Below are 57,133 nucleotides of genomic sequence, written 5' to 3' on the forward strand. Positions count from 1 at the left end.
AGTTGTCCGCCGTACATCCCGCGCCTGTCGGTGGCGCTCGCCGCGGTGGTCATGAAGACGTTGTCCGAGACCCGCACGAGATCCAGCGCTTCGGCGATGCACGTGGGGATCGGTCGGTCCGGGGACGCCGTCGCCTCGGTCATGATTCCGCCGACCCGTCGGCGGCGGCGACCCTGGTGCCCATGTGTCTTCTCCAGTCGGTGTGTGCGCAATCGTGCGGATCAGATATTCGGCAGGGCCTTGGCGATGGCTCCCGCGTCGATCTTCAGTTGCTGGCCGGTGACGTAGCGCGATTCGTCGGAGGCGAAGTACACGACGGCATGGCTCACGTCCGCCGGATCGACCCACGGCACAGGGATCGCGTGCATGGCGGGGAAGGCGAGCGCCGCGTCGTCGCGGGTCGGATCGGGCAGATCGGGCCGGAACATCCGGTACATGCTCGCGTTGTGCAGCATGTCGGTGTCGACGTTCGACGGGTGGATGGCGTTGACCCGGATGCCGCGTGCCGCGAGTTGCACCGAGAGATCGCGAACCAGTTGGGCGATGGCGCGTTTGGAGTGGCCGTAGCCCGCGCCGCCGGGGCCCGCCGCCGGCTTGTCGACCGCGCCCGCCATGAGTCCGGCCACGGACCCGATGGCGATGAGCGAGGCCCCGTCGCCGAGGTAGGGATAGGCGGCGGCGAAGGTGTTGATCGTGCCGGTCGAGTTGACGTCGACGACATCGAGGAAGGTCTGGGGTGGATTGTCACCGATCGGGCAGATGCCCGCGTTGGCGACGACGACGTCGAGATGACCGAGTTCGGCGACGCCCTCGGCCAGGACGGCGTCCACTGCCCTTCGATCGCGGACATCCGCGGCGCGCAGTACGGCGCGGCGGCCGAGATCCTCGATCAGCCGCGCGGTCTCGTCGAGATCGTCCTGCGTGGCGAGCGGGTAGGTGAGATTGTCGATGGGACCGGGCACGTCGATGCCGATGATCTCGGCGCCCTCCGTGGCCAGTCGTAGCGCGTGGCTTCGGCCCTGCCCGCGTCCGACGCCGGTGATGAACGCGACCTTGTCCCGAAGGCGGCCTGTCATGGGTACTCCTCTGTTCGACCACCGGCCACGGCCGGCAGGAAAGTCAGCTGGTTGCGGCGGCTCGCTCCAGAATGTGGATGCCGCACGCCGATCCGAGGCCGATCACATGCGCGAGCCCCACCTTGGCGCCCGCGATCTGCCGCTCACCGGCCTCGCCGCGCAGGTGGTGGCACACCTCCCAGACATTGGCGATGCCGGTCGCCGCGATCGGATGGCCCTTCGACTGGAGCCCGCCGGAGACATTGACCGGGGTGGCGCCGTCGCGCCAGGTGGCGCCGGAGAGGAAGAGGTCGACCGCGTTGCCCGGTGCGCAGAGGCCGAGGTTGTCGTAATGGACGAGTTCGGCGGTGGCGAAGCAGTCGTGCAGTTCGACCAGATCCAGATCGGCGGGGTCGACGCCGGCGATCTCGTAGGCGCGAGCGGCGGCATTGCGGGTGAGGGTGTTGACGTCGGGCAGCACCTGGCACGCCTCCTCCCACGGATCGGTGGTGAGCACCGAGGCGGAGATCTTCACCGCGCGCCTGCGCTGCTCGGCCGACAGCGTCGCGAGCACCGAATCGCTCACCAGCACCGCGGCCGCCGCGCCGTCGCAGTTCGCCGAGCACATCGGCCGGGTGTTGGGATACGCGATCATGACATCGCTCATGATCTGTTCCAGCGACATACGCTTCGTATAGGCGGCCAGCGGATTCAGGGTGGAATGCGCGTGGTTCTTCTCGCTGATCCCGGCGAACAGTTCCAGCGGTACGCCGGCGTAGGACTGCTCGTGCAGATATTCCATACCGATCTGCGCGAATACCCCCGGCATCGACTCGGTGCCGATACGCCCCTCCAATGCCGCGACCGCACCGAACCGGCCGCGCGGCGTCCACGTCTTCCCGCTGTCCTTCTCGGCCCTGCTGCCGAGCAGGCCCGCACCGGCGAGCTTCTCCACGCCGACCGCCAGACCGTAGTCGGCTTCACCGGCCTTGATCGCCATGATGGCGGTGCGCAGCGCCGTCGCGCCGGTGGCGCACGCGTTGGCGACGTTGTAGACCGGGATGCCGGTCTGCCCGACCTGTTTCTGCAGCGCCTGGCCGAATCCGAGAGCGCCGAGCAGGTTGCCCGCGGCCAGCACGTCGATCTCGTCCATGGTGATGCCCGCGTCGGCGAGCGCGCCGAGCGTCGCTTCGGCGCCGAGGTCGACGGTGTCCTTGTCCGGATGCTTGCCGAACTTCGTCATGTGGATCCCGAGAATCCAGACCGCTTCGGTCATCGGCTCGCTCCGTTCGCGGTGATCTCGTCGGGCTCGAACCCGAAGCCGATGGCTTCGACGCCCTCGTCGTCGGTGCCGAGACTGTAGGTGGCCAGCCGCAGCGGCATGCCGAGGCGGATATTGCCGGGGGTCGCCTCGACATTGATCACATTGGCGCGCACCGAGACTCCGTCACAGTCCACGACGCCCGCCACGAAGGGCACCGGGACGCCGGGTGCGGAGAAGGAGACGATGGTGAAGGTCTTCAACGTCCCGGTGCGTGACACCGCACGTGGGCTGAACGACGTGGCGAAACAGCCGGCGCAGGCGTTGCGGTGGTCGAAGTAGTGCGCACCGCAGTTGTCGCACTCCTGTGCGGTCAATCGGGGCTTGTCGTCGAGGATCAGATAGTCGACGATCGGGATGCGGGATGACACGACGAGTGACCTCCTAGACGTTTCGGCCACTGTCGGCCCAGTACTTGTCGCGGATGACGCGCTTGAGCAACTTGCCCGTCTCGGTGCGCGGCAGGGCGTCGGCGAATTCGATGGTGCGCGGGCACTTGTATCCGGCCAGCCGCTCGCGGCTGTAGGCGATCAGTTCGGAACCGAGCTCGTGCGACGGGGGGAATCCCTCGACCGGTTCCACCACCGCCTTCACCTGTTCGCCCCATTCGGGGTCGGGTACGCCGAAGACCGCGACGTCGCCCACCGCGGGATGGGCCGAGAGGACACCTTCGATCTCGGCGGGATAGATATTGACGCCACCGCTGATGATCATGTCCTTGGCGCGGTCGCAGATGAACAGATAGCCGTCGTCGTCGAGGTAGCCGATATCGCCGATGGTGAACGCCGCGCCGCGCCGGACCGATCGGGTGAGTTCGGGGTCGCCCCGGTATTCGAATCCGGGTCCGCCCGCGGGTTCCAGGTACACGTGACCGATCTCGCCCGCGGGCAGATCATGACCCTCGTCGTCGAGGATGCGGACGGACATGCCGCGGATCGCGCGCCCGACCGTGCCCGGCTTCTCCAGCCAGCGATGCGGCTTGGCGATGGTCGCCGCGCCTTCCATGCCGCCGTAGGTCTCCCACAGCACCGGGCCCCACCAGTCGAACATCTCCTTCTTCACCTGGACCGGGCACGGTGCGGCGGAATGAACCACCGAGGACAGGCTGTCGAGGCGGTAGCGGGCGCGTACCTCCTCGGGCAGCCGCAGCATGCGGACGAACTGGGTGGGCACCATATACGCCGTGGTGACCGAATACCGGTCGATCAGCGCGAGGGTGCGCTCGGCATCGAACCGCCCGGTGATCGCCAGTGCCTGACCGACATTGAGCGCACCGAGGTAGAAGCCCTGGCAGCCGCCGTGATGCATGCCCGTCGAGACGAGGTGCACACCTTCCAGCGGCAGGAAACCGAACGCGCGACCGAACGAACTCATCGCGTCGGCCGCGACCGACGGCTCCGTCTTCGGCACCGCGCGCACGATTCCCTTGGGCTTGCCGGTGGTGCCCGAGGAGTATCGGATCGGGCCGCCGAGGCTGCGCTCGGCGGGTTCGTCGGCCGGCTGACCTGCGCACAGTTCGTCCTGGGTCTCGAAGCCCGGCGTCGCCTGCCCCACGGTGATCCGCAGGACGACGGTGCCGAGGGTATCCAAGTCGCCGAGCCGGTCCGCGTAGTCGGGGTGGGTGACCACGACCTTCGCGCCGGAATGTCGCAGGATCGAGTGGAACTCCGGCTCCGACAGCGACGGGTTGAGCGAGAGGTAGCGCACGCCGATCTCGCTGGTGGCCAGCGGCCAGAGAACCGCGTCGACATCGTTGGGCAGGACGTAGGCCACGATGTCGCCCGCGCCGATGCCGCGCGCGCGCAGGCCGTGGGCCAGGCGATGCGCCGCGGCCGCGAGTTCTCCGAAGGTCGGTGTCCGGCCGCTGGGCGAGTGGACGATCGCGGGCAGGTCCGGGTGGTCTTCCGCGATCCACCACACCCCGAGGCGTCGATCCCATGGATGCTGCACGAGACAGCCCCCTTTCGGGAAATCAGTTAACTGTTTCAAAAGTACACTGATTCAACTGAATCGGGTAGATCGGTGGTGGTTCTCGGTGGACGCGACGGCTTCGAGACGGCGCTGCATCCGGTACCTGGCCACGGCCGTGTCGCCTGCCGCGAGCGCCGCGCCGATCGCGCGATGCGCCGTGTGTGCAACTCGGTTCGGCCGGCGGTGGGGCGACGCGGGGTCGCTGTCATCAGCGGTAGTTCGGGGGTGCGTTCCGTCGTGGCCGGGCGCGCCGCTCCTCGACCGGTGCGTTGCCGATGTGGGTGTAGGCCATGCCGTTCTGGAGGGCGGTCGACCTGGTCATGTCCAGTGACTCCCAGATCGCACGGACGGTGCCCTGGATCGCGATCGGATCGCGCTGCGCGATGGCCGCGGCGATCGTGTGCGCGCGGCTGTGCAACTGCTCGCGTTCGACGACTTCGGTCACCAGTCCCAGGCGCAGGGCGGTCTGGGCGGTGATCCGTTCCTCGGAACCCATCAGTGCCCAGCGGAGCACGTCGCCGAGGGGGACGTTGCGTTTCAGCATGCCGATCGGTTCGAGCGCGGAGACGATGCCGCCGTTGGCGTGTGGATCGAAGAACTCGGCATCGGGCGAGCAGATGATGATGTCGGATTCGTTCAGGAAGTACTGCGCGCCGCCTGCCGCCATACCGTGCACCGCGGTGATCACCGGCTTCCAGCAGCGATGGTGCAGTTTGGGGGAGAGCGTGACACCGGGATCGAAGGTGTTCCAGACGTTCGATTTGACGAACCAGCTCGTGCCCGCCTTGATGTCGGCGCCGGTGCTGAAGGCTCTGTCGCCGTTCGCGCGGAGTACGACGGCGTGGATGTGGTCGGTGTCGCGAATCGTCTGCCATGCCCAGGAAATCTCCTCGGCGCTGCGATCGGTGAACGAGTTCAGTGCCTCCGGGCGATTCAGCGCGATGGTCGCGACGTGATCCTCGCCGACGTCGAATTCTATTGTCTCCAGGGTCATTCGGTCGTCCGGCGCGGCGTTCTCTTCGGTGCTCATCGGAGCGTCTCGTCGTCGTGGTGCGATAGCGCGGGGGTGGCGTGAATCATAAGAATGAGTTTACTATATCGAAGTCGTAGGGGGACCGACTGTGCCGACCCGGGGAGTGAAGATATGGGAAGTCTCGAGGGCAGGGTGGCGGTCGTCACCGGCGCCGGACGGGGTCTCGGGCGAGAACACGCCCTGCTGTACGCCGCCGAAGGCGCCAAGGTGGTCGTCAACGATCTCGGCGGTGCGATCGACGGTTCGGGCAAAGATGTCACCGCCGCCGAAACCGTGGTCGAGGAGATCCAGGCGCTGGGCGGCGAAGCCGTGGCCAATCACGACGACGTCGCCTCGTGGGAGGGCGCCGGGCGTCTGATCGACACCGCGACAGAGCATTTCGGCGATCTGCACGTGCTGGTCAACAACGCGGGCATCCTGCGCGACCGCACCCTGGTCAATATGAGCGAGCAGGAGTGGGACGCGGTCGTCCACGTCCACCTCAAGGGGCACTTCTGCCCGCTGCGTCATGCCGCCGCGTACTGGCGCGATCAAGCCAAAGCGGGCAGCACCGCCGAGCGTTCGGTGATCAACACCTCGTCGACCTCGGGGCTGTTCGGTCAGCCGGGCCAAACCAATTACGGCGCTGCCAAATCCGGTATCGCGATGATGTCGATGATCGCGGCGGGGGAGCTCTCGCGCTATCACGTGCGGGTCAACGCCATCGCGCCCGCGGCGCTCACCCGGCTCACCGCGGGCTTGCCCGGCGTGCCCGATCCGGGCAAGGGCGAGGAGGTCGGCGCCATGGATCCGGCGAATGTCTCGCCGTTCGTGGCCTATCTCGGCACCGAGGAATGCCCGATCACCGGGCGGGTCTTCTTCGTGATGGGTAATAAGGTGCAGTTGTTCCATCCGTGGGCCATCGCCGACAAGATCGAGAAGGCGGGCCCGGACCGTTGGACGGTCGCCGAACTGGCAGCCGAGGCCGGCCGGCTGGCGACGGTGCCGTTCGAACTGAATCACCCGATGCGGGGCTGAGATGGCGGTCCGACGTTTCCCCATCGAGGGCGGTCACGTCCTGATGTTCGCCCGCGCGATCGGCGAGGCCGATGCGCTGTACTCCGACGAGCGAGCTGCGCTCGACGGACTTGCCGGAGTAGCGGTGCCGCCCACCTTCGTCCAGTGCAGCGCGCAGTTCGATCCGGACTTCCCGCTCCGGCCACAGCCGGGCCGGCCGTGGTTCGGCTCGGGCCCGAGCGGATCGACCGCGGGCGCCTCCGGTGGGAGGGGCGAGCGCGGCTCCAGCGCTTCCGCTCCCGAGGGCGACACCGACTCCGCCGATAGAAGCGACAATCCCTCCGGCGGTAGTGCGCTGCACGCCGAACAGCGCTTCGACTACCTCCGCCCGGTGCGGGTCGGCGATGTCCTGTCCGCGACCCAGCGGGCCGGACGGACCTGGGAGAAGGAAGGCAGGCGCGGCGGAAAGCTGGTGTTCACCGAGTCGATCACCGAATACCGCGACGCGGCAGGGGAGTTGGTGGTCACCGCCACCGCGGTGGCGGTACGGACCCGAGCCGTTCCGGCGCGCTCGAGCGGATCGGAGGACCGGTCGTGAGCAGTTCGACCGTGACCGGAATACGGGTCGGTGAAAGTCTCGAGCTGACGCTCGTGGAGGACCTCACCCGGACCAGGATCGTCCAATATGCCGGAGCCTCCGGCGATTACAACCCGCTGCACACCGACGAGTCGTTCGCCCGCGAGGCAGCGGGCGTCCCGACCGTCTTCGCGCACGGCATGCTCACGATGGGCATGACCGGCCGGGTGGTGACCGAGCGGTTCGGCACCGAGAACCTTCTCGGCTACTCCGCCCGGTTCGTCGCCCAGGTGTGGCCGGGCGACACGCTGCGCGCCCGTGCCACCGTCGAAGAGATCACCGGCGACCAGGCGAGGCTGAGCCTTGTCACCACGAATCAGCGTGACGAGACCGTGCTCACCGGCACGGCCGTCGTTCGTATCGCCCACCGACGCGAAGGATGAGACCGAGATGTCGACAGCGGTGGAGACCATGGAGTTCACCAACCTCGCCGACGGGGTCATGTTCGGCAACCCCTATCCGCGATACGAATATCTGCGCAAGCACGCGCCGCTCTCGCGGGTCAAGGCCCCGAGGATGGTACCGGGCATCGGCTACATGCTGACCAGGTACGACGACGTCATGACCCTGCACAGCGACCCGAGGTTCTCCTCGGACGCGCTCGCCCACGGCGGCTTGGCGAAGTACTCCTGGCTGGTTCCCCCGACCCTGAAGCTGCTGACCCAGACCATGCCGTTCAAGGACGACCCCGACCACAAGCGCCTGCGCACGCTCGTCCACAAGGCGTTCACCCCCAAGCTGGTCGCGGGCATGGCCGACGCCGTGACCCGCATCGCCGAGGAACTCGCCGACGAACTCGCCGCCGAGCGTGAGGTGGATCTGGTGAGCGACTACGCGGTGCGGCTGCCGCTGTCGGTGATCGCCACGATGCTCGGGGTCGGCGCGGCCGACCGCGATCGCTTCCACACCTGGTCCCATCGGATCTCCGCGACCGGTGGCAACGACATCGTCCGCCTGGTGAAGACGATGGGCACGAGTCGCAAACTGCTCGCCTTTTTCCAGTACCTCGTGGACGAACGGCGCGCCGCCCCCGACGAGGGCCTCATCTCGGCGCTGGTCGAGGCGCGCGACGAAGACGACAAGCTCGGCGACCGTGAGGTTCTCGGCATGGTCTTCCTGCTGCTGCTGGCCGGTCACGACACCAGTTCCAACCTGATCAGCTCGAGCGTGCTGGCCTTGCTGGACAATCCCGACCAACTGGCGCTGCTGCGCGAGACGCCCGACCTGATCGACAGCGGCGTCGAGGAATTGCTGCGATACACCAGCCCGGTGGCATGCGGTGCGACCCGCTTCGCCACCGAGGATGTGGAGATCGCGGGATCGGTGATCCCCGCGGGCGCCCCGGTGCTCGGCATGATCATCTCGGCCGATCGGGACGAGTCCGCCTTCCACGAGCCCGACACGCTGGACCTGACCAGGAAGCCGAACAAGCACCTCGCGTTCGCCTTCGGCTCGCACTACTGCCTGGGACATCCGCTCGCGCGGCTCGAGGGGCGCATCGCCCTGCGCACCCTGCTGGAGCGCTTCCCGAACATCGAGGCGACCACGCCGCGTTCCTCGCTGCGCTACAAACCGACGCCGTCCCTGCGCGGACTGCTGTCGTTTCCGGTGCGGGTGAGCTGACATGAGCGGATCTGTCGACGCGCCACAGGAATTCGACTATGCCATCAGAGACGAGGACATCGAGCGCGCCCGCCTGCTGGTCGGCCTGGACGCGCCGACCGGGATCGACGAGTACTACCGCACCGCCACCGCGGACGGCATCCGCAATTTCGCGCGCGGGTACGGTGACGACAATCCGCTGTTCGCCGACCCGGAATACGGCAGAGCCACACGGTGGGGCAGTCAGATCGCGCCGCCGATGATCCCGATCGCCATGTGCCGCAAGACGCTCGGTGATCCGCTCCCGGAGGACCTCCGGCGAGCCACCAAGGGGCTGTTCTCCGGTGTGCACCTGTTCGTCTCCGGCCAGGACACCGAATGGTTTCGTCCGGTGTACCCCGGCGACGAGCTGTACGCCTTCGGCGGGCTGGAATCGATCGAGGAGAAGCGCAGCGATTTCGCCGGTCGCTCGATCATCCGGGTGAACCGCTCGGTGCGGGTCAACCAGCGCGGCGAGGTGGTCGCGATTCTGCGCACCATTCTGATCGCCACCGAGCGCAAGAAGTCGCGTGAACGCGGCAAGTACATGAACATCGAGCCCGCCATTTACACCCCCGAGCAGATCGCCGAGATCGACGAGATCTACGCGGCGGAGCGGCCGCGCGGCGCGCAACCCCGGTATTTCGAGGATGTGCGGCCCGGCGACGAATTGCCGAAGATGGCGAAGGGGCCGCTCACCCTGACCGACATCATCTCCTTCCACGCGGGCGGGTACGGTTTCGCGCCCTACGGCATCGGCGCGGCGCGGATCGGGTACCGCAACCGGCAGCGGGTGCCGAAGTTCTACATCCCCAACGCCGCCGGGATCCCGGATGTCGCCCAGCGTCTGCACTGGGAGAACGAGTGGTCGCAGTCGATCGGCAATCCGATGGCCTACGACTACGGCGTCACCAGGGAATGCTGGCTGACCCACTACCTCACCGACTGGATGGGCGACGACGGGTGGCTGGTGCGCCAGCACGACGAGATGCGCCGATTCAACTACATCGGCGACACCCACATCATCACCGGCACGGTGGTGGGCAAGCGCGTCGAGCACGGAAATTGTCTGGTGGACATCGACTTCCGCGCGACGAACCAGCGTGGCGAGGTCACCGCCCCCGCCACCGCGACCGTCGCGCTGCCCAGCCGTGAACTCGGTCCGGTTCTGCTGCCGAAGCCGGAGCCCGGGCTCGAACGCAAGGCGGTGGCGATGATGGCGCGCCACCGTGAGCTCGCGGCGGAGCGATCGGATGGGTGAGGCAACCGCCGGCCCGGCCACCGACGCAGGCGTCACCGTCCGCACCGGAACAGATCTCGTCACCGCGCGGATCGTCGACGGGGTCGGCGTGGTGACGCTGAATCGGCCGCGGCGTCGCAACGCCTTGCATCCGGAGATGTTCGACGGCGTGCCCGTGGCGCTGGAGCGTTTCGCCACCGATCCCGAGGTCGGCTGTGTGCTGATCACCGGTGCGGGCTCGGCGTTCTGCGCGGGCGGCGATGTGCGCGACGGCCGGGCCCGCCGCGCCGCGGAGGTGGATCCGCCTCCGTCGGTGGCGCAGCGCAGTGCCGCGCTCACCGAGGATGCGCGCATGGTCCGGCTGCTGCACGAGTTCCCGAAGATCACCCTCGCCGCTCTGCCCGGCCCCGCCGTGGGGGCCGGAATCGGCATCGCCTTGTCGACGGATCTGCGGATCGCAGGCCGGTCGGCGGCGCTGATCCCGGGGTGGGGCAAGCTCGCCCTGTCCGGGGATTTCGGCGGAACCTGGTTCCTGTCCCGGCTGGTCGGTCCGTCCAGGGCGCTCGAGATTCTGCTCGACGGCTCGCCGGTCGGCGCGGAAGCCGCGAGGACACTGGGCTTGTTCAACCGGGTGGTCGAGGATGCCGAGCTGTCCGCGGCCGCGCTGGACTGGGCCCGCGAGCTCGCCGCCGGGCCGCGTCTCGCCTGGGCGCGGATCAAAGCCAATGTCGCGCAGGCGCAGTACCTCTCATTGGCCGAGGCGCTGCCGCTGGAAAGCGAGCGGATGGTCCGCTCCGGTGCGACCGCCGAGCACAAGGACGCGGTGCGGGCCTGGCTCGCCGCCGCCGCGGTGAAGAAACCGCGATGACCCCACGCCGAGAGATCGAGTGCCGAGCATGACCGACGCCGAGAACATCCCGACCGACCTGCGCGCCTGGATCACGGCGGTGACCGGGGCCGAGACCATCACGCTGCGGCGCGTCACCGGCGGGGCGAGCCGGGAAGCCTGGTTCGTCGACGCGGATCCCGGCACGACACCACTGTTCCTGCGCTACGACCGGCGAAAACCGCGCCCGGGCAGTGCGTTCCACACGCTGCAGGTGGAGGCGGAGATCCTCTCGGCACTGCATGCCGAGGGCGTGGCCGTGCCGCGGGTGATCGCGGTCCACCCCGAGCAGCAGGCCGTGCTGATGGAGCGTGTCGGCGGCGCCACCTGGTTCCGCCTCATCCGGGACGAGGCCGAACAGGTCGGCGTCGCCAAGGATTTCATCGAGAAGCTGGCCGCGATGCACCGCATCGATCCTCGCGAACTCGATATCCCTTCCCTGGGCGAGGTGCGCACCGTCGGTGAACACGTGCGCGAGGAGATCGCCGCGATGCGGGCCAGGGTGGCCCGCAGGAAGGCTCCCGCGCCACTGCTGAGCTTCTGCCTGGACTGGCTCGAACGCCATGTGCCCGACTACGACGGGCCGGTCGTGCTCGTGCAGGGCGACACCGGCCCGGGCAATTTCCTGTACGAGAACGGCAAGGTCACCGCGATCGTCGATATGGAGCTCGCCCACTACGGCGATCCGATGGACGACATCGCCTGGCTGTCGCTGCGGACGGTGCAGGACACCTTCACCCACTTCCCGTCCAGGCTGGCCGAATACGAGCGGCTCTCCGGCCACCGGATCGACACCGACCGGATCTGGTACTACCGGCTGCTCGCGGAGACCCGTCTGGCCACCCAGAACACCGCGAGCATCGACGCGCGTGTCGCGCCGACGCCGGGCTCACCCGACGCGGGCACCACGATGATCTACGCGATGCTGCATCGCAGGCTGCTGGTCGAGGCCCTGGCACAGGTGGTCGGCATCGAGACCGAACGGCTCGCCATCGATCCCGCCGTGGCGGAATCTCCCTATGCCACCAGCTTCGACGCCACCCTCGGCATTCTCGAGCATGTCGTCGGGCGCGAGGGCGATCCGCTGGCCGCGTTGTGGACCAAAGGCGCGGCCCGGCTGGTGAAATTCCTACGCGAGGTCGACCGATGCGGCGCGGTACTCGACGCACAGGAGCGTGCCGAGTGCGCGAAACTGCTCGGCGAGGAGCCGGCGACCATCGACGAGGGGCGTGCGGCACTCGGGCGTCTGGTGCAGAGCGGGGAACTCGACGAACACGACTATGTCGCCCAGATGTGGCGGTGCTTCCAACGCGACGACTACCTGATGCGCACCGCCTCCGGCGCGCTCTATCACCGCACCTGGCCGGACCTGACCTGAGGAGTTCTGATGGGAATCGCGCTGACCGACGAGCACCGGCAGCTGGAGGAGGTGGCGCGCTCGTTCCTGGACGCGCACAAGGCCCGCGCGCAGTCGCGTGAGCTGCTCGACGCCCCGGAGGAGAAGCTGCCGACCTTCTGGCGGGAACTGGCAGGGCTCGGCTGGCTCGGCCTGCACATCGCGGAGGAGGACGGCGGCTCCGGGTTCGGGCTGCCGGAACTGGTCGTGGTGGTCGAACAACTCGGCCGGGCCGTGGCGCCGGGACCCTTCGTTCCGACGGTGATCGCCTCGGCGGTGATCGCCTCGGTGGGCACCGCCGAGCAGAGGGCTCGGTGGCTGCCCGGCCTGCTCGACGGCTCGACCGTCGCCGGTGCCGGCTTCGGCGGTGCGGTGACCGTGCGCGACGGCGCGGCCACCGGCAGCGCGTCGATCGTGCTCGGCGCGGGCCTGGCGGATGTGCTGGTCGTGGCAGCGGGCCGGGACGTGCTGCTGATCGAGCGGACCCGCGAGGGCGTCACCGTCGAGGTCCCGGAGAATCTCGATCCGACCCGCCGATCCGGCCGGGTCACCCTGGAGAACGTCCAGATCACCGCTGCCGACGTCCTGACCGGCGCGGTCGAGGACGCACTGGCCTTCGCCCGCACCCTGGTCGCGGCCGAAGCCGCGGGCGGCGCGCACGACGCGCTGGCCGCCGCGGTCGAGTACGCGAAGGTGCGTCGCCAATTCGGCCGAACCATCGGCACATTCCAAGCGGTCAAGCATCACCTGGCCAACATGCTGGTCGCCGCGGAGTCGGCGGTGGCGCTGGTCTGGGACGCGGCGCGCGCGGCGCAGGAGGATCCCGATCAGTTCCGGTCGGCCGCGGCCGCGGCGGCGACCGTCGCGCTGCCGGGCTATGTCGCGAACGCGGAGCTGAACATCCAGGTGCACGGTGGCATCGGCTTCACCTGGGAGCACGACGCGCACCTGCATCTGCGGCGGGCGGCCACGGTGCAGGCGTTGTTCGGCGGAGCGGAGGTCGCCGAGGCGGTCTTCGGTCTCGCCGCGCGCGGGGTCACGCGGAGCAACAGCCTGGAGTTGCCCGAGTCGGCCGACCGGATCCGCGCGGAGGTGCGCGCGGTGCTCACCGAGGTCGCCGCCGTCGACGACGAACGCGCGCGCCGGTCGCGATTGATCGAGACCGGATACGCGATGCCGCACTGGCCGAAGCCGTGGGGCCGGGCCGCCGACGCCGTCGAGCAGCTGGTGATCGAACAGGAATTCGCCGCCGCGGGGCTGGAGCGCCCCGAGTACAGCATCACCGGATGGGTGATGCTGACCCTCATCCAGCACGGAACCCCCGACCAGATAGCGCGTTTCGTCGACCGGGCACTGCGTGGCGACGAGGTGTGGTGCCAGCTGTTCTCCGAGCCGGAGGCGGGTTCGGACGCCGCCGCGGTACAGACCAGGGCGGTGCGGGTGGAGGGCGGCTGGAAGATCAACGGTCAGAAGGTGTGGACCAGTGGTGCGCAGGTGTGCAGGCGTGGGCTCGCGACAGTGCGGACCGATCCGTCGGCGCCCAAGCACCGGGGCATCACCACGGTGATCATCGATATGTTCGCGCCCGGCGTCGTGGTAAGGCCGTTGCGGCAGATCACCGGCGGTTCGGAGTTCAACGAGGTGTTCTTCGACGATGTGTTCGTGCCCGACGCCGATGTGGTCGGTGCGCCGAACGACGGCTGGACCGTCGCCAGAGCCACCTTGGGGAACGAGCGGGTCAGCATCGGCGGTGGCGTCGCGGGCAGTCAGGGCGCCGCCGCGTACATGGTGCGCCTCGCCCAACGGCACGGCGATCGGGTACCGGGGGTCGAAGGGCTGATCGGCCGGTTCCTGGCCGAGGACGAGGCGCTGCGGGTGCTCAATCTGCGCCGCGCCGCGCGCAGTGTCGCGGGCGCGCCGCCCGGACCCGAAGGCAATGTGACCAAATTGCTGCTGGCCGAACACATCGGCGATCGCGCGCGGTTGTCGGCCCGGCTGCTCGGGCCCGATCTGGCGTCGAGCACCGGGCAGGCGAAGATGGCCGGATTGATGCTGCTGGCCGCGCGCGGCATGTCGATCGCGGGCGGCACCTCCGAGATCACGCGCAATCAGATCGCCGAGCGCATCCTCGGTATGCCACGTGACCCGTTGGTGAGCTGAGGGGGGCTGTCAGGCGGGCAGGTCGCGGGGTGCGAAGACCAGGACATCGGCCCCGCCGCGTCGTTCGAGGCGAGCCCGCACCGGCATGCCGATCCGGACCGAATCCGGCGCGCAGTCGACGATATTCGTGATCAGCCGCAGGCCCGGCCGGTCGTCGATGTCGACGAGTGCGATGACATAGGGCACCGCCACGCTCGGCTGGTACGGGTGGTGGTTGACGGTGAAGGTGAACACCACACCGGTGTCGGGCACCGGAGTGGAGACCGGCGCGGCCCCACAGGCGGGGCAGGCGTCCGTCGCGGGATATGCCCAGCGTGCGCAGGCCGCGCACCACGGTGCGGTCGGTCGATGCGCGGGAGCGCGGAGTCCGTCGACGGGTGCTCGATCGTGTGAATCCGGGATGTCCGACATATCAAAAGAGTACATTGAGTTAGAGGATTGAAGGATGGTTGGAGCGCGATGCGATACCCGGAGAAGGGCGCGGTGATCGCCGGCGTCGGCATTTCCCGCATCGGCAGGCGCACCGGCATTCCCGGCCTCGACCTGACCCTGGAAGCGGCGCGTGCCGCCATCGCCGATGCCGGACTTCGTCCCGTGGACATCGACGGCATGGCGACCCTCGGCGACACGCCCGCGCGTGCGGTCGCCGGTGCGCTCGGCATCGACGCCGGTTATCGGGGAGGCGGATTCGACACCGGCGGGCTGCTCGCCCCGGTGATGTCGGCGGCCGTCGCGGTGGGGGAGGGCCGGGCGCGACATGTACTGGTCTACCGGACCGTTCACATGATGGGCGGCACTGTTTCCCCGCCGCGGCCGTCGCCGCGGCGGGAAGGTGCCACCGCGCGCGCGACCGACGAGTCGGCGGTGCGCCCGGACGCTCGGCGTCCCCGTGCGATCCCCGCGATGAGCGATGTCGGGCCCCTGCTCGACGCGCACGCCTACTCCGCGGCCAACTGGTTGGCGATGCACTGCCGCAGGCACATGGAGCTCTACGGGACCACACGGGAACAGCTGGGCTGGCTCGCCGTGACCAGCCGCTCGCACGCGGCCGCCAATCCGCGTGCGCTGTACCGGGATCCGATCACGATGGACGACTATCTGGGCGCGCGCCCGGTGTCCTCGCCGTTCGGACTGCTCGATTGCGACGTCCCGGTCGACGGGTCCATCGCGATCGTGGTGTCCACCGGCGACTACGCGGGCGATATCCCGCATCGCCCGGTCCGCGTCGAGGCCGTCGGCGGTGCGAGCGGGGCGGGGGGCTGGACCCAGCGTCCGGACTACCCGAAGATGGCCTCGGCGGATGCGGCGGCGCAGATGTGGTCGCGCACCGACCTGCGTCCGGCGGACATCGATGTGGCCGAACTCTACGACGGCTTCACCTTTCTCACCATCGCCTGGTTGGAGGCGCTGGGCATCTGCGCCGACGGTGAGGGCGGCCCGTTCGTCGAGGGCGGCCACCGGATCGCCCTCGACGGCGCCCTGCCGTTGAACACCTACGGCGGGCAACTGTCGGCGGGCCGGATGCACGGGTACTGGGTGCTGCACGAGGCGTGCCTGCAACTGCGCGGTGCGGCCGGTGACCGTCAACTGTCCGGGCGGCCCGACGTCGCGGTGGTGTCCGCCGGTGGGGGACCGATCGCCGGATGCATGCTGCTCACCGGGTGAGCTTTTCCCGTCGGTCTCCGTCGAAATCCCCGCGACGACGAGGGCAGCCGTTCTACACTCTCAGAATAGGTTCAAATAGTTAACTTATTTTGCGAACCTTGGGAGGAGTCGGCTATGCCTCTGCGGGACCACATGAAGATCATCTCGGTCGACGACCACGTCATCGAGCATCCGCGGGTCTGGCGAGATCGCCTCCCGGCCGCCCAGCGAGGACGCGGACCGCAGATCATCGAAACCGAGAAGGGGCACCACGTCTGGCGATACGAGGGCAAGATCTATCCGCAGATCGGCCTGAACGCTGTCGCGGGCAAGCCGCCCTCCGAGTACGGCATGGAGCCGGTGCGCTACGAGGACATGATTCCGGGCTGCTACGACCCGGCCGAGCGGGTCGGGGACATGGACATCGACGGCGTCCACGCAGCGCTGTCGTTTCCGTCCTTTCCCGGATTCGCCGGCGGGGTCTTCGTCCGGGCGGAGGACAAGGCGCTCGCACTCGCGTGCGTGCGGGCGTGGAACGATTTCCAGACCGACGAATGGTGCGCCGCCGCGCCCGATCGGCTGATACCGCTCGGCATCCTGCCGGTGTGGGATCCCGCCCTGGCGGTGGCGGAGGTCGAGCGGCTCGCGGGCAAGGGCACCAGGGCGGTGTCGTTTCCCGACAGCCCCGTTCCGCTGGGATTGCCCTCGTTCCATCATCCGACGCACTGGGAACCGCTGTGGGACGCGCTGGAGGCCGCGCGGATGCCGGTGTGCCTGCACTTCGGTGCGGGCGGGTTCGTGCCGGGCTTCTCGGTCGCCGCGCCCCCCGCCGGTGAAGCGCCCGCACCGTTCGCCGTCGCCATCGCGACGTTCTCCACCAATCTGATGTGGTCGACGGCCGATCTCGTGTTCTCCGGGATGCTGCAGCGGCACCCGGACCTGAAGTTCATGCTCTCCGAGGGTGGCATCGGCTGGATCCCCTACCTGCTCGAGCGCCTCGACTACACCTGGGAGCGGCACCGCTGGTACCAGGACATCAGTCGCGACGATCGCCCCTCGGAGCTGTTCGGTGCGCACTTCTGGGGCTGCTTCATCGACGATGTCCACGGAGTCGGGTCACGCCATGCGATCGGCGTCGACAACATCCTGGTCGAGGTCGACTATCCGCATTCGGACTCGAACTGGCCCAACAGTCGCAAGCGCATCGCCGAGAATCTGGTGGACGTGCCCGATGACGAAGTGCACAAGATCGTCGAGCTCAATGCCCGCCGACTGCTCGGATTCGAGGGGTGAGTCGTGGCGACCGGTTCCGCGTCCGGCGGGGGCACCGCGGCCGAACGCGCCGACGACGATTACGACCTGCTCACCTACGGTGAAGCCGCCGCCAGGCTCGCTGAGACCTTGCGCGAGGAGCGGCGCGGACTCGCCGAGCTGGAGGCCGCGAACGCCGACCCCGAGGTGCTCGAGAAGGCACGCCGCCGAATCGAAGTGCTGAGCGCGGGCGACGCCCGATACCGGCGCCAATCGATCTCGGGTGCGGCATTCGCCCGGAGATTCGGATTCCGGCCCTCCGCGACCGATGACCGCCGACCGGGCATCGACCGGGACTGACGGCGAGAGGCAATGATCAATGACGATCATCGATCGAATGCGCGACACCGGCGACCGGCACGATCTTCCCGACCGGACCGGCGCCGGCGAGCGCCCGGCAGTGCGAGTGATCACCGACTGGGTGCGGGGATATCTCACCCGGCATCCGATCGCCTCGCTGGAAACCGTCGGTGGTCAATGCCTGCTCGGACTACGCGCGGTCGGATATCTGATCGTCGATATCGCACGGGGGAAATTTCCCTTCGCCGAGTTCATCCGGCAATCGGCGGTCATGGCCTCGACGGCGGTCCTGCCGACGATGTTCGTCGCGCTGCCCATCGGGGTCACGCTGTCCATCCAGTTCGGGCTCCTCGCCGGGCAGGTCGGCGCGAGCTCGCTGGCAGGCGCGGCGAGCGGACTGGCGGTGATCAGACAGGGCGCGCCCATGGTCGCGGCGCTGCTGATGGCCTCGGCGGTCGGATCCGCGATCTGCGCCGACCTCGGCTCGCGCAAGATCCGAGACGAACTCGACGCCATGGAGGTCATGGGCGTCTCGGTGGTCCGGCGTCTGGTGGTGCCGCGGCTGGCGGCTGCCGTACTGGTCGGCGTCGCGCTCACCGGGGTGGTGTGCTTCGTGGGATTCCTGGCCGGCTACGCCTTCGACATCTTCGTCCAGCGCGGGGCGCCGGGCAGCTTCGTCTCCACTTTCGCCTCGTTCGCGACCGTGGGCGATATGGTGCTGGCCCTGGTCAAAGCGGTCGTCTTCGGCCTGATCGTCGCCGTGGTCGCCTGTCAGAAAGGGCTCAGCACGAAAGGCGGGCCCGCGGGGGTCGCCAATTCGGTGAACTCCACTGTCGTCGCCTCCATTCTGCTGCTGATGATCGTCAATGTCGTGTTCACCCAGATGTATGTGCTGCTCTATCCACGGCAGGGGTGGTGATGGCCGCGCCCTATCGTCCGCCGGGGCTGCGTCCGATGATGCGGCCCGCCGGTGCGCTGCACACCGCGTTCATGCGGTTGGGGCACATGCTGACCTTCATGATCCGCGCGGTCGGCGCGGTGCCGGTCATGCTCCGGCACTATCGGACGGAATTCCTGCGGGTGCTCTCCGATATCGCCTGGGGCAACGGCTCGATCGTGGTCGGCGGGGGCACGGCGGGTGTGATCATCGTGCTCGGCGCCGCGGGCGGGGCGATCATCGGCATCGAGGGCTACAACTCCCTGCACCTGCTCGGGATGGAACCCGCTGTCGGCATCGTCGCCTCCACCTCGGCAACCCGCGAATTGGCGCCGATCATGGCCGCACTCGCGTTCGCCTCCCAGGCCGGCTGCCGATTCACCGCGCAGTTGGGCGCGATGCGCATCGCCGAGGAGATCGACGCGATGGAATCCATGGCGATCCGATCGATCCCCTATCTGATCACCACGCGATTGACGGCCTCGATCGTCGGCGTCGTACCGCTGTATCTGATGTGCCTGGCGGCGAACTATCTCGCGGTCGAACTCGTCGTCGGCCTGTCGGGCGGGCTGGCGGAGGGCACATATCAGCACTATTTCCAGCTGGGCATCACCGGTTCGGATATCGTCTATTCGCTGCTCAAGGCCGTGATCTTCGTCGTGCTCACCTCGAGCATCCAGTGCTATTTCGGGTTCTATGCCGCCGGCGGCCCGCAGGGGGTCGGCGTGGCCACCGGACGGGCCATGCGGGCGGCGATCTCGGCGATGATCGTGGTCAATCTGCTGCTGACGCTGGCGCTGTGGGGTCTGGCCGACGGCGCGAGGCTGGGTGGGTAGCGGCGATGCTGATTCTTTTCGACACCGACGGCAGGGGTCCCACGCGCGGGCGGTTGTTCCGGCGCGGCGTCGTTCTCGCGCTCGTCGCCGCGCTCGCGGTGGCCGGAATGCTCGCGAAGTCCTCCGGCACGTTCGATTCCGATGTCGAGGTCACCGCGATTCTGTCCGATATCGGTGACGGGCTGCCCCGGAATTCCGATGTGAAGTTCCGCGGGGTGCTCGTCGGCACCGTCGAAGGGGTCACCACCACCGACGCGGGCACCGAGCACCGGGTGGCGATCAGCCTGAAACCGGAATATCACCACGGCATTCCCCGCACGGTGACCGCGCGCGTCGTGCCGAGCAATGTCTTCGCGGTGTCGTCGGTGCAATTGGTCGACAACGGCTGGGCGCCCGCTCTGGCCCCCCACGCGGAGATTCCGCAGGATCGAAGCCTCTCGACGGTGAAGCTGCAGACCGCGCTGACGAGACTGCGCGAGATCATCGCGGCCACCGCCCGCGCAGGCGCCGATCGCACCGTCGGTGTGCTCGCGGCCGTCGCCGCGGCGACCGATCGTCGTGGCGAGGACCTGGTGCGCGCGGGCGCGCAACTGGAGCGCATCACCGCCGAGCTCACGGCATTCATGCAACCCGACGGCGGTCCATCGATGCTGTCCGCGCTGTCGGAGGCGGTGCGCGGACTCGGTGCGGCCGCTCCCGACCTGCTCGACGCGCTGCACCACGCCGTCACCTCGATGCGCACCGTCGCCGAGCAGCGAGCCGCCCTCACCGACTTGATCACCGCGAGCAGCGTCACGGCGGACACCATCGGCACGGCCATGGACGACCACACCGACCAGATCATCGACATCACCACCGAATTCGAGCCCGTAGTGGGCATATTCGCCGACGCCGGACAGGAATTCGCGCCGATCGTGGTCCGGCTGCGCCGGATCTCGGACGTGTGGTTCACCGAATTCTGGGATCCGGAAGCGCAGATCGGGGTCGGCAAACTCCAGTTGCGATCGACGCCGCACATCCCCTACACCCGCGCCCAGTGCCCGCGCTACGGCGAGATGGCCGGGCCGAGTTGTGCCACGGCGCCCGAGGTCGTGCCGCAGCAGCCGCTACCGGAGTCGATGGATCCCCGGTCCGTGCCGCTGCCGGTGTTGCCGCCGGAGGTCCGGGAGCTCATCGGGCGTCTGATCGGCGGCGGTGCGAACGCGGCCGAGTCGTTCCTCGGCGGACTGCTCACGAACGGACCTGTCGTCTCCGGAGGCGCCCCATGAGTATTCGCAAACCCCTGATCGGTGTGAGTGCGTTCGTGGTCGTCGCCTTCGGCCTGATCTGGGCGACATTCGGCACGCTGTCGCGTGGTGTCGACGACGACGCCTACTCCTATTCGGCGGTCTTCACCGACGTCTCGGGATTGCGGGTGGGCGATGACGTCCGGATGGCCGGGGTTCGCGTCGGGCGCGTCGACGCCGTCGAGTTGGCGGGCGCGACGGCCAGGGTGCGCTTCCGGGTGGAGCGGGATCAGCGGATACTCGGCACGACCATCGCCTCGATCACCTACCAGAACATCATCGGGCAGCGCTATCTCGGACTCTCGCTCGGCGAGGAGGGCGACCCGGCCCCGCTGCCCGACGGCGCCGAGATCGGCCTGGACCGCACCGAGCCGTCCTTCGACATCTCCGGTCTGCTCAACGGGTTCGAGCCGTTGTTCAGCGGCCTCGACCCGGAGCAGGTCGACAATCTGACCGGGGCGCTGATCCGCGCGCTGCAAGGCGACGGGGCCGCGTTGACCACGTTGATCGCCGAGACCTCGGTACTGGCCGAATCCCTGGCCGGCCCGGACCAGGTGCTCGGTGCGGTGATCACCCAGCTCGACGCGGTGGTGCGGAATCTGGCCGAGCACAGCGGCGAACTCGACACCGTGCTCACGATGTCGCGGACGATCATCGACGGCCTGTCGCAACGCCGCGACGAGTTGACGAACTCGCTCGGTTCCATCGCCGACGTGGTGGGCCGATTGAGCGAGATCGTCGGCGAGGTCACACCGGAGCTGACCGAAATCGTCGACAGGCAACCGGGATTCACCCGGCACTTCCTGGACAACAAGGAGAACTTCGCCTACCTCGGGTTCAACCTGCCCGCGCTGTTGAAAGGACTGTCGCGGGTGAGCCAGGAAGGCAGCTATATCAACGCGTATGTGTGTGATTTCCGGATCACGCTGCTGCCGGCACTGACCGCGCTCGTTCCCACCATCGTCGACTCGGCGACGCCGGGCGGCCGGGCCACCCACTCCCCGATCTGTAGGTGAGCAGATGACTTCGAAGATCTACTCGTCCAAGCGACTCATCGGCCTCGTCACCGTGGCCGGGATCGTGCTGATCTCGGCGGCGGTGCTCGCCGTCGGTTCCGCCGGGATCGGCCGGACCCGCTACGAAGCCGAGTTCGCGCAGGCCGCGGGCATCAGGGCGGGTGACGGCATCACGATCGCCGGCGTCCCGGTCGGCACGGTCTCGGGCACCGAGCTCGCGGGCGACCGCGTCGTGGTGGCGATGGCGATCGACGAGGGCATCGCGCTGGGGGCACAGACCACCGCGTCGATCGAATTGACCACCCTGCTGGGCGCCCGCTACATAGAGTTGACGCCCGCGGGCAGCGGCGAGATCCCCGGCCACCGGATCCCGCTGGAGCGCACCACGGTTCCCTACGACCTCCAGCAGACTCTGGCGGATGCCACGGTCACCTTCGAGAACATCGACACCGCACAGCTCGGCCGGAGCCTGATCGAACTGTCAGAGCAGTTGGCGGGCGTGCCGAGCGTGCTACCGGAGGTGCTGGCCGATGTACAGACCCTCGCCTCGATAGTCGGCGGCCGTCGCGACGAGCTAGGTTCTCTGCTCACCAGCAGCAGGGAACTCACGTCGGTGGTCCGAGCGCAGCAGGACGGGATCGGGGCCGTCATGACCCAGGGGCGCGATCTGCTGGAGCAGATCGTCGCCCGGCGCGCGGCGATCCAGCAGTTGCTGATCGACACCACCGAACTGGTCGATCAGTTGCATACGATCGTCGTCGACGACCGCCCGCAGCTCGAGACCATGCTCGCCGGCCTGGACGGCTTGCTGGCCAGTCTCGGCCGGCACGACGATCTGCTGCGCAACATCCTGGAGATCATGCCGGTGCCGGTCAGGAACTTCACCAACGTGACCGGCACCGCGAACGAAATCGATTTCACCGCACCGGCCGGGGTGTTGATGGACTCCTGGATGTGCGCTCTCAGCGGCCGCGCGCGGGAGGCAGCACTGCCGCCCTATCTGCAGGACTGCGAATGAGACGAGCGATGAGCACAGTCGTGCGGGTGGCCGTGGCGTCGGCGGTGGCCATCGCCGCGGGGTGCGCCGGTGATCCCTTCGGCGCCGCCGTCGACACGATCACCGTGACCGCCCGATTCGACAACGCCGCGGGCCTGTACGTCGGCAATACGGTCGCGGTGCTCGGCATGCCCGTCGGCGAGGTGAAGCGGATCGAGCCGAAAGGCACCCACGTCGAGGTGACCATGGCGGTGGACGCGGACGTCGCGCTGCCCGCCGATGTGACGGCGGTGACGGTGTCCACCTCGATCCTCACCGACCGGCACGTGGAGTTCACCCCGGTCTATCGGGGCGGGCCGCGGCTGGCCGACGACGCGCACCTGGGTCTCGACCGGACCAGGACGCCGATCGAGTTCGATCGGCTGCTCGGGGTCGTGGACGAGATGTCGGGTGAACTACAGGGCGGGAGCCGCGGTGAAGGGCCTGTCGCGGCCCTGCTGGAGGTCGCGGCGGCCGCCACCGCCGACAACGGCCCCGGCATGCGCGCGGCCCTGGACCAACTCGCCACGGCGCTGCGGCTCGGCACGGACGGCGGCGCCGCGACCGGCGAGGATGTGGCCCGCATCGTCGACCAACTGGCCGCGTTGGCCCGGGCCGCCGCCGACAACGAGCAGACCATCGCGGAGTTCGGGTCGGCGGCCGGGCAGCTCACGGATCTGCTCGCCGAACTCGAGATCGGTGCGGGGGACACCGGCGCGCGGATCAACGAGATCGTGCAGCAGGCCACCGAACTGCTGCGGAACAATCGCGGGACACTGCAATCGACGGTGGCGAACACCGACACCGTGGTGCGGTCGCTGGCCGATTATCGGCGCCAGCTCGAAGAATTCGTCGACCTCGCGCCCTTGCTGTTGAACAACGCCTACAACACCTTCGACCAACAGAACCGGGGAGTCCGGGTGCACGCCCTGCTGGACAAGGTGTTCTTCGACAGTCAGCTGGTGAAGGAGATCTGCAATGTGCTGGGTCTGCGCCAACTCGGGTGCGCGACCGGAACATTGAGCGATTTCGGGCCGGACTTCGGGATCACCGACATGCTCACCGCGATGGCGGGGATACCGCGATGACCCGGCATCCGATGGCATCGCTCGGTGCGCTGTCGCTCGCGCTGACGGTGGCGCTGTCCGGCGCGGGATGCGGCGTCGGTCTCGAGGATTTCCCGTTGCCCGCTCCCGGCATCGGCGGTGACTCGTACACCCTGCACGCGAGCTTCACCAACGCGCTGAACCTGCCGGACGGAGCGAAGGTCCGACTCGGTGGCGCCGATGTCGGTGAGGTCACCGGTATGGCCGTCCGCGACTACACCGCGGTGGTGACGATGCGGATCAGCAGTACGGTGTCGTTGCCCGCGGGCACGCACGCCGCACTGCGGACGGCCACGCCACTGGGCGACGTGTTCGTCGCGGTGCTGCCTCCTGCCGGGGCGACCGCCGCCGCACCGGATCTCGGTGACGGTGACAGCATCCCGGTGGCGTCCACCTCCGCCGCCGCGACCATCGAGGAGGTGCTGGCCACCGCTTCGCTGCTGGTCAACGGCGGTGTCATTCGCGACATCACCAAGGTGGTCAACGGGCTCGGCGCCGCAGCGGGCGACCGCGGCGAACGGCTGGGCGCGTTGATCGCCCGGACCACCGAATTCGTGCGGGCGCTCGCCGCGCGATCGGAGGCCATTCGCCGCACACTCGCCGAGACCGATCGGCTGACCGCTCTGCTGAACGAGCGCCGCGAGACCCTCGACGAAGTTTTCGCTGCCGCGAGCCCCGCGCTGAGTGTGGTGGCCGACAACACCCAGCAGGCGCTCGACCTGATCCAGCAGGTGAACCGCATCAGCCGGGAGGTGGCGAAGTTTCCCTCGATGCGCGGCACCGACACGCGCAGCATGATCGCCGACATCGACACGATCGCGGCCGAACTCGATCGCGCGGCCACCGATCCCGATGCCGATTTCGCGCAGTTCAACAGAATCCTCGGTCCGGTCCTGAAACTGACCAACGGCACCTCGGCGCACGTCGACGTCGATCTGGCCGACATCGCGATCGGCGCCGTGCCCGATCCTGGGCACTTCGGCGATCCGGGCAGCCGGGCGCCGGACGCGAGTGACTGGGCGAATTTCGCCGGGGCGTTCACCTACACGATGATGCGACTGCACGATCGTGTGCTCGGGCCGGGACGATGAGGGGTCGGGGGGTGGGCGGACCGATCGGCCGATTGCTCGAACAACCGGCCCGGGTGGTGGTCGGTGCGGTGGCGGCCGGTGTCCGGCATCGCCTCGGGTTGTCGGCGGCGGCGCTCGCTGTCACCCTGGTGCTGAGTACGGGATATCTGGTGTTCGGCGCGCTGGGCGTCGACCCCGCGGCGCAGCGATACACGGTGCGGGTGCACCTGGCGGACTCCGGTGGCCTGCTGCCCGGGCAGAACGTCACCCTGCGCGGTGTGCCGGTCGGGCGCGTCGAGGCTCTCGAACTGGCGCCCGGGGGATTGGTCGCCGTCGCCGGTATCGCCGCCGAATACCGGATTCCGGCCGGCGGCACGGTCCGGGTGTCCGGATTGTCGCCGGCGGGTGAGCAGTACCTGGACTTCCGGCCCGACTCCGACGACGGCCCGTTCCTGGCCGACGGTGCGGTGGTCACGCAGGACGACACGGCGACGCCGGTGCCCTTCTACCAGGTGCTGGGCGATCTGGACGCGATGCTGGCCCAGGTGGATCCCGACCGGCTCGCCGCCGTCGTCGCCGAACTCGGGGTCGGTCCGGAGGGGCCGCGGAAACTGACCGAGATCATCGACGGCGGAGTGTTCCTGCTCGCGACCCTCGACGGCGTGCTGCCGCAGACCATGAGCCTGCTGCGCGACAGTCGCACGGTGCTCACCGAATTGGGCGCCCTCGCGCCGGGGTTGGGCGAGGCCGCGCGGTCCGCCGAGATCGTCATGCGCGATGTCGAGGCCGCGGACGGCGGCTTGCGCACGCTGCTCGACACCGGCCCGGGCGCGCTCGAGGCGCTGGACGCGATGATCGCGGACAACTCGCCGACCATGGTCCAGTTGCTCGGCAACCTCGCCACGGTCTCGCGCTTGGCGTATGTCCGGATACCCGCACTTCAGGAATTCTTCTTCCCGACCTTCCGTGACGGGTCGACCCTGGCGGCGATCAGCACGGTGTTCCACGACGGGGGACTGTGGGGACTGGTCAACATCTATCCGCGCTACGCCTGCGACTACCGGCACCAACGCGGCGTGCCGACGCAGCCGGACTTCCCCGAGCCCTACCTGTCCACCTACTGCGAGAACGACGACCCCTCGGTCTTGATCAGGGGTGCGCGCAACGCACCTCGGCCTCCCGGTGACGACACCGCCGGGCCGCCGCCCGGAGCGGCGCCCGATGCTCGCAGTTCACCGAGTCCCATCGGCGAACAGACGATTCCGCTGCCCTTCGGCGGACCGTTTCTCTCCGGCAACTGACGGTGCCCAGATAATTAACTAGGTATAATAGGTGAGCCTTCGGCTGATGAGGAGTGGGCATGGAACGGGAGCACGAGGAGCTGCGCGAGGTCGTGCGCCGCTACCTCGCGGAAAAGTCGGATCTCGCCAGGATGCGGACGCTGGTCGAGACGGGGCGGTGCCGCGACGAGGCGGTGTGGTCGCAGCTCGCCGAGCAGCTCATGGTGCAGGGCATCGCCATACCGGAGAGCTACGGCGGCGCGGGTTACGGGCCGGTGGAATTGAGCATCGTGCTCGCGGAGATGGGCCGATTCCTGGTGGTCTCACCATATTTCGCGACTGTGGCGCTGGCCGGGCAGCTGCTGACCGGCTGCACCGACGCCGCGGCGCGCGAGGCCTGGTTGCCCGGCATCGCCGCGGGCTCGGTGACCGCGACCGTGGCGATCGGTGACGAAACCGGCGAGATCGCGGCAGGCGCGGTGGCGACGGTGGCCGCGCGCGAGGGCGACGGCTGGCGACTGACCGGTCGCAAACGTTTCGTGATCGACGGGACGACGGCCGATGTGCTGCTCGTTGCCGCCCTGGCCGACGGTGTGGTCACCCTGTTCACCGTCGAGGGGCGCGCCGAGGGCGTGCGACGTACGCCGCTGCCGAATCTCGACCCGACGCGACCGCTGGCCACCGTCGATTTCGACAACGCTCCGGCGGTCCGCCTCGACGACGACGCGACCGTGCTGCTGCCGCGCCTGGCCGATCTGGCCGCGGCGGCGCTCGCCGCGGAGCAGACCGGCGGTGCGGCCGCGGCGCTCGACATGGCCGTCGAATATGCCCGCGTCCGTGTGCAATTCGATCGCCCGATCGGTTCGTTCCAGGCGATCAAGCATCGCTGCGCCGACCTGCTGCTGGAAGTGGAATCCGCGCGCAATGCGGTGTTCGCGGCCACCTCGCTGCTGGCCGCGAACGATCCGGAGGGCTCGCTCGCCGCTTCGCTGGCCGCCGCCTGGGCAGGCAGGACCTACACCCATGTCGCCGAGGAGAACATCCAGATCCACGGCGGGATCGGTTTCACCTGGGAACACGATGCGCACTTCTACCTGAAACGTGCCAAGGCCAGTGAGATGTTGCTGGGGACCACGGCAAGCCACCGGGCCCGCGTGGGCGAGCTGGCAGGAATCCGAGGAGCGAGATGACCGGCACCGACCACGAGACCGACGAGCAGTTCCGTGCTCGTCTGCGTGAGTTCCTGAGCGCGCACGCGCCGGGCCCCCGGCCGCGCGACCCGAAGGCCAGGGTCGAGTGGACCAAGGCCTGGCACGCCACCCTGGTCGACCACGGTTACGCGGGACCGTCCTGGCCGCGCGAGTACGGCGGCATGGACCTGTCGTTCCGCAGGCAGATCATCTACCAGGAGGAGATCGCCAGGGCTCGGGTCCCCGGCCCGCTCGGCACCGGCCTCGGCATCGTCGCTCCCACCATCATCAAGTACGGCACCGAGGAGCAGAAGCAGCGGTGGCTGCGACCGATGCTGCGCGGTGACGTGGTCTGGTGCCAGGGGTATTCCGAGCCGGGAGCGGGGTCCGACCTGCCGTCGTTGCGCACGACCGCGCGCCGCGACGGCGAGGAATACGTGGTCAACGGGCAGAAGGTCTGGACCAGTAGCGGAACCCTCGCCGACATGCTGTTCTGCCTCGTCCGCACCGGCTCACCGGAATCGCGGCAGAAGGGCATCACCTATCTGATCATCGATGCCGGATCGCCGGGAGTGACGATCCGTCCGCTGCGCGACCTGACCGGCGCCGCGATCTTCGCCGAGGTGTTCTTCGACGATGTCCGCGTCCCGGTCGCCAACCGTATCGGGGCGGAGAACGAGGGCTGGCCGCTGGTGCGCACCTCCCTGGGGCACGAGCGGTCGGCGGGCGCCATGAATCAGGCCGCGTCCTACCGTCGCGTCCTCACCGAATTGATCGATCTCGCGCACGAGCGGGGACTGACCGACGACCCGCTGGTGTGCGACCGGCTCGTCGAGTTCGAGATGCGGGTGCGGCTGATCCGCTACAACGCCGAACGCACTGTCTCCGACATTCTCACCAAGGGCGAGCCCGGGGCGGGGTCGTCGGTGTCGCGGCTGATGATCGCCGCGTTCGAACAGGACCTGCACGAGTTCGCCGTGGACATGCTCGGGCCGGACGGGATCGTGACGGCTCCGTCCGAGCAGGCGGTCCAGCGGGGCCGGTGGTTGAAGGGGTTCCTCATGACGCGGGCCTCGACCATCGGCGCGGGTACCGCCGAGATCCAGCGCAACACCGTGGCCGAACAGGTCCTGCGGTTGCCCTACGATCCGGCCATGCCGCCCCGCTGAGGGAGCGGAGCGAGAACGCGGTGGTGCGCCCGGCGGCGCGCCACGCGTTCCGTGTCTGCGGCCTACCCCGCCTGCCGGAGCAATTGCGCGACGCGCTGATGGTGGAATGTCGCGTTCCCCCACACGGCCTCGTCGACCTTCGCACGGCGCAGGAACAGATGCAGATCGTGTTCCCAGGTGAAGCCGATGCCGCCGTGCAACTGCAGCGCGGTGCCCGCCACCTCGCTGATGCCCTCGGAGGCATGCGCTTTCGCCACGCTCGCCCAGAGGGCGGCATCCTGGGCGCCCGCGTCCAGGGCCATGGCCGCGCGGTAGGTGGCGGCGCGGACGCCCTGCAGCGTGATCAGCATTTCCGCTGCCTTGTGCTTCACCGCCTGGAACGAGCCGATGGGCCGGTCGAACTGCTCGCGGACAGCGGTGTAGGCGACCGTTATCTCCAGCAGGCGCGCGCCGATGCCGAGCGCGTCGGCAGCCGTCAGCACGGTCATCGCGTCACGCCACCATTGCGGGTCCAGGTCCAGGACGCGGCCGTCGAGGGGGCCGGTCGCGGCGTACCAGCCGCGGGACAGGTCGATCGTGGTGCGTCGTCTGGTCGCCGGCGCGGGTGCCAGTCGCACGTCGTCGCCGAGCACGAGCAGCCAGTCGGCCGATCCGGCTGCCTGGATCAGGTCGGGAGTCCCGGCGTCGACCACGGTGCCTTTGTTTTTGCCTTCGAGCAGCCCGGCGACCACGTCGTCGGGCGCGCCGCCACCGGCCGCGGCGGCGGCGACCAGGGCGCTCTCGGCGAACGGTCCGGGCGCGGCGGCCCGGCCGACCTCCTCCGCGATCAGGCAGAGTTCGACGAGGCCCTGTCCGGCGCCGCCCGCGTCCTCCGCGACCGCCAGCGAGGGCCAGCCCAGTTCGATCGCCCTCTGCCACAGCGTGTCGTCACCGTCGGCCCCGGCTTCGGCCACCGCGCGCACGAGAGCGGGCGGGCAGGTCGCGGTGAGCATGCTGCGGGAGAATTCGCGCAGCAGTCGCTGCTCTTCGGTGAGTTCGAAGTCCACGCGTCGGCCTCTCTGTGGGTGGTGCGTCCGGGCGATTCGACGGAGTCGGCGTCGCGCTCGGTGCTCGGTATGCTATCAATCGACAGGCAGAATCATCTAACTAAACCATCTATCTTAACTATGTTCGAGGCCGTGATCACGGCAGGCAAGGGAGCCACGACGATGCGGATCGTTACTTCCGAGCGGCTCGAGGAGTTCCGCGCGCGCGTGCGGGCTTTCGTCGCCGAGCGCAATCCCGGACCCAAACACCACAGTGGCGTGCGCGCACCGGCGCCGGAGCTGGTTCCGGCGATTCGGGCGTTCACCGCCGATCTGTTCGCCGCCGGGTTCCTCGGCGCCGACTGGCCGGTCGAGTACGGCGGTCGCGCCGATTACGACCCGTCCGAGGCGTTCATCGTCGCCGAGGAGATCGCCGGGGCAGGCACCTGGGGACCCATCGGCGCCGCGACGGGTCTCGCCGCGCCGGCGCTCATCGAATTCGGCACCCCGGCCCAGCGGGCGGAGTTCCTGCCGAAGATCCGCTCGGCCGAACACCTCTGGTGCCAGTTGTTCAGTGAGCCGGGCGCAGGCAGCGACCTGGCCGGCCTGAGCACGCGCGCGGTGTTCGACGACGGCGAATGGGTCGTCGACGGGCAGAAGGTCTGGACCACCAATGGTCACCACGCCGATATCGGCTACCTGCTCGCCCGCACGAATCCCGACGCCCCCAAGCACGGTGGCATCACGGCGTTCATCGTCGACATGGCGACCCCCGGCATCGAGGTCAGGCCGCTGCGCGAGATCACCGGCACCAGCGATTTCAACGAGGTCTTCCTCGACCACGTCCGCATTCCGGCCGACCGGGTGCTCGGGAAAGTCGACGACGGCTGGCGCGTCGCCAATTCCAGTCTCGCGCACGAACGCAGCGGTGTCGCGGCGAGTTCGGTGGAGCTGATCCAGCGGTTGCACGACCTGCTGGCGCTGGGCGGCGGCAGCTCGGCGGAGATCGGCCGGATCGCCACCAAGGTGCTGGTCAGCGACGCGATGAGCAAGGCCGTCCAATCGCATGTGCTCGCCGGTACCGAAGGCGCGGCGGATGCCGCCGCGGTCAAGATCTTCTTCAGCGAGACCAATCTGGCTCTGGCCGAGACCGGGCTACGTCTGCAAGGGGCGAATTCGATCCTCGCCGAGGGTGATCCGGCGGCCACGGCCGAGGGATGGTGGCAGGACGCGTTCCTCTATGCCCGCGCATACACCATCGCCGGTGGCGCCACCGAAGTACTGAAGAACGTCATCGCCGAGCGTGCACTGGGCATGCCGCGCGAACCACGCAGGAAGGGGTAGGCGGAATGCCTTACAAGACAGTGCTGTTCGACGTGGCCGAGCACGTCGCGACGATCACGCTCAACCGTCCCGAGGCGCTCAACTCCTTCGACCGGCAGATGCTCGCGGAGTTCGTCGACCTCTGGGCGCGGGTGCGTCGCGACGACGACATCCACGCCGTGGTGCTGCGTGCGGCGGGGGACAAGGCGTTCTGCACGGGGATCGATGTCGGCGAGGGCCTCGACCTGCCCGAGAACATCTGGAACGAGGAAGACCCCGGCCTTGCGCTGTCACCGCGGACGAACCGGGTGTGGAAGCCGGTGATTGCGGCGGTGCACGGGATGGTGGCAGGCGGTGCGTTCTACTGGCTCAACGACGTCGACTTCATCGTGTCCGCCGACGATGCGACCTTCTTCGATCCGCATGTGTCCTACGGTCTGACCTCGGCCCTGGAGCCGATCGGCCTGGCCAGGCGGGTGCCGCTGGGCGAGGTGATGCGGTGGGCGCTGCTCGGACTCGACGAGCGGATGTCGGCCCAGCGCGCTCACCAGATCGGCTTGGTCTCGGAGTTGGTGCCCTTCGAGCAGTTGCACGCACGGGCCGACGAACTCGCGCGCAAGATCGCGGCCAAGCCGGCCGCCGCCGTCCAGGGCACGGTGAAGGCGGTGTGGGAGACGCTCGGGATGGACCGGGCCGCGGCCCAGGCGGTGGCGTGGAACTACCCGATGCGCGGCAACCCGATCGGCACCGCGGAGGTCTCGCGGGCGGGCTTCGCCAAACCGAAATGGACCTTGCGCTGAGCGTGCGCGGAGAGGGGGTGTGGTGACCGAGAGGTCGCCGCACCCTTCTTCTCATTCCGCGAAGCGCGCGATCTCGTACTCGAGCATGCCCTGCAGGCCTTCGGCGGGCGCGCTCGGCAGGGTGACCGCCGAATCGCGGGTGGGCAGCAGGACCACGGCGGTGCCCGGGGTGGTGGTCTCGCCGCGCTGGTTCTCCACCCACACCTCGAGCTCGACTTCGTGACCGTTCGCCGACTCCGATTTCCCGGTGACGCGGCCGCGGACCCACGAGGTGTCCCCGATGTAGTTGAACTTACGGTGCTGGCAGGACAGCTTCCACAGCCAGGCGTCGTCGCCCATCCAGTCGGTGATCAGGTGGGTCAGCCAGGTCTCGCGCATCGCGCCGTAGTCGTAGCTCATCGGGATGCCGAGTTCGCGGGCCCGCTCGGGCTCCCAGTGCAGGCGCTGCACGGTGTCGGGGATATTGCGGTTGTTGCGCGGGTAGAGGCCGGGGACCTTTCTGCGGACACCGCGGCTGATACCGAACGCCCCCGGTGGGGTCAACTGCATGCCCCAGCCCACGTGCCACACGACGATGTCGGTCACCGTGAGCGGTCCCTTGACCCGCTGCTGGAGTTCGTCGCCGATCCGCACGTCTTCCCAATAGCGCGGCTGCGCGCCGCGACGGGTCTCGGCATCGTAGGCGGCGTCGATCTCGGCGAGCATGTCGTCGGTGTACGGGCTGGTCACATCGACCGGCGCCTTCTCCTTGGCGCGATCCTTGCTGGTGTGGCGCTCGGCATTGATCCAGGTGCCCCGCTGGACGGCCACCATGTCGCCGTCACCGGTGGCGAACAGGAAGTCGTTGGTGACGTGGGCGGTGCGGCCGCCGAACTTGGAGGGCTTGTCGCGCACGCCCACCTGCGACCGCAGTACCCGGCAGCGATCACCCAGGCGCAGCGGCCGGAACCACTCGAACTCCATGACCGCCTGATAGGAACCGAGTCCGGCGAAGGGATCGCCCTTCATCAGCGCCTTCTGTTCCGGGGTGAGCGGGGCCGCGGCATTCTCACCCATGGTGTAGATGAAGTTCGGCGGCGCGATCAGGGTTCCCCAGCGGGTGTTCTTGCCGTAATCCGGGTCGCTGTAGAGCGGGTTGTCGTCGCCGTAGCCGTAGGCGAAATGCCGGGTGCCGTCCGCGGTCACCTCGAGGTTGTGGGGAGTGAGGGGGCGATCGGGGATTCCGATGCGACGGCGGGAGCGCTCGAAAGCATCGTCGTTCAGCACGCCGAACGGCGCTGTCTGAGCCTCGGTCACAGGGGCCTCCATCCTTACGGGGCTCGGCTTGGACGTAAGCGCCCCGATTCACTGCGTGTTCCCAGATAACATAGTACAAATAGATAACTGTTCCGGGGCGAAGGGGCCTGTATGGAGTTCGGACTGCCGTGGCCGGGCGCGGAAGTCGCGCGCGTGGCCGAAGCCGAGGGCGTCACCGCCTTCTGCACCGGGGATTTCGTCGACAACGACGCCTACGAAGTCCTCGCCGAGATGGTCGAGCACACCGAATCGGCCCGAGTCGGGACCTCCATCGCCTACGCCTTCGCGCGCACGCCCTACGCGCACGCCTCGGCGATCAGAACGCTGCACAAGAAGGCTCCCGGACGGCTGTTCCTCGGGCTCGGGTCGGGCGCGTACTCCATCAATCGTGATTGGTTCGGCGTCGAGGCGGACAAGCCGGTGGCGCGGATGAGTGATCTGGCCGGTGCGGTGCGCGCCTGGCTGCACGCCGAGAACGGCGAGCGCGTGCGCTACGAGGGCCCGTTCTATCGCGTCGACGCCAGGGTGCAGGCTCCGGTGCTGGGCAAGCTCGACGTGCCGGTGCTGTTCGCGGGTTTCAACAAGCGGATGGTCGCCGCCGCGGCCACCCATGCCGACGGGGTGATCGGGCACGGACTGTTCACCGCGCGCTGGTGGCAGGACATCGTCCGGCCCGCCGCGGGTGATGTCGGCGAGGGCTGGCTCGAGCACGGCTGGCTCATCACCTCCGTCGACGACCGGGATCCCGAACGGGCCGTGCGTGACGCGCGACGGATGGTGGGCTTCTACCTGACCGTCAAAACCTACGACCCCTACGTCGAGTACCACGGCTGGACGGACGAGGTGGCGCGCGTGCGGGCGGCGTTCGCCCAGGGCGACATCGACGGCATGGCCGCCGCCGTCTCCGACGAGATGCTCGACGCGATCGCCGTGTGCGGCAGCACCGATCGGGCGCGCGAGCAACTCGGCAAGCGGCGGGCGGAGGGCTCGCTGGCGCGGGATCTCACCTATCTCTCGCCGCCCTCGTTCCTCACCAGCGCCCGGCGCCGTGCCGAATACGCCCGGAACAGTCTCGCGCTGCTGCAGTCCTGAAGAGAATGGACGCATGGTCGTGACAACGGAGTCGACAGGGGAGTCGCTGATCGCGGCGCTCGCCGCGGCCGCACGGACACACGGGTCGAGCCCGCTGCATTTCCACACCGCTGCGGGCGTGGTCGACACGACCGTCGGCGAATTGTTCGGGCGCGCACAGGCGCTCGCCGGCTGGATGCAGGAGCGGGGGCACGGTCCCGGGACGGTCACCGCCGTCCAGTTGCCGAACTCGGTCGAGGCCGCCGTGGCCTACACCGCGGTGCTGATCAGCGGCGCGACCCTGGTGCCGCTGGTGCACATCTACGGACCACGGGAGAGCGAGTTCGTCTTCGGTGAGTCCGGCACGACACTGCTGCTGACCACGAACCGGTGGCGGTCGATCGACTACACCGAGCGCATACCGGCGTTCCGGGCGGCGGGCGTGCGTGTCGTGCTCATGGACGAACTCGCCGACGCGTCCGGCTCGTATGCCCCGCCACAGGACCCGGAGATCGCCGTCGTCAGCTACACCTCCGGTACGACCGCCGCTCCGAAAGGCGTGCAGCACACCGGCGCCGGAGTGCTGGCCGAAGTGCGCAGCGCCCCCGGCGGGCTGGGCGAGGAGGACGGAGCGGTCGGCCTGGTCTCCTTCCCGTTCGGTCACATCGCGGGGGTCGTGTCGCTGCTGCGGCTGTTGCTGCGGGGCACCCCGACCGTGGTGATCGACGGCTGGGATCCCGCCCTCGCGCTCGAACTCGTTCCGCGCTACCGGATCACCAGCACCTCCGGCACTCCGCTGCACCTGGCCACCCTGCTCGACGCGCTGGAAGCCGGCGCCCCACTCGGCAGCCTGTCGCGCTATCTCGTGGGCGCCGCCACGGTGCCCGCCGAACTCGTCGCACGGGCGGATCGGCTCGGGATATCGGCCTTCCGCTGCTACGGCTCCACCGAACACCCGACGGTGTCCTCGGGCACGGTCGCGGACCCGCTCGCGAAGCGTCAGTTCACCGACGGCAGGCCCTGCGCGGGTGTCGAAATCCGGGTCGTCGATGAATTCGGCGAGGAGGTCCCCGTCGGCGTGGACGGCGAGGTGATCTGTCGCGGTCCGGAGACTTTCGTCGGTTACCGCGATGCCGCGCTCGACGCGGGGGCCTGGCTCGGCGCGGACGACGGCGGGCGACCGTGGCTGCGTACCGGCGATATCGGCAGGCTCGATGCCGAGGGCTATCTGACGATCACCGACCGTGCGAAGGATGTGATCATCCGGGCGGGGGAGACCATCTCCTCCCGTGAGGTCGAGGACGTCCTGCTGAGCTGTCCGGGCGTGGCCGATGCCGCCGTCGTCGCCGTGCCCGACCCGTACTACGGCGAGAAGGTGGGCGCGGTCGTGGTGCCCGGTCCCGGGGGGCCGCCCACCCTCGACGACATTCGCGCGCACTTCGCCGCCGTCGGCATGACGCGGCAGAAGACGCCCGAATATCTGGAAGTCCGCGAGGCCCTCCCGCGCACGCCGATCGGGAAGGTTCGCAAAGCCGATCTGCGGCGGGAGTTGCGCGGAAAGCAGGCCTCGCGGTGACAGACATCGATACATCGATCAACTACAGGGATATCGGAGGCGGTTCGAATGCGTGATGCAGTGATCGTGGCGGCGGTGCGTACGCCGGTCGGCAAGCGGAACGGCGGTCTGTCCGGGGTTCACCCGGTCGATCTGTCCGCTCATGTGCTGCGGTCGATCGCGGAGCGGACCGGGATCGACCCCACGGTGGTGGACGACGTGGTCTGGGGCTGCGTGGGACAGGTCGGCGAGCAGACCTTCGACATCGCGCGCAACGCGGTGCTGGCCGCGGGCTGGCCCGAGTCGGTGCCGGGCGTCACCGTCGACCGGCAGTGCGGATCCTCGCAGCAGTCGGTGCATTTCGCCGCGGCCGGGGTCGTCGCCGGACACTACGACGTAGTGGTCGCCGGTGGTGTCGAGTCGATGAGCCGGGTGCCCATGGGTTCGGCGGTCACGGTGGGCGGCAGCCCGTTGAGCCCGGCGTTCCTGGAGCGCTACGACGGCGTGGTCCCCAATCAGGGCGTCGGCGCGGAGATGATCGCCGAGCAGTGGGGCTTCTCCCGCGCGCAGCTCGACGAGTTCAGCGTCGCCTCGCACGAGAAGGCGGCCGCCGCCCAGGACGAGGGCCGGTTCGACGCCCAGATCGCGGCGGTCACCACCGCCGAGGGCGTGAAGGTCAGCGCCGACGAAGGTGTGCGCCGTGGCGGTTCGGTGGAATCGCTGGCCAAGCTGAAGCCCGCCTTCAAGCCCGACGGCGTCATCCACGCGGGTAACTCCTCGCAGATCAGCGACGGCGCCGCCGGGCTGCTGATCATGACGAGCGAGAAGGCGAAGCAACTCGGCCTGACCCCGCTGGCGCGCGTGCACACCGCCGTCGTGGCCGGCTCGGATCCGGTGATCATGCTGACCGGCCCCATCCCCGCCACGCGGAAGGCGCTGGAGCGCAGCGGCCTCGGCATCGACGACATCGGCGCGTTCGAGGTCAACGAGGCATTCGCCCCGGTGCCGCTGGCCTGGCTCGCCGAGACCGGCGCGAAAGCCGAGGCGCTCAACCCCAACGGTGGCGCGATCGCCCTGGGGCATCCGCTGGGCGGCAGCGGCGCGCGTCTGATGACCACGCTGATCCACCACATGCGCGACAACGGAATTCGCTACGGGTTGCAGACGATGTGTGAGGGCGGCGGTCAAGCCAATGCCACCATCCTCGAGGCGCTCTGAGCCGGATCGCACGATGTCGGATCTATCGGCGCGGCTGTGCGCGGACGAGGCGCGGGGCCGCGCCGCGGTGATCATGGCGGACTCCGGCGCGGTCCTCACCTTCGGTGAACTCGAGGACGAGTCGAACCGGATAGCACGGCTGTTCGCCGATCGAGGTCTGCGTCCCGGCGACCACGTCGCGGTCCTCATGACCAACGAGCTCGCCTACTTCCCGGTGGTCTGGGCGGCGCAGCGGTCCGGCCTGTTCTACACGCCGGTCAACTGGCACCTCACCACGGAGGAAGCCGCCTATATCGTCGGGGATTGCGGCGCGACCGTCCTGGTCGCCTCGGCGGCGCTCGCCGAGGCGGCCGCCGCGATCGCGGAATCCGTACCCGCGCTGCACACCTGCCTGATCGCCGGCAGCCGACCATCCGACGAGATACCGAGCGGCTTCGAAGAACTCGCCACGGTCACCGCGTACAGATCACCCGAGCCGCGGCCCGAACAGACCGAGGGCATATACATGTTCTACTCGTCGGGCACCACGGGACGTCCGAAGGGCATCGCGGTCGATCTGCCGCAGCACCCCTTCGGCACCGGCCTGCCGCTGGACGCCATGCTGTCCGGCCTGTACGGATTCGGTTCCGACACGGTGTATCTGTGCCCGGGGCCCCTCTACCACGCGGCCCCGCTCGGCTGGTCCATCTCCACGCAGCGCCTCGGCGGAACGGTGGTGCTGATGGAGCGGTTCGACGCGGCCTGCGCGCTGGAGGCGATCAACCTCTACCGCGTGACGCACGCGCAGTTCGTCCCGGCCATGTTCGTGCGCATGCTGAAACTGCCGCGGGCGACCCGCGAATCGTTCGACATGTCGAGCCTGCGGGTCGTCGTCCACGCGGGTGCGCCGTGCCCGATCCCGGTGAAAGAGGCCATGATCGAGTGGTGGGGCCCGATCATCCACGAGTTCTACGCGGGCAGCGAGGCGGTCGGCTTCTGCGCCATCGACGCGCCGACCTGGCTGCGACGCAAGGGGTCGGTCGGCAAGGCGGTGATCGGCGTCCCGCACGTGCTCGACGAGGGCGGTCGCGCACTGCCGCCCGGCGAGATCGGCACGCTGTGGTTCTCGGGCGGAACGACTTTCGAGTACCACAACGACCCCGAGAAGACGGCCGCCGCCTACGACAGCGCGGGCCGGGCGACCTTCGGCGACATGGGTTACCTCGACGAGGAGGGCTTCGTCTACCTCGTCGACCGGCGCACCGACCTGATCATCTCCGGCGGAGTGAACATCTACCCGAAGGAAGCGGAGGACGTGCTGACCCTGCACCCCGCCGTCGCCGACGTGGCCGTGATCGGCATCCCCGACGAGAACATGGGCCACCAGGTCAAAGCCGTGGTGGAACTGCTCGACCCGGACGCGGCGAGTCCCGCGCTCGCCGACGAGCTGGTCGAGTACTGCCGGGCCCGCATCGCGCACTTCAAATGCCCCCGCACGGTCGACTTCGTGACCGAGCTACCGAGACTGCCGAGCGGCAAGCTGCTGAAAAGGGTTGTGCGGGAACGCTATCTCTGACCCGAATGCCCCGTGCCGAGCTGCCCGCCGAGGGCTGTCCACCCGTGGACGGGTTCCTGACGTGACCGCGTGCGGCCGGGAGCCTTGCCCTCCCGCTGTCCGGAAGCGGATACGCGGTCCGGGCGATGGACCCCGATCCGGACATGCTCGCCGAGGGCATCCGGGCGCAAGCGAGAGGCGACGAGCCCGGCGGCGGCATCACCGTGGTCGGCTACAACGACATCCCCACCTGTGAAGAACTCATGGTTCCGCTGACCTCGGTCCGCAGTCCGCTCGACGAGATCGGCGCACGGGCGGTGGAGATACTGCTCGCCGCCACCCGGGGCCTGCTCGCCTCGTGGGTGGCGATGAAACCGGAGCTCATCGTGCGGGAGATTACCGTCCCACGCCGACCACGCACGCACATGGCGCGCGATGAACTACGAGGTTCACCGGCAGCCATGAAGAATGGCTTCATATTTCGCATCGGACATTATCGAAATATGCTTACCGCAACATGATCAGGACCCGTTCGTCGCCGGACCTTTTCTCATGCTGAGTTAATCAGTAGGACGACGCCGTTGCGGCGCTTATCTTTTCAGTCGTACCCGTTTCCGGGAGCGCGGACCGTCGGTCGGCCGCGGCCGGAACCACCACTGGAGAGGAACGCCGTGAGTGGCATAAACGTGCATCGAGGGGCGCGAGCATGAGCGTCATCGGTGGCAGGCGGCTGTTGAGGAAATTGTCGGCATTGTCGGTGCTGTTGATCGCCGCGCCCGCCTTGCTGACAGGGTGTGGAAAGGGGCAGGAGGACGGGGTCGTCTATTTCCGCTTCGCCAACTCGCCGACCGCCCTGTCGCTGGTCAGGATCGCCGACGAGCTCGGGTACTGGGACGATGCGGGCGTGCGCCCGGAATACGTCGGTCCCGCCACGGCCGTGCCGGCGGTGCAGCTGCTCGACCAGGGCGCGATCGATATCGCGACCGGAATGTTCAACAACGATATCGACGGCAAGGTGAAGGGCTTCGAGTTCACGGCCATCGCCTCGAGCATGCTGGACCTGCCGAACGAACCGCACATGGCGTACTTCACGGCGGCGGGATCGGATATCACCAAGGACAACCTGAAAGCCATCGAGGGTAAGACCGTCGGCCTGTCCGGATTCAACAGCTGCGTGGATCTGGTATTGAAGCGGTACCTGAAGAACAATGGCGTCGACGTGAGCCGGGTCAATTTCCTGGAACTCAAGAACGAATTGATCGCGCCGGCGATCGAACGTGGCGAGGTCGATCTCGGAGTCTTCCATCCGCCGCTGGTCGGCGTCCTGCTGAGCAAACCGGAAACGTTCACGATGGCGTTCACGTCCTATGACGACTGGGGCCCGCTCGGTGGCCAGGCGCCGTACGTCGCGAGCAACGCGTGGCTGAAGAAATACCCGGACGCGGCGCGGGAATTCGTCGGCATCATCGCCAAGACCGCCAACTGGGCGAACGCGCATCCGAAGGAATCCGCGGAGATCGCCGGAAAGACCACCGGCTATCCGGTGGAGCAGACCACCAACTGGCACTACGCGCCGAACGCCCTGCTCGACAAAGCCAGCCTGCAACTGTGGTGGGACCTGGTGGCCGAAGTCGGCGAGCCGCTGCCCGGCTCGGAGAATCTGAAGCCCGAGGACATCGCCACCAACGCCTTCAACCCGTATGCGAAGTCGGCGGACCTGCTGGAATCCCAGGACGAGAACACGGTGATCCTCACCGAGGAACAGAACAACCGAGTTCTGAAGACGCCACTCGTGGAGATCGCGGGCGTCGAAGAATGAGCCACCTCCCGTCTCTCTCAGAGAAAAGTCGAATGCGATGACCCAGCCCGTGCTCGATGAGCATCTCGGGAACCACATCCCCGAGAAGGACCTGATCGCGGATTCCCCGCGGTCCGACGCGACGGCGTGGAAGATCGAGGCCGAGCGCGTCGCGAAACTCTTCCCGAAGGCCGGATGGCGGTCCCGTCGGGAATCCACCACGGTTCTCGAGGGCTTCGACCTGCAGATCGAGAGCGGCGAGTTCGTCTCCCTGCTCGGCCCGAGTGGCTGCGGGAAGTCCACTTTCCTCAACATCCTCGCCGGCCTCGAGACCTACAACGGCGGCGCGGTCCTGATCGACGGCAAGCGGATCGACGGGGTCGACAAGAACATCGGCGTCGTGTTCCAGGGCTATGCGTTGTTCCCGTGGCTGACCGCGCAGAAGAACGTCGAGGTCGGCCTGCGCATCCGGGGCGTGCCCAAAGCCGAGCGCAGGGAGCGGGCGGCGCAGGTGCTCCGGACGGTCGGGCTGGAAGCGGCCGCGGATCGGCTCCCGCACCAGCTCTCCGGCGGTATGCGCCAGCGCGTCGCCATCGCCCGCGTGCTCGCCTACGAGCCCGACGTGCTGCTGTTCGACGAGCCGTTCGCGGCCCTGGACGCCCAGACCCGCGAGTTCCTGCAGGCCGAACTGCTCCGGATCTGGGAGGCGGGCGAGAAGAAGAAGACGATCCTGTTCGTCACCCATTCGATCGACGAGGCGATCTTCCTCTCCGACCGGATCGCGGTGATGACCCGTGCGCCGGGGCGGGTGAAGCAACTGTTCGACGTCGATCTGCCGCGCCCGCGTGACAGTGCCGCCAGGAGTTCGGAGGAGTTCTTCCGCATCCGCTCGCAGGTGGCTCGAATCCTGGAGGAGGAGGTGCACATTGGCAACGATCAGTGATCCGGTGCGCGAGGCCGAGCTGACCCCGCCGAAGGCGCCGAATCCGTGGCTGGTCAGATACGACCGCGTGCTCTACGGCGCTATCGGTCTCGGATTGTTCCTGGTGCTGTGGTGGTGGGTCGTCGCGGCCGGGTATGTGAACGACCTGTACCTGTCCACACCGCAGGACACCGCGAAGGCCTTCGTCGACGGCCTCGCCGACGGCACGCTGCGCGCCGAGATCCTGCCCAGTGTGCAGCGCGCGGTGGTCGGCTTCGCGATCGCCCTCCTCGTCGGGATCGGGCTGGGCATCCTGGTGGGATCGGTGAAGCTGTTCCAGAAGCTCGCCGAACCGGTCCTGCTGTTCTTCCGCAATCTGTCGTTGCTGGCGCTGCTCCCGGTGTTCGTCGTGTTCTTCGGCATCGGCGAGGAATCGAAGATCGCCATCGTGGTGTGGGCGTGCTTCTGGCCGATCTTCGTCAACGCGGTCGGCGCGGTCGGCGGCGTGGAGCGGACCCTGCTCAATGCCGCGCGCACGCTCGGCGCCGGGCGCGGCTACATCTTCGCCCGCGTCGTGCTGCCCGCCGCGATTCCGTCGATCTTCCCCGGCATCCGCCTGGCGGCGTCCAACGCGTTCACCGCGCTGGTCGCGGCCGAACTCGTCGGCGGCGCGCAGGGCATCGGCATCTACATCAACAATGCGGCGTTGCGGTATCAGACGCCGCAGATGTACGCGGGCATCCTCGCCCTCGGCCTGATCGGCATTCTCGTCAACGCGGTGATGACGGCGGCGGAATGGCGGCTGACCGCATGGCAGCGGGGATTGACGAACAAGTGACCGGGTGGGCATTGCGACGACTGTCCGTCGCCTCGGTCGCGGCCGTGCTGGCCGCGACCGGGGTGCTCGGATGCGGGACCGAGACGCGGGTCGACTACGGGTCACCGGAGCGGGACGCGCGGACTCTGGTCGTGCACGTCGGTGCGGGCGAGGACCGGGAAGTCCTGGAATACGCGATCGACAACCTGCTGCCGGATTCGGTACGTGTCGAACTCGTCGAGGCCACCGAGGATTCCAATGCCACGGTGGCCTCGGGCGGCGCCGATCTCGCCTACTTCCAGCACATCCCGGCATTCGAGGCGGACAAGCAGACGCATGCGCTGGACGACCTGAGCGTGGTCGCGAAAGTCAACGTCATTCCCTACGCGCTCTATTCGTCGAAATGGCGCGACGTCGCCGACACCCAGGACTGGGTGAATGTCGGCCTGGTCGCCGACGAGGTCTCGGGCGAGAGCCTTCCGCACGGTTCCGAAGTCGCCCTGCCCGCCACGCCGACCGGCTTCGCGCGCGGCCTGTACCTGCTGCAGAGCGCGGGACTGGTGAAGCTCGATCGCCCGTTCGGCGGCACCGCGGCTGTCGATCTGACGATCACCGAAGCCAATGTCCTCGATTCGCTGCGACATCTGTCCCTGCGCGGTCTCAGCTACGAGGACTATCTGCGAGACATCTACGAGAACTACGACGCGGTGGTTCTGAGCCCGAAGCACGCGGCCTCCATCGGCCTGGAGCCGCGGCGGGACGCGCTGGCGATCGAGCCGGGCCCGGACAACCCCTATGCCCATGTGCTGGTCGCGCCCGCCCGGCTGGCAGGCGATCCGCGCGTGCTCGAACTGACCCATGCGCTGGAGAGCCCCGAGTTGGCGCAGTTCCTGGAATCGACATATCGCGGCGCGAACATCGCGGTGGCCGCCGTGCTCGGCAACTGAGGTCGTCGTGGCCGTGTACTCCCGGCCCGACCTGAAGATTCAGAAGGACATTCGATGGTGGACAGTGATTCCCGCACGCCGTGGCGCCGTGGGCGATTCGGCCGGTTCGGCACGGCGGTGACCGCCGCCGCGCTCGCGGTGACGGCCTTCGCGGCGCCCGCGGCGGCCCACGTCCGCTCCGACGGGACACCGCTGAACCAGGGCGGGTTCGGTGTCGTGCGCCTGATCGTGCCCGGCGAGTCCGCGGGCGCGGACACCGTGGGGCTCTCCGTCACCCTCCCCGACGGCGTGGACCTGAAATCGGCTCGGACGCTTCCCGTTCCGGGGTGGACGGCGACAATCGAGCGGGAACAGACCGGCGGCTCGGAGCGGGTGGCGCGCATCGTGTGGACCGCGGACAGTCCCGCGGACGGATTCGACGTCACGCAGTACCGCGAGTTCTCCTTCTCGGCGGGTCCCTGGCCGAAGGACGAGTCGTCGGTGGCCCTGCCCACCGATCAGCGCTACAGCGACGGCTCGGTGGTGTCGTGGAACGAGGTCGCGGTCGATGCGGCCAGCGAACCGGAACATCCGGCGCCGGTGGTGACTCTGGTGGCGGCCGGCGGCCACGGCCACGATTCCGGCCACGGCGAGGGCACGTCGAACGACGCCGCCGATCACGGCACCGGCTCGGGTGAGTCCTCCCCGGACGGCTGGTGGCGCGCGCTGGCGGTGGTGAACCTCGTGCTCGTGCTGGTGCTCGGCGCCGGGCTCACGGCGGTGTGGCGGCGGGACCGTGGCGCCCGGTCCTAGTCGCTGGTGGCGGCTGTGGTCGCTCGTCCTCCTCCTGGCAGTGGGGTCGGTGGTCACCGCGGGCGCGTCCTCGGCGCACGCGAACCTGGTGTCGACCTCGCCGGCGAACGGCGCCCACGCCGAGTCCGCGCCCGCCGAACTGGCGCTGCAACTCGATGAGCCGGTCACCCTGGTCGACAACTCGGCGCAGCTGATCGACAGCGCCGGTGACCGATTCGAGCTGGCCCGGGTGCGGCTCGACGACGGTCAGCGCCGCATCGTGCTCGTGCCCGCCGCCACGATCCCCGACGGCGCCTACCTCGCGACCGCGCGCGCCGTCTCCGCCGACACCCACGTCGTCTCGCTGTCGCTCCAGTTCACTGTCGGGGCAGTGACCGAGCACGGTGAGTTCTCCACCGAGACGGCAGCTCCGGGCGTCGAGCGATACCTGAACTATCCGAGCAAGACCGCCGTCTACCTCGGCGCGGTGCTCTCGGCCGGGTTGTTCCTCGTATCGCTGTGGGTGTGGCCCGCGGCGAGGAGCGAACGGCGCTTCCGTGTGGTGTACCGGATCGGGGCCGGGATCCTGATCGCGGGCCTGGCAGGCCGTCTCACTGTTCTCGCGGCCCAGCGCTCCGGCGGCCTGTCACAGATCACGGGGTCGGGCATCGCGGATCTGCTGCTCGCCCCGCAGGGACTCGCGTCCCTTGCCGCCGTGGCCTCGTCGGTGCTCGCGGTGTCGGTCCCCGCGAGTCGTGTCCTGGGCGTTCTCCAGGCCGGAACCGCGATCGTCGCGGTCACGCTCGGCGGTCACGGCGGATCGCCGCAGGGATGGCCGTTGCCGTTCCTCGGCACGCTCCTGCACGTGTACGGCATCACCGTATGGCTCGGCGGCGTCGCGACGATCGTCCTGGTCCTGCGCGGCGCTCCACGCTTGCGGCGCTGGCACTCCATCGCCCTCGCACACGTGCTGGTCGTGATGACCGGCGGACTCGTGCTGGCGGTGTTGCAGGTGCGCCCGGTCGCGGCACTGGTCGCCACTCCCTACGGCCTGGTCCTGCTGGGCAAGACTGCTGTCGCGGTTGCGATCGCGGCATTCGGCTATTCGACCTACCGGTGGTTCCGGCGCGAGGAGACCGATGCCGGACGCCCGCGCTCCGTGCTGGTCGAGGCGGGCCTGGCGGTGACGGTGCTCGCCGTGACCTCTGTGCTCACGACGCTGCCGCCCGCCGAGGACATCTACACCACGAACCTCGCCACCACACTCGACTTCGGCGCGTCCGAGATCGTGCGCATCGACATCGACACGATCCGGCGCGGCCCGCAGCAACTGACCGTCGACTATCGGCCACCGGACTCCGCTGCCGCCGAGCGCATCCCGCCGTCGCTGGCGGTCGATCTGTCCTCGGCATCGGCCAATGTCGCGCGGCTGCCGGTGGCGCTGAGCGAGGCCGTCGAAGCGGACGGCGCACTGGTGTGGCGCAGTGAGCAGTTGATCATCCCCGCCCCCGGGGTGTGGAAGGTGACGGTCCGCTTCGACGGCGGACACGGCCCGAGGCTGGCCTCGTTCCACTACGAGGCGTTGTGAGCGGCTCACCGGAGCGGCCCGGCCGGGCTCGGAAACCGTTGCAGGTGATGGAGGAAGAATGAGCATCGAACATCGCGCCTATCAGGACTTCGCCGAACTGGTCCGCGAGGTCATCGCGCCCAGGGCGGTCGAGGTCGACGCCACCGAGGTGCCCCGCTCGCACGTCGACGCGCTGATCGACATCGGCTACTTCTCGTGGTCGATCCCGCGCGAACACGGCGGCGACCCGATCCCGCCTGCCGTCAAGAACGCCATAGACGACCTGCTCTTCGGCGCCGACCCGTCCACGGCGCTGGCCGTCACCCAGCACGGCGGACCGGTCGGGCAGGCGTTGAAGTCGGGGAATCCGGCCGCGCTGGAGCTGCTGCCGAAGCTCGCGGCAGGCGTCCGGATCGGCGGTGCGGGCTTCGCCCAGATCCGTTCCTGGCCGCACAAACCGAGCACGACCGCCACCAAGGTCCCCGGCGGATATCGCATCGACGGCGTGGTGCGCTGGCTGTCGGGATGGGGCCTGGTCGACACCGCCTGGCTGGGCGCCGTCGACGAACTGAACTCGACCTACGTCTTCGGCATCGGCGACCTCACCGCACCGGGCATCACCGCCGAACCCTTGGACCTGGCCGCCGTGCGCGGATCACGCACCGTGTCACTGGAATTGCACGGGTTCCTGCTGCCGGAGGAATTCGTCACCGAGGTCGTGGACATCGGGGAGTGGAAGGCCCGCGACGGCTTCGTGCGCCCGAACAGATCTCTGACCACCGCACTCAGTTCCGACGGCACGGAACCGGACCTGCCCGCCATCGGACCGATCGGGCTGGGCCGGGCCGCTCTGGCGGACGCACTGGCCGCGCACCCGGACGAGCCCTCCCTGCTCCGGCTGTCGGAGCGACTGGAGCACGCCGCGACCACTCCCGTACCCGAACCACACTGGCGCGCCACGCTCGACGAACTCGCGGTGCGGGCGACCACCGCGGCACTGGTCGCGGCCGGCGGTCAGGGATTGCTGGCCGAGAGCATCGCGCAGGTGCGGGCCAGGGCGGCGCTGTTCCTCCAAGTGCGTGGACTCTCACCCAGCGTCCGGACGGCGCGCTTCGAACACTTCGTCGGGTGAGCGGGACCGTATCGGCGGCATGAGAATTGGCTGTTCACAGACATTTACACCGGGCGGCTCCCAGTAGGCTGGTCGGATGGAGCCGGGAGGCAATCACCACTAGGTCGTCGCCTTGTCGGATGCCGCCTCGGCGGTCGGCGATGTGCATCCTGTGGTCGGCGCCTACGGGTACATGCGCAGGGCGGAATTGCCGGCCGGAGAGAGCGAAACGCCTGCTGCGCGGAGTGCGCTGACAGCGGCCGAGCGCGCATCGGCCGCCGCGGACGGGTCGAACCTCCCACAGCGATGTATTGGCGGAGTGCGGGCTTCGCGGCGGTGCAGCGGGGCGGTGTGCTCGCGCTCATGGGCGAGACGGCGGCCGCCGTCGAGGAGGCGGCGCAGGACCTTGCCGCGATTCCCGCCGAGCACCGCCGGAGTGAGTGGCTGGCCTCGGCCCTGCGCCGGGTCGATCCGGACATGAGTGCGACCTGAGATGCACGGGGCGGGCGTATCGTCGGCCGGAGCGGGACATCGGGAGGAATGCGGTGGGGACAGTACTGGTGCCGGGGCAGGTGTTCGCCGGGTACAGGATCGAGCGACTGCTCGGGGCGGGCGGAATGGGGGAGGTGTTCCTCGCCCGTGACCGCGGTCTGCCGCGCCACGTCGCGTTGAAGGTGCTTCCACGCACGGTGGCCGGGAATGACGACGTGCGCAGGCGGTTCCAGCGCGAGGCGGACATGGTGGCGCGGCTGTCGCATCCCAATATCGTCACCATCTACGCCCGTGGGGAAGAAGAAGGCAGACTGTGGATTTCGATGGCCTATGTCGACGGGCTCGACCTGTCGGCGGTGCTGTCGGCGGGGGCGCTCACCGTCGAGCGCGCGGCGCGGATCGCGGTGGCGGCCGCGGAAGCGCTGGATCACGCGCACGAGGCCGGTGTGCTGCACCGGGATGTGAAGCCGGCCAACATCCTGCTGACCAGGGGGCCGTTCGAGCGGGTGCTGCTCACCGACTTCGGGATCGCGAAGGGGATCGACGACAGTGTCGGGCTGACCAAGACTAACGAGGTGTACGCCAGCTTCCAGTACAGCGCGCCGGAACGTCTGGACTTCGGCGCGGCGGTGGATCGTCGCGCCGACGTCTATTCGCTGGGCTGCACTCTCTTCCACATGCTGACCGGGGACATTCCGTATCCGGGGACCAGCGCCGCCCAGCTGATGCACGGGCACCTCAACCTGCCGGTGCCTGCGCCGAGCACGCGAAATCCGCTGGTGCCGAGCACTTTCGACGGTGTGGTCGCCCGGGCTCTGGCGAAGGACCCGCAAGAGCGGTATCCGGACTGCCGCGCGCTGGCGACGGCGATCGTCGCGGCCACGAACGGGCACGACGCCCAGCCCAACGTCGATCCGGCACGGTCCCATGGGGATTCGGCAGACTCGTCCGCCGCGCTCGCGGAGACGGCGCCGACCGACAGACGTGGCCTGCTCGCGAGCGTCGATGCCGAGTTCGGCCGGGACACTGTCGTCGCGAAGTCGCCGGGGAAGGACACCGACGAACTGCACGCCGCGGCGGAGCGCCCGGTATGGCCCGGGCGGCGAACCGCGGCCGTGGTGGCCGCGGCCGCGGTGCTGCTCGCGGTCATCGGGCTGGCGATCGTCGGACTGAGATCCTTCGGCGGCGACAGCCCGGCGGCAGCGGACGGTCCACCGATCGCGGGCGTGTGGCAGGGCATCGCGCAGCAGGATGATCAAGGCGTCCTGTCGCAGTATCGGATGACCCTCACCCTGCGATCCGGTGAGGTCGGCACCGTCGTCGGCCACACCAACTACGAGGTGGCCGAAGGAACCTGCGCGGGTGAGCTGACCTTGCGCGAGCGGGAGGCCGACGGCTCGTCCGCGTCGTTCTACGAGCGGATTCTCTCCGGCCCGTGCATTCCGCACGGCAATGTCACCGTCGCCGCCGGTGATACCGGTCGGCTGGACTTCTCCTACACCGGCGTGACACGCACGGGAAAGCAGGAGACCGTCACGGCGACACTCGAGCGGGTCGGGTGAGCCCGCGGATCAGCGACCGGCCTCCACGGCCTGGGCGAGGTCCTCGATGTCGTCGCTGACGCGCAGATCCGCGGCGGTGGGGCGGCCGGGCTGGTATGCCTCGAGCACGCCGGGCACGCCGTCCTGCACGATGTAGGTGGCGTCGGTGCGGACCGGCGCGCCGGGGCGCTGCACGTAGGGAACTACGCGGAAGTCGTTGCGCCACAACTGCCTATCGACCTCCACGCGGACATAGCCGCGTTGCGCGTTGAAGTACTTCAGGTCCGGATTGGCCGCCAGCAGGCGCCGGCCGTGGTCGTAGATGTCGACGCCGTCGCCGCCGCTGGTCACCGAGGTGCCGGTGAATTCGCTGCCGATGACGGGGGAGTCGGGGTCGTTGTAGTCGCGGCGCAGGTCGGCGGCGTAGTTCTCGTGCCGGTCGCCGGTGATGACGACGAGATTGCGCACGCACCGTTCGGCCGCGGCGGAGAGGACGGCGTGGCGGTCGGCGACGTAGCCGTCCCAGGCGTCGGTGGAGACCTCGACGTCGGGTCCGGGATCGTGGTCGGTCTGAGCCATCACGACCTGGTTGCCGAGAATGTGCCAGCGGGCGTTCGACTGTGCGAAGCCGTCGACCAGCCAGTCCCGTTGCGGCTCACCGAGAATGGTTGCCGCGGAGTCGGAGCGGAGGGTGTGGTCGGTGGTCATGTCGCCGTTGCGGGCGGCGGGAAGAGTCCGGTACTGGCGGGTGTCGAGCAGGGTGATATCGGCGAGGCTGCCGTAGTGATAGCGGCGATGCAAGTGCACGCGCGTGCCTGCGGGCAGCTGGGCCAGACGTAGCGGCTGATGTTCGTACATGGCCTGGAACGCCGCGGCCCGGCGGCGCCGGAACAGTGCCGGGACGATGTCGATATCGAGGTCGAGTCCGGAGGATTCGGCGGCCCAGTTGTCGTCGACCTCGTGATCGTCCATGGTGACCAGCCACGGGAAGAACGCGTGCGCGCGCTGGAGTGGCTGCTCGACTTTCGAGAGCGCGTAGCGCAGGCGGTATCCCGGCAGATCCCGCGCCTCGGGCCGCATGTGGGACTCCACGGGCCTGCCGGTGCGGCGGCCGGTGAGCGCGTCCTCGTAGATGTAGTCGCCGAGGTGGACGACCAGGTCCAGATCCTCGTCGGCGATGTGCTCGTAGGCGGTGTAGTAGCCGTCGTTCCAGGCCTGACAGGAGGCGAAGACGAAGCGCAGCCGGTCGGGACGGCTGCCGCGGGCCGGGGCGGTGCGGGTGCGGCCGACCGGGGAAACCGCCGCCCCCGCACGGAAGCGGTAGTGGTACCAGCGGTCCGGCGCGAGACCGTGGATCTCGGGGTGGACGCTGTGGGCCAGTTCCCTGGTCGCGACCGCCTCGCCGCGGCGCACCACCCGGGTGAACGCCGCGTCCTCGGCGACCTCGAACTCCACGGTCACCGGCTGCGGACCCATCCCGCCGTGACCGTCCGGAGCGAGTGGGTCGGGCGCGAGCCGCGTCCACAATACGAATCCGTCCGGGGTGGGATCGCCGGAAGCCACGCCGAGGGTGAACGGATGCTCCGACCATCGGGGTGCGCGGAATCGGCTGCTGCTCACCGCCGAGGCTCCGGCCAGCAGCAATGCGGACCCGGCGGCGCCGTAACCCAGCAACTGCCGTCGAGACACGCCCATGACGACGACGTTACAAGTGAAGTGGAGGAAGTTCCTCCGATTGTGATGAACTCTGCCCGACGATTGGTTTGTCATGACGTTACCGGCGGGCGAAGCGGTGCTGTCGCCGTCGAACGTGCGGTACCGCCGGGCGGTCCGCGCCCCGAGCGACAGCGGGTCAGGCGTTTTCGGGCGTAACCACCGAAGCCGTCTTGTGGCCGGTGGAACCGATCCGCGGAAAAGGCGCGACGGCTTCGAGTTCGTAGGCCAGTCGAAGCAGGGTTCGCTCGTCGCCGTGCGGCGCGAAGAGCTGGATCGAGCCGGGCAGGCCGTTGGTGTGCAGTCCGTGTGGCAGGGAAATGGCCGGGCCGCCACCGATATTGGCCAGCGGGGTGAAGGCGACGTAGTCGACGAGCTTGGCGAACAACGCGTCGGCGGCCTGCCGGGGGGAGTGCTCGCCGATGCGCGGCGCCGGGTGGGCGAGCGTCGGGGTGAGCAGGATGTCCACATCGGCGAAGTGCCTGGCGTAGAGCTCCTGGCCGCCGCGCAGGCGGCGGATCGCGCCGGGGAGCCGGTGTGGGCCGCGGGCGACCTTGCGGGCGAGACCTTTGGTGAACGGGTCGAGCTTGCGCGGGTCGAAACGGCGGCCGTGGCTCATCGAGAAACTCGCCGACATGAGGACCGCGAACAGCGACCAGTACAGCGTGAAGTCCTCGACGAACTGTTCGTCGAGCAGCAGGCGGCGCTCGACGAGTTCGTGGCCCTGGCCGGCGAAGGTCTCGGCGGCCGAGGTCAGGATCCGGTCGGTCTCGGGGTGGACGGGGTGGCCGAGGACGTCGTAGCGAATGACGCCGATGCGCATCCTGCGGTCGTCCGGGCCCTCGACGAGACCGACCGGCGGCAGGCCCGGTTCGGGATGGTGCTGTTCGGCGACGGCGAGGTAGTGGGCGGTGTCGCGCACCGAGCGGGTCAGCACTCCCTCGGAGACCAGATTCACCGGTAGTTGCCTGGCGCCCGGCTGATCGAGCAGACGAGACCGCGTCACCTTGAGCCCGACGAGCCCGTTGACCGCCGCGGGAATGCGGATGGATCCGCCGCCGTCGTTGGCGTGCGCGATCGGCACCGCGCCGGAAGCGACCAACGCGCCGGATCCGCCGGAGGAGGCGCCGACGGAGTACTCGGTGTTCCACGGGTTCCTGGTGGGCGGGCGATCGACGTACTCGGTGCTGGCGGTCAGCCCGAACTCACACAGCGTGGACTTGCCGAGCAAGGTGAACCCCTGCGCGAGGAACTGCCGTGCGGGCGCGCTGTCCGCCTTCGCCGGATGCGGGGTGAACGCGGACGAGCCGTGACAGGTCGGCACGCCCGCGACATCGGCGTTGTCCTTGACAAACGCAGGCACTCCGGCGAACAGCCCCGAGGTGGGCGGCTGGTTGCGCGCCCGCTCGAAGCACTCGACCTGCACCGCGTTCAGCTCCGGCTGCACCTTGCCGACCCGGGCGATGGCGGCCTCGAGCACTTCGTCACGGCTCACCTCCCCGCTGCGGATCCGGGCGGCGACCCCGAGGGCGTCGAGATCGCCGAGGGCGTCATCGGTGAAGGCGTGCACTGTGCTCATCGGATCCGTGCTTTCGTCGCTGCTGTCGAGCGCGGACCGCGCGTGTGGGGTGTCGGCGCGCCGTCCGCTCTTGCGACAGTAACGCCCGCCGGAAACGAGTGGTTGCGGTATCGGCGGACCCTCAGGCGGGCTCGACCAACTGGATCTCCAGTTCGACCTTGACCGAGTTGCTCAGCAGACCGGGGGCGGCGGCGCCCACGCCGAGTGCGAGCCGGTCCACGGAGCCGACGGCGGAGAAGCCGGCGTGCCGGGCGCCGGCTCCGGGCAGTTCCTGCACCCCGCCCCATTCCACCTCGAGGGTCACCGGCGTGCTGCGCTCGCCCAGCCACACCTCGCCGTCGACGGTGAAGTTCTCGGCGATGCGCACCGGTCCGGTGGCGCGGAAGGTGAGGGTGGGCCGGTTGGCGACGTCGAGGAAGTCGGCGGTGCGCACGTGCTCGTCGCGGGCGGCATTGCCGGTGTCGAAGGAGTTCAGGTGGATGGTGGCGCCGATGGTGGCCGCGCCGGTCTCGTCGACGTGGAACTCGGTGTCGAAGGCGGTGAAGCTACCGCGCACCTTCGCGATTCCGAGGTGGCGGATGCTGAAGCCGACCGAGGAGTGCTGGGTGTCCAGGGCCCAGGAGCCGGGCTTCAGCAGGGTCGGGGTTTCGTTCGTGCTCGTGGTCATGAACCGAGCCTGGCCCCGGCGGCGGCCGGTACCAAGGCCGTGGTTTTCCTGGACCTGACAGGGCCAGGCTCGCGGTGCGGGAATCGGCCATGATGAAGACGTGACCGGAAACAGGTTCGCCGAATTCCTCGTCGCCCGTCGCGCCGAACTGCGCCCGGCCGACGTCGGACTACCCGATATCGGCCGCCGCCGCACCCCCGGCCTGCGGCGCGAAGAGGTCGCGGTGCGCGCCGGGGTGAGCGCGGACTACCTGGCGCGGCTGGAACAGGGCCGCGACACCAACCCCTCGATCGCCGTGGTCGACGCGCTGGCCGCCGCCCTCCTGCTCGACGACGCGCAACGTCGGCACTTCGGCCTGCTCGCGCTGACCGCCGGCCAGGAGGAACGGTGCGGTGGTTCCGAAGCACCCATCACGACGGTGCCGGAATCGGTCATCGCGGTCCTGCGGGCGCTGGATCCGACGCCCGCGTTCGTGCGGGGCCGCCGCCTCGAGGTGCTCGCCCACAACGAGGCCTGGGCCGATCTCGCCGCGCCGCTCGGCCTGCTCGATCCGCCGATCGACCTGGCGCAGTGGGTGTTTCGACACAAGACCGCCCACCGCGTACTGCAGAACCGCGCGGCCGTCGCCGAATCCCTCACCGCCGAGCTCTACCGGGCGAGCATGCGCTGGCCCAACGACGATCACCTGAATCACGCCATCGCCTCCTTGCGCACGGTGCCCGAATTCGCACAGCGTTGGCAGCCGAGGCCGGCCGCCGAAACGGCCCCGGTGCCGTTGCGCCTGCACCACCCGGTGCACGGCGCTCTCACCCTCACCGTGGAGCAGCTGGAGACCAGGCACGACCAGGCTGTGGTGGTGTGGCTGCCCGATCGTGCCCTCGCGCGCGAGTCGGGGCTGCGCCTGCTGCGCGGGGATCGCGCGGCGGGCGAGTAGGCCGCATCCCGCTACTCGGTGCGGGCATCGTGCGTCGCCCGGTTGGCCATGACCTCGTCCATGTTCGTCTCGGCCCAGCTCCTGAGGCCGCGCATCAGGTGGTGCAGCGACAGTCCGAGCTCGGTGAGTTCGTAGGAGACCGTGACGGGAACGGTGGGCGTCACCGTCCGGGTGAGCAGGCCGTCGCGTTCCAGGGACCGCAGCGTCTGAGTGAGCACCTTCTGGCTGACTCCCGCGAGTGTCCGGGCGAGTTCGGAGAAGCGCATCGCCCGCGGTTCACCGGGGCGGTCCGCGCCGTCCGCGCCCCCGCCCAGCGCGCACAGGATCAGGGCGACCCACTTGTCGGAGATCCGATCGAGCAGTTGCCTGCTCGGGCAGGCGGCGAAGAACGCGTTGTACTCGATCTTGGCCGTGGCCTTCTTCTCGGCCGCCGTGGTCGTCCTCATGTCCCCACTCCTGTCACCTCTGGGTAACCAAGGCACCTGCCAGTGCCTACTTCCCAACGGGAAGTTGCCCTACCAGTATGAAGTAAGCCCCATCGGGCGCCATTCCTGTGAGAGATATCGAGGACCCGCGTATGAGCACACTGTTCACTTCACTCCCCGGCGGCACCTGGACCCTGGGCGATCTGACCGTCACCCGCTTCGGCTACGGCGCGATGCAACTCGCCGGGCCCTGGGTCATGGGACCGCCCGCCGATCGGGACGGCGCGATCGCCGTGCTGCGCGAGGCCGTCGACCTCGGCATCACCCATATCGATACCAGTGACGCGTACGGTCCGCGAGTGACCAACCGGTTGATCCGCGAGGCGCTGCAGCCCTACCACGAGTCGCTGCACATCGTGACGAAGGTCGGTGCGGAACGGGACGAGCAGGGCGGATGGCCGACGGCGCGGCAGCCGGACCAGCTGCGTCGCCAGGTCGAGGAGAACCTCGAATCCCTAGGGCTCGACACACTGGATCTGGTGAATCTCCGGCTCGGCGACGCCGAGGGGCCGCGGGCGGGCACGCTCGCCGAATCGTTCGAGACGCTCGCCGACCTCCAACGGCAAGGCGTCATCCGCCATCTCGGCGTCAGTAATGCCACCGCCGAGCAGGTCGCCGAGGCCCGGAGCATCGCGCCGATCGTGTGCGTGCAGAACATGTACAACCTGGCCCACCGCCACGACGACGAGCTGATCGACCGGCTCGCCGCCGAGCGCATCGCCTACGTGCCGTTCTTCCCGCTCGGCGGGTTCAGCCCGCTGCAGTCCTCGGCATTGTCCGCGGTCGCCGCCCGGCTGGGCGCCACGCCGATGTCGGTGGCCCTGGCCTGGCTGCTGCACAGGTCGCCGAACATCCTGCTGATCCCCGGCACCTCCTCCGTCGCGCACCTACGCGAGAACATCGCGGGCGCCCGGCTGTCGCTGTCGGATACCGACCTCGCCGAACTGGACGCGCTCGGCCGGGAGTGAACCCGGACGTTGCGGCTCGACCTGTTCCGGGTTGCGCGTCCGGCGCCGCCCACCGACCCGACAACGCAGCAGCCGGCCGCGAGCGAACTCGCGGCCGGCTGCTGCGCTGTGGTGGTACCCGGTGGCCGTTACGTGCGCGCGCCCGCGCCCACCGCCTTCCTCGCCGAGAGCGGGATCACGCCCGGCTGCGGTTCGTGGAAACGCCGACGCGGAGACGTGACGTCCACGCCCGAGTCGTTCGACATCGCGGGCTGCGCGGGGCGGACCGGCGAGTCGAGTGCGGTGTGCGCGCTGACGACCGTGGAACGGACGATCAGTGGCGCGGTGCGCGGATCGTCGGCGAGGAGCCGGGCGATGCGACGGTCGGTGGTGACCAGGCAGGTCCGGACGCCTTCGCGGAGGAAAGCCCCCGCGTCTTCGACGAGATCGCCGAGGGTGCGCAGCGAGAGGAAGTCGAGCCTTCCGGCATCGACGATGAGCGCGCCGCCCGCTTTCGCCGCCGCGTCGGCAGCCTCGCGCACCATCTGCCGCCACAGCGGCAGGGTGAAGGCATCGGCTTGACCACGTACCGACAGGATGACGACGCCACTGCGGTGGCGGGTGCGGGATATCAGCCGGTGATCGGGCGAACGGGAGGGTGCCGTGGCGGAATTCACCGACAGGAAGGGGGAGGAGCTGGATTTCAGGTTCATGACACTACCCGGATCGGCTCGAGATGCACTGAGCATCAGGGCTCCGGCAGACCCCGGTGGTTTCGAGGTGACGCGTGAGCCGCACCCAGGGTAACGCACACCGAACGTAAACGGCAGTTTATTTTTGTATAGAAATAAATCGTGTCGTTTGCGTGACCCGCCCCCGGGTAGTTGCGCTCAGCCTGCGCAAATACCTTGTCCGGGATCCGGCCACTGGCAACTGTCGATCCGTACACGTGAAGTCCTCACACCCCCCTCCCAGAGGAAGGCGCGATCCATGAGCGTGACCGACGAGTACCTGGCCAACAACGCCGAATACGCGGCGACGTTCAGTGGGCCCCTCCCGCTGCCGCCGAGCAAGCACGTCGCCGTGGTGGCGTGCATGGACGCCCGCCTGGACGTCTACCGGATCCTCGGCCTGAAAGACGGCGAGGCGCACGTCATCCGCAATGCGGGCGGCGTGGTGACCGACGACGAGATCCGGTCGCTGGCCATCAGCCAGCGCCTGCTGGGCACGACCGAGATCATCCTCATCCACCACACCGACTGCGGCATGCTCACCTTCACCGACGACGACTTCAAGCGCGCCATCCAGGACGAGATCGGCATCAAGCCCACCTGGTCGGCCGAATCCTTCCCGGACGTCGAGGAAGACGTGCGCCAGTCGCTGAAGCGCATCGAGCGCAGCCCGTTCGTCACGAAGACGACCTCGTTGCGCGGATTCGTCTTCGATGTCGCCACCGGCAAGCTCAACGAAGTCCTGAACTGACCCGGATCGCGCAGCCGGGCCGCCCACCGTACGGGGAACGGCCCGGCCTGTCGTGTGCGCTCAGTTCACCTGATCCGAGAACTTCTGCCGCAGTTCGCGTTTGAGGATCTTGCCGCTGGGATTCTTCGGAAGTTCCTCGACGAACACGATGCGCTTGGGCAGCTTGAACCCGGCCAGCCGCGGCCGCAGCCCGTCGACGATGTCCTGCTCGGTGAGTTCGTGGCCGTCCTGCGCGACGACAACCGCCGTCACCGCCTCGATCCAGGTCGGATGCGGGGTGCCGAAGACGGCGGCCTCGGCGACACCGGCGACGGTGTAGAGCGCTTCCTCGACCTCCCGGCTGGCGACGTTCTCGCCGCCGGTCTTGATCATGTCCTTCTTGCGGTCGACAACGCTGAGATAGCCGTCCTCGGACATGATGCCCAGGTCGCCGGAGTGGAACCAGCCGTTGCGGAAGGCTTCCGCGGTCTTGGCCTCGTCGTCGAGATAGCCGAGCGTCGCGTGTGGGCTGCGATGGACGATCTCGCCCAGCTCGCCGGGCGGTAGCGGATTGTCGTCGTCGTCGACGATGATCGTCTCCACGTGCAGAGCCGCGCGGCCCGCCGAACCGGCGCGCTCGATCTGCTCGTGCGGCCGCAGAATCGTTGCGACCGGCGACATCTCGGTCTGGCCGTAGAAGTTCCACAGCGAGAGCGCGGGCAGCGCGGTGCGAATCTGTTCGAGCACGGCCACCGGCATCGGCGAGGCGCCGTAGTAGCCCTTGGTCAGCGAGGACAGATCGGTGGACGCGAACTGCGGCGACTGCAGCAGGGCGATCCACACCGTGGGCGGGGCGAAGAACTTCGTCGCGCGCTCGCGTTCGATCGTGGCCAGCACGGTCGCCGGATCGGGGCCGGGCAGGATGATGCTGGAGGCGCCGAGGTAGATGTCGGGCAGCAGGAAGCAGTCCATCTGGGCGCAGTGGTAGAGCGGCAGGGCGTGTACCTCGATGTCCTCGCCGGACATGCCGCCGTCGATCACC

The 57,133-nt window shown here is 68.8% G+C and carries 54 protein-coding genes (1 of these 54 cut by a window edge); 40 read left to right on the top strand and 14 right to left on the bottom strand.

The window, feature by feature from the left end:
• Positions 1 to 221 precede the first annotated feature (221 nt).
• The 5 genes from ON26_RS10505 to ON26_RS10525 form a co-directional block, all read right to left on the bottom strand.
• Positions 222 to 1,076: a mycofactocin-coupled SDR family oxidoreductase gene (locus tag ON26_RS10505; protein WP_040795871.1), complete on the bottom strand. Its 855-nt coding sequence runs from the start codon at positions 1,074 to 1,076 to the stop codon at positions 222 to 224.
• Positions 1,077 to 1,119: 43 nt separating this feature from the next.
• Entirely contained in the window at positions 1,120 to 2,331 is a 1,212-nt protein-coding gene (locus ON26_RS10510; RefSeq protein WP_040795872.1) for a thiolase family protein, read from the bottom strand.
• Positions 2,328 to 2,747 carry a Zn-ribbon domain-containing OB-fold protein gene (locus ON26_RS10515; protein ID WP_040795873.1) on the bottom strand — a complete coding sequence of 140 codons (420 nt, stop codon included), beginning with the start codon at positions 2,745 to 2,747 and terminating at the stop codon, positions 2,328 to 2,330. Before ON26_RS10515 ends, ON26_RS10510 begins: the two co-directional genes overlap by 4 nt.
• Positions 2,748 to 2,760: 13 nt before the next feature.
• Complete coding sequence (locus ON26_RS10520; protein WP_040795874.1) at positions 2,761 to 4,326, bottom strand: AMP-binding protein; 1,566 nt, start codon at positions 4,324 to 4,326, stop codon at positions 2,761 to 2,763.
• A gap of 229 nt (positions 4,327 to 4,555) precedes the next feature.
• A complete protein-coding gene (locus ON26_RS10525) occupies positions 4,556 to 5,377 on the bottom strand; it encodes an enoyl-CoA hydratase/isomerase family protein (protein WP_245545804.1) in 822 nt (273 codons plus the stop codon).
• Positions 5,378 to 5,491: 114 nt separating this feature from the next.
• Here ON26_RS10525 and ON26_RS10530 point away from each other — a divergent pair, with 114 nt between their 5' ends.
• Genes ON26_RS10530 through ON26_RS10565 form a run of 8 tightly spaced genes read left to right on the top strand, consistent with a single transcriptional unit; the run spans position 5,492 to position 14,336 of the window.
• Positions 5,492 to 6,397, top strand: a complete 906-nt coding sequence (locus ON26_RS10530; RefSeq protein ID WP_040795875.1) for an SDR family oxidoreductase — start codon at positions 5,492 to 5,494, stop codon at positions 6,395 to 6,397.
• A 1-nt stretch (position 6,398) separates the two neighbouring features.
• Positions 6,399 to 6,974, top strand: coding sequence for an FAS1-like dehydratase domain-containing protein (locus ON26_RS10535; RefSeq protein ID WP_051026916.1), 576 nt, complete (start codon positions 6,399 to 6,401; stop codon positions 6,972 to 6,974).
• A complete protein-coding gene (locus tag ON26_RS10540) occupies positions 6,971 to 7,396 on the top strand; it encodes a MaoC family dehydratase (protein ID WP_040795876.1) in 426 nt (141 codons plus the stop codon). The genes ON26_RS10535 and ON26_RS10540 overlap by 4 nt, the downstream gene beginning before the upstream one ends.
• A 7-nt stretch (positions 7,397 to 7,403) precedes the next feature.
• Positions 7,404 to 8,636, top strand: coding sequence for a cytochrome P450 family protein (locus ON26_RS10545; RefSeq protein WP_040795877.1), 1,233 nt, complete (start codon positions 7,404 to 7,406; stop codon positions 8,634 to 8,636).
• A 1-nt stretch (position 8,637) separates the two neighbouring features.
• Positions 8,638 to 9,915: an FAS1-like dehydratase domain-containing protein gene (locus ON26_RS10550; protein ID WP_040795878.1), complete on the top strand. Its 1,278-nt coding sequence runs from the start codon at positions 8,638 to 8,640 to the stop codon at positions 9,913 to 9,915.
• Positions 9,908 to 10,762: an enoyl-CoA hydratase/isomerase family protein gene (locus ON26_RS10555; protein WP_040795944.1), complete on the top strand. Its 855-nt coding sequence runs from the start codon at positions 9,908 to 9,910 to the stop codon at positions 10,760 to 10,762. Before ON26_RS10550 ends, ON26_RS10555 begins: the two co-directional genes overlap by 8 nt.
• 28 nt (positions 10,763 to 10,790) lie before the next feature.
• Positions 10,791 to 12,158 carry a phosphotransferase family protein gene (locus ON26_RS10560; RefSeq protein WP_051026917.1) on the top strand — a complete coding sequence of 456 codons (1,368 nt, stop codon included), beginning with the start codon at positions 10,791 to 10,793 and terminating at the stop codon, positions 12,156 to 12,158.
• A 9-nt stretch (positions 12,159 to 12,167) separates the two neighbouring features.
• Positions 12,168 to 14,336, top strand: coding sequence for an acyl-CoA dehydrogenase family protein (locus ON26_RS10565; RefSeq protein WP_040795879.1), 2,169 nt, complete (start codon positions 12,168 to 12,170; stop codon positions 14,334 to 14,336).
• A 9-nt stretch (positions 14,337 to 14,345) separates the two neighbouring features.
• On the opposite strand, the gene ON26_RS10570 is transcribed toward ON26_RS10565, so the two are convergent.
• Positions 14,346 to 14,747 (bottom strand): Zn-ribbon domain-containing OB-fold protein, encoded by a 402-nt coding sequence (locus ON26_RS10570; protein WP_169333703.1) that lies wholly within the window; start codon positions 14,745 to 14,747, stop codon positions 14,346 to 14,348.
• A 48-nt stretch (positions 14,748 to 14,795) separates the two neighbouring features.
• On the opposite strand from ON26_RS10570, the gene ON26_RS10575 reads away from it, so the two are divergent.
• The 13 genes from ON26_RS10575 (at position 14,796) to ON26_RS10635 (ending at position 28,517) form a co-directional block, all read left to right on the top strand.
• The gene (locus tag ON26_RS10575; protein ID WP_040795881.1) at positions 14,796 to 16,001 is read left to right on the top strand and encodes a thiolase family protein; all 1,206 of its coding nucleotides are present in this window, start codon (positions 14,796 to 14,798) and stop codon (positions 15,999 to 16,001) included.
• A 114-nt stretch (positions 16,002 to 16,115) separates the two neighbouring features.
• A complete protein-coding gene (locus ON26_RS10580; protein ID WP_040795882.1) occupies positions 16,116 to 17,273 on the top strand; it encodes an amidohydrolase family protein in 1,158 nt (385 codons plus the stop codon).
• Positions 17,274 to 17,276: 3 nt separating this feature from the next.
• Positions 17,277 to 17,591, top strand: a complete 315-nt coding sequence (locus ON26_RS34035) for a hypothetical protein (protein ID WP_051026918.1) — start codon at positions 17,277 to 17,279, stop codon at positions 17,589 to 17,591.
• A 19-nt stretch (positions 17,592 to 17,610) separates the two neighbouring features.
• Positions 17,611 to 18,510 carry an MlaE family ABC transporter permease gene (locus tag ON26_RS10590; RefSeq protein WP_040795883.1) on the top strand — a complete coding sequence of 300 codons (900 nt, stop codon included), beginning with the start codon at positions 17,611 to 17,613 and terminating at the stop codon, positions 18,508 to 18,510.
• Entirely contained in the window at positions 18,510 to 19,364 is an 855-nt protein-coding gene (locus ON26_RS10595) for an ABC transporter permease (RefSeq protein ID WP_040795884.1), read from the top strand. The genes ON26_RS10590 and ON26_RS10595 overlap by 1 nt, the downstream gene beginning before the upstream one ends.
• A gap of 5 nt (positions 19,365 to 19,369) precedes the next feature.
• Positions 19,370 to 20,632, top strand: a complete 1,263-nt coding sequence (locus tag ON26_RS10600) for an MlaD family protein (RefSeq protein WP_040795885.1) — start codon at positions 19,370 to 19,372, stop codon at positions 20,630 to 20,632.
• Positions 20,629 to 21,666 carry an MCE family protein gene (locus tag ON26_RS10605; protein WP_040795886.1) on the top strand — a complete coding sequence of 346 codons (1,038 nt, stop codon included), beginning with the start codon at positions 20,629 to 20,631 and terminating at the stop codon, positions 21,664 to 21,666. Before ON26_RS10600 ends, ON26_RS10605 begins: the two co-directional genes overlap by 4 nt.
• A 4-nt stretch (positions 21,667 to 21,670) precedes the next feature.
• Positions 21,671 to 22,684, top strand: a complete 1,014-nt coding sequence (locus ON26_RS10610) for an MCE family protein (protein ID WP_040795887.1) — start codon at positions 21,671 to 21,673, stop codon at positions 22,682 to 22,684.
• Between the two features lie 8 nt (positions 22,685 to 22,692).
• A complete protein-coding gene (locus ON26_RS10615) occupies positions 22,693 to 23,790 on the top strand; it encodes an MCE family protein (RefSeq protein ID WP_245545805.1) in 1,098 nt (365 codons plus the stop codon).
• Positions 23,787 to 24,899 carry an MCE family protein gene (locus ON26_RS10620; RefSeq protein ID WP_040795889.1) on the top strand — a complete coding sequence of 371 codons (1,113 nt, stop codon included), beginning with the start codon at positions 23,787 to 23,789 and terminating at the stop codon, positions 24,897 to 24,899. Before ON26_RS10615 ends, ON26_RS10620 begins: the two co-directional genes overlap by 4 nt.
• Positions 24,896 to 26,179, top strand: a complete 1,284-nt coding sequence (locus tag ON26_RS10625) for an MlaD family protein (protein ID WP_051026919.1) — start codon at positions 24,896 to 24,898, stop codon at positions 26,177 to 26,179. Before ON26_RS10620 ends, ON26_RS10625 begins: the two co-directional genes overlap by 4 nt.
• A gap of 59 nt (positions 26,180 to 26,238) precedes the next feature.
• Positions 26,239 to 27,348 carry an acyl-CoA dehydrogenase family protein gene (locus tag ON26_RS10630; protein ID WP_040795890.1) on the top strand — a complete coding sequence of 370 codons (1,110 nt, stop codon included), beginning with the start codon at positions 26,239 to 26,241 and terminating at the stop codon, positions 27,346 to 27,348.
• The gene (locus ON26_RS10635; RefSeq protein WP_040795891.1) at positions 27,345 to 28,517 is read left to right on the top strand and encodes an acyl-CoA dehydrogenase family protein; all 1,173 of its coding nucleotides are present in this window, start codon (positions 27,345 to 27,347) and stop codon (positions 28,515 to 28,517) included. The genes ON26_RS10630 and ON26_RS10635 overlap by 4 nt, the downstream gene beginning before the upstream one ends.
• 62 nt (positions 28,518 to 28,579) lie before the next feature.
• Here ON26_RS10635 and ON26_RS10640 read toward each other — a convergent pair whose 3' ends face one another.
• A complete protein-coding gene (locus tag ON26_RS10640; protein ID WP_040795892.1) occupies positions 28,580 to 29,563 on the bottom strand; it encodes an acyl-CoA dehydrogenase family protein in 984 nt (327 codons plus the stop codon).
• A gap of 162 nt (positions 29,564 to 29,725) precedes the next feature.
• Between ON26_RS10640 and ON26_RS10645 the strand changes: the two genes are divergently transcribed.
• Entirely contained in the window at positions 29,726 to 30,886 is a 1,161-nt protein-coding gene (locus ON26_RS10645) for an acyl-CoA dehydrogenase family protein (protein WP_040795893.1), read from the top strand.
• 5 nt (positions 30,887 to 30,891) lie between these two features.
• Positions 30,892 to 31,665, top strand: a complete 774-nt coding sequence (locus ON26_RS10650) for an enoyl-CoA hydratase/isomerase family protein (protein ID WP_040795894.1) — start codon at positions 30,892 to 30,894, stop codon at positions 31,663 to 31,665.
• Between the two features lie 51 nt (positions 31,666 to 31,716).
• On the opposite strand, the gene ON26_RS10655 is transcribed toward ON26_RS10650, so the two are convergent.
• On the bottom strand, positions 31,717 to 32,961 hold the full coding sequence (locus tag ON26_RS10655) for an FAS1-like dehydratase domain-containing protein (RefSeq protein WP_040795948.1): 1,245 nt from the start codon (positions 32,959 to 32,961) through the stop codon (positions 31,717 to 31,719).
• A 111-nt stretch (positions 32,962 to 33,072) separates the two neighbouring features.
• On the opposite strand from ON26_RS10655, the gene ON26_RS10660 reads away from it, so the two are divergent.
• From ON26_RS10660 to ON26_RS31580, 14 genes are all read left to right on the top strand, one after another.
• Complete coding sequence (locus ON26_RS10660; RefSeq protein ID WP_040795895.1) at positions 33,073 to 34,053, top strand: LLM class flavin-dependent oxidoreductase; 981 nt, start codon at positions 33,073 to 33,075, stop codon at positions 34,051 to 34,053.
• Positions 34,054 to 34,066: 13 nt separating this feature from the next.
• Positions 34,067 to 35,608, top strand: coding sequence for an AMP-binding protein (locus ON26_RS10665; protein WP_051026920.1), 1,542 nt, complete (start codon positions 34,067 to 34,069; stop codon positions 35,606 to 35,608).
• 48 nt (positions 35,609 to 35,656) lie between these two features.
• A complete protein-coding gene (locus tag ON26_RS10670) occupies positions 35,657 to 36,805 on the top strand; it encodes a thiolase family protein (RefSeq protein WP_040795896.1) in 1,149 nt (382 codons plus the stop codon).
• Between the two features lie 13 nt (positions 36,806 to 36,818).
• Positions 36,819 to 38,360 carry an AMP-binding protein gene (locus ON26_RS10675; RefSeq protein WP_051026921.1) on the top strand — a complete coding sequence of 514 codons (1,542 nt, stop codon included), beginning with the start codon at positions 36,819 to 36,821 and terminating at the stop codon, positions 38,358 to 38,360.
• Positions 38,361 to 38,485: 125 nt separating this feature from the next.
• The gene (locus ON26_RS10680; protein WP_040795897.1) at positions 38,486 to 38,860 is read left to right on the top strand and encodes a substrate-binding domain-containing protein; all 375 of its coding nucleotides are present in this window, start codon (positions 38,486 to 38,488) and stop codon (positions 38,858 to 38,860) included.
• 185 nt (positions 38,861 to 39,045) lie between these two features.
• Positions 39,046 to 40,158, top strand: coding sequence for an ABC transporter substrate-binding protein (locus ON26_RS10685; protein ID WP_040795898.1), 1,113 nt, complete (start codon positions 39,046 to 39,048; stop codon positions 40,156 to 40,158).
• Positions 40,159 to 40,195: 37 nt separating this feature from the next.
• A complete protein-coding gene (locus ON26_RS10690; protein ID WP_051026922.1) occupies positions 40,196 to 41,080 on the top strand; it encodes an ABC transporter ATP-binding protein in 885 nt (294 codons plus the stop codon).
• Positions 41,064 to 41,897 (top strand): ABC transporter permease, encoded by an 834-nt coding sequence (locus ON26_RS10695; protein WP_245545807.1) that lies wholly within the window; start codon positions 41,064 to 41,066, stop codon positions 41,895 to 41,897. The genes ON26_RS10690 and ON26_RS10695 overlap by 17 nt, the downstream gene beginning before the upstream one ends.
• On the top strand, positions 41,870 to 42,823 hold the full coding sequence (locus tag ON26_RS10700; protein WP_083884004.1) for a MetQ/NlpA family ABC transporter substrate-binding protein: 954 nt from the start codon (positions 41,870 to 41,872) through the stop codon (positions 42,821 to 42,823). The genes ON26_RS10695 and ON26_RS10700 overlap by 28 nt, the downstream gene beginning before the upstream one ends.
• A gap of 54 nt (positions 42,824 to 42,877) precedes the next feature.
• Positions 42,878 to 43,615, top strand: coding sequence for a YcnI family copper-binding membrane protein (locus ON26_RS10705; RefSeq protein WP_083884000.1), 738 nt, complete (start codon positions 42,878 to 42,880; stop codon positions 43,613 to 43,615).
• Positions 43,616 to 43,655: 40 nt separating this feature from the next.
• Positions 43,656 to 45,182, top strand: coding sequence for a copper resistance CopC/CopD family protein (locus ON26_RS10710; RefSeq protein ID WP_245545808.1), 1,527 nt, complete (start codon positions 43,656 to 43,658; stop codon positions 45,180 to 45,182).
• A gap of 58 nt (positions 45,183 to 45,240) precedes the next feature.
• A complete protein-coding gene (locus ON26_RS10715) occupies positions 45,241 to 46,293 on the top strand; it encodes an acyl-CoA dehydrogenase family protein (RefSeq protein WP_040795899.1) in 1,053 nt (350 codons plus the stop codon).
• Positions 46,294 to 46,578: 285 nt separating this feature from the next.
• Positions 46,579 to 46,764 (top strand): hypothetical protein, encoded by a 186-nt coding sequence (locus ON26_RS10720; protein WP_040795900.1) that lies wholly within the window; start codon positions 46,579 to 46,581, stop codon positions 46,762 to 46,764.
• A gap of 53 nt (positions 46,765 to 46,817) precedes the next feature.
• Positions 46,818 to 48,326, top strand: a complete 1,509-nt coding sequence (locus ON26_RS31580) for a serine/threonine-protein kinase (protein WP_157171855.1) — start codon at positions 46,818 to 46,820, stop codon at positions 48,324 to 48,326.
• Positions 48,327 to 48,335: 9 nt separating this feature from the next.
• Here ON26_RS31580 and ON26_RS10730 read toward each other — a convergent pair whose 3' ends face one another.
• The 3 genes from ON26_RS10730 to ON26_RS10740 form a co-directional block, all read right to left on the bottom strand.
• Complete coding sequence (locus ON26_RS10730; RefSeq protein WP_040795901.1) at positions 48,336 to 50,000, bottom strand: alkaline phosphatase D family protein; 1,665 nt, start codon at positions 49,998 to 50,000, stop codon at positions 48,336 to 48,338.
• Between the two features lie 157 nt (positions 50,001 to 50,157).
• Positions 50,158 to 51,597 (bottom strand): amidase, encoded by a 1,440-nt coding sequence (locus ON26_RS10735; protein WP_040795902.1) that lies wholly within the window; start codon positions 51,595 to 51,597, stop codon positions 50,158 to 50,160.
• 121 nt (positions 51,598 to 51,718) lie between these two features.
• On the bottom strand, positions 51,719 to 52,264 hold the full coding sequence (locus tag ON26_RS10740; RefSeq protein WP_040795903.1) for a YceI family protein: 546 nt from the start codon (positions 52,262 to 52,264) through the stop codon (positions 51,719 to 51,721).
• 100 nt (positions 52,265 to 52,364) lie between these two features.
• On the opposite strand from ON26_RS10740, the gene ON26_RS10745 reads away from it, so the two are divergent.
• Complete coding sequence (locus tag ON26_RS10745) at positions 52,365 to 53,198, top strand: helix-turn-helix domain-containing protein (protein WP_040795904.1); 834 nt, start codon at positions 52,365 to 52,367, stop codon at positions 53,196 to 53,198.
• 11 nt (positions 53,199 to 53,209) lie between these two features.
• Here the strand turns inward: ON26_RS10745 and ON26_RS10750 are convergent, their stop codons facing one another.
• Positions 53,210 to 53,644, bottom strand: a complete 435-nt coding sequence (locus ON26_RS10750) for a winged helix-turn-helix transcriptional regulator (protein ID WP_040795905.1) — start codon at positions 53,642 to 53,644, stop codon at positions 53,210 to 53,212.
• Between the two features lie 131 nt (positions 53,645 to 53,775).
• Between ON26_RS10750 and ON26_RS10755 the strand changes: the two genes are divergently transcribed.
• Positions 53,776 to 54,651: an aldo/keto reductase family oxidoreductase gene (locus ON26_RS10755; protein ID WP_040795906.1), complete on the top strand. Its 876-nt coding sequence runs from the start codon at positions 53,776 to 53,778 to the stop codon at positions 54,649 to 54,651.
• A 128-nt stretch (positions 54,652 to 54,779) separates the two neighbouring features.
• Here ON26_RS10755 and ON26_RS10760 read toward each other — a convergent pair whose 3' ends face one another.
• The gene (locus tag ON26_RS10760) at positions 54,780 to 55,343 is read right to left on the bottom strand and encodes an STAS domain-containing protein (protein WP_040795907.1); all 564 of its coding nucleotides are present in this window, start codon (positions 55,341 to 55,343) and stop codon (positions 54,780 to 54,782) included.
• Positions 55,344 to 55,620: 277 nt separating this feature from the next.
• On the opposite strand from ON26_RS10760, the gene ON26_RS10765 reads away from it, so the two are divergent.
• On the top strand, positions 55,621 to 56,112 hold the full coding sequence (locus ON26_RS10765) for a beta-class carbonic anhydrase (protein WP_040795908.1): 492 nt from the start codon (positions 55,621 to 55,623) through the stop codon (positions 56,110 to 56,112).
• A gap of 60 nt (positions 56,113 to 56,172) precedes the next feature.
• Here the strand turns inward: ON26_RS10765 and ON26_RS10770 are convergent, their stop codons facing one another.
• Positions 56,173 to 57,133 carry the 3' portion of an acyl-CoA synthetase gene (locus ON26_RS10770; RefSeq protein ID WP_040795909.1) on the bottom strand. 629 nt of this gene lie beyond the right edge of the window, so only the last 961 of its 1,590 coding nucleotides appear in the window; its start codon lies beyond the right edge, outside the window — the gene reads right to left on this strand; the stop codon is at positions 56,173 to 56,175.

This window comes from Nocardia higoensis NBRC 100133 (assembly GCF_000308595.1).
Taxonomy (GTDB): Bacteria; Actinomycetota; Actinomycetes; order Mycobacteriales; family Mycobacteriaceae; genus Nocardia; species Nocardia higoensis.

Bases quoted from the DNA above. Each gene is read 5' to 3' on its own strand.
- ON26_RS10505 (WP_040795871.1), bottom strand. From the start codon at position 1,076: ATGACAGGCCGCCTTCGGGACAAGGTCGCGTTCATCACCGGCGTCGGA.
- ON26_RS10510 (WP_040795872.1), bottom strand. From the start codon at position 2,331: ATGACCGAAGCGGTCTGGATTCTCGGGATCCACATGACGAAGTTCGGC.
- ON26_RS10525 (WP_245545804.1), bottom strand. From the start codon at position 5,377: ATGAGCACCGAAGAGAACGCCGCGCCGGACGACCGAATGACCCTGGAG.
- ON26_RS10530 (WP_040795875.1), top strand. From the start codon at position 5,492: ATGGGAAGTCTCGAGGGCAGGGTGGCGGTCGTCACCGGCGCCGGACGG.
- ON26_RS10535 (WP_051026916.1), top strand. From the start codon at position 6,399: ATGGCGGTCCGACGTTTCCCCATCGAGGGCGGTCACGTCCTGATGTTC.
- ON26_RS10545 (WP_040795877.1), top strand. From the start codon at position 7,404: ATGTCGACAGCGGTGGAGACCATGGAGTTCACCAACCTCGCCGACGGG.
- ON26_RS10550 (WP_040795878.1), top strand. From the start codon at position 8,638: ATGAGCGGATCTGTCGACGCGCCACAGGAATTCGACTATGCCATCAGA.
- ON26_RS10555 (WP_040795944.1), top strand. From the start codon at position 9,908: ATGGGTGAGGCAACCGCCGGCCCGGCCACCGACGCAGGCGTCACCGTC.
- ON26_RS10560 (WP_051026917.1), top strand. From the start codon at position 10,791: ATGACCGACGCCGAGAACATCCCGACCGACCTGCGCGCCTGGATCACG.
- ON26_RS10565 (WP_040795879.1), top strand. From the start codon at position 12,168: ATGGGAATCGCGCTGACCGACGAGCACCGGCAGCTGGAGGAGGTGGCG.
- ON26_RS10570 (WP_169333703.1), bottom strand. From the start codon at position 14,747: ATGTCGGACATCCCGGATTCACACGATCGAGCACCCGTCGACGGACTC.
- ON26_RS10575 (WP_040795881.1), top strand. From the start codon at position 14,796: ATGCGATACCCGGAGAAGGGCGCGGTGATCGCCGGCGTCGGCATTTCC.
- ON26_RS10580 (WP_040795882.1), top strand. From the start codon at position 16,116: ATGCCTCTGCGGGACCACATGAAGATCATCTCGGTCGACGACCACGTC.
- ON26_RS10590 (WP_040795883.1), top strand. From the start codon at position 17,611: ATGACGATCATCGATCGAATGCGCGACACCGGCGACCGGCACGATCTT.
- ON26_RS10595 (WP_040795884.1), top strand. From the start codon at position 18,510: ATGGCCGCGCCCTATCGTCCGCCGGGGCTGCGTCCGATGATGCGGCCC.
- ON26_RS10600 (WP_040795885.1), top strand. From the start codon at position 19,370: ATGCTGATTCTTTTCGACACCGACGGCAGGGGTCCCACGCGCGGGCGG.
- ON26_RS10605 (WP_040795886.1), top strand. From the start codon at position 20,629: ATGAGTATTCGCAAACCCCTGATCGGTGTGAGTGCGTTCGTGGTCGTC.
- ON26_RS10610 (WP_040795887.1), top strand. From the start codon at position 21,671: ATGACTTCGAAGATCTACTCGTCCAAGCGACTCATCGGCCTCGTCACC.
- ON26_RS10615 (WP_245545805.1), top strand. From the start codon at position 22,693: ATGAGCACAGTCGTGCGGGTGGCCGTGGCGTCGGCGGTGGCCATCGCC.
- ON26_RS10620 (WP_040795889.1), top strand. From the start codon at position 23,787: ATGACCCGGCATCCGATGGCATCGCTCGGTGCGCTGTCGCTCGCGCTG.
- ON26_RS10625 (WP_051026919.1), top strand. From the start codon at position 24,896: ATGAGGGGTCGGGGGGTGGGCGGACCGATCGGCCGATTGCTCGAACAA.
- ON26_RS10630 (WP_040795890.1), top strand. From the start codon at position 26,239: ATGGAACGGGAGCACGAGGAGCTGCGCGAGGTCGTGCGCCGCTACCTC.
- ON26_RS10635 (WP_040795891.1), top strand. From the start codon at position 27,345: ATGACCGGCACCGACCACGAGACCGACGAGCAGTTCCGTGCTCGTCTG.
- ON26_RS10645 (WP_040795893.1), top strand. From the start codon at position 29,726: ATGCGGATCGTTACTTCCGAGCGGCTCGAGGAGTTCCGCGCGCGCGTG.
- ON26_RS10650 (WP_040795894.1), top strand. From the start codon at position 30,892: ATGCCTTACAAGACAGTGCTGTTCGACGTGGCCGAGCACGTCGCGACG.
- ON26_RS10660 (WP_040795895.1), top strand. From the start codon at position 33,073: ATGGAGTTCGGACTGCCGTGGCCGGGCGCGGAAGTCGCGCGCGTGGCC.
- ON26_RS10665 (WP_051026920.1), top strand. From the start codon at position 34,067: ATGGTCGTGACAACGGAGTCGACAGGGGAGTCGCTGATCGCGGCGCTC.
- ON26_RS10670 (WP_040795896.1), top strand. From the start codon at position 35,657: ATGCGTGATGCAGTGATCGTGGCGGCGGTGCGTACGCCGGTCGGCAAG.
- ON26_RS10675 (WP_051026921.1), top strand. From the start codon at position 36,819: ATGTCGGATCTATCGGCGCGGCTGTGCGCGGACGAGGCGCGGGGCCGC.
- ON26_RS10680 (WP_040795897.1), top strand. From the start codon at position 38,486: ATGGACCCCGATCCGGACATGCTCGCCGAGGGCATCCGGGCGCAAGCG.
- ON26_RS10685 (WP_040795898.1), top strand. From the start codon at position 39,046: ATGAGCGTCATCGGTGGCAGGCGGCTGTTGAGGAAATTGTCGGCATTG.
- ON26_RS10690 (WP_051026922.1), top strand. From the start codon at position 40,196: ATGACCCAGCCCGTGCTCGATGAGCATCTCGGGAACCACATCCCCGAG.
- ON26_RS10700 (WP_083884004.1), top strand. From the start codon at position 41,870: ATGGCAGCGGGGATTGACGAACAAGTGACCGGGTGGGCATTGCGACGA.
- ON26_RS10705 (WP_083884000.1), top strand. From the start codon at position 42,878: ATGGTGGACAGTGATTCCCGCACGCCGTGGCGCCGTGGGCGATTCGGC.
- ON26_RS10715 (WP_040795899.1), top strand. From the start codon at position 45,241: ATGAGCATCGAACATCGCGCCTATCAGGACTTCGCCGAACTGGTCCGC.
- ON26_RS10720 (WP_040795900.1), top strand. From the start codon at position 46,579: ATGTATTGGCGGAGTGCGGGCTTCGCGGCGGTGCAGCGGGGCGGTGTG.
- ON26_RS10730 (WP_040795901.1), bottom strand. From the start codon at position 50,000: ATGGGCGTGTCTCGACGGCAGTTGCTGGGTTACGGCGCCGCCGGGTCC.
- ON26_RS10735 (WP_040795902.1), bottom strand. From the start codon at position 51,597: ATGAGCACAGTGCACGCCTTCACCGATGACGCCCTCGGCGATCTCGAC.
- ON26_RS10740 (WP_040795903.1), bottom strand. From the start codon at position 52,264: ATGACCACGAGCACGAACGAAACCCCGACCCTGCTGAAGCCCGGCTCC.
- ON26_RS10750 (WP_040795905.1), bottom strand. From the start codon at position 53,644: ATGAGGACGACCACGGCGGCCGAGAAGAAGGCCACGGCCAAGATCGAG.
- ON26_RS10755 (WP_040795906.1), top strand. From the start codon at position 53,776: ATGAGCACACTGTTCACTTCACTCCCCGGCGGCACCTGGACCCTGGGC.
- ON26_RS10760 (WP_040795907.1), bottom strand. From the start codon at position 55,343: ATGAACCTGAAATCCAGCTCCTCCCCCTTCCTGTCGGTGAATTCCGCC.
- ON26_RS10765 (WP_040795908.1), top strand. From the start codon at position 55,621: ATGAGCGTGACCGACGAGTACCTGGCCAACAACGCCGAATACGCGGCG.